Here is a 57,671-nt window from a genome sequence, read left to right as displayed (position 1 = left end):
GCGATGACTGGTTATCGCTTAGGATATGTAGCCGGCCCGCAAGAGATTATGGGTAGCATTGGGAAAATGCACGCCTTCTTGGTAACAACTGTCACTGATAATGTTCAGGCAGCAGCCGTTGAGGCACTTAATAATGGTCAAGAAGATCCAATTGAATTTCGTAAGACCTATGAAAAGCGTCGTGACTTCGTGACTGCTGGGCTACGTGATCTTGGCTTTGAAATGTCAACGCCAGAAGGAGCATTCTATATCTTTGCTAAGATTCCAGAATCATTTGGTAAGGACGATGTTAAGTTTGCCACTGAATTAGCTCATCAAGCGAAGGTTGGGGTTACTCCCGGGAGCGCATTTGGTGCTGGGGGCGAAGGTTATGTTCGTCTTTCGTATGCTTCTTCTGATGAGGATCTTCATGAGGCTCTTAATCGGATTGGTAAGTTTGTAAAAGAATTGAATAATTAATAATTAGCTTAAAATTTAATGGGGAGGACAACAATAAAGTCAATTTTGGCTTTGTTGTTGTCCTCCTCTTTGGTTAAACATTTGCTATACTTATATATAAAGAAAAGTTGAGAGGAAATGGTATAGTGGATGCACAAAATTTATCCCAGCGGTTAACAACTGTTGCTAGATTTGTTCCTCAAGGAGCACGAGTAGCCGATATTGGGTCAGATCATGGCTACTTGCCAGCAGCATTAGCACTGCAAGATCAGATTGAATATGCAGTTGCTGGTGAAGTCGTAAGAGGTCCCTATGAAAATGCAGTCAGCGAGATTAAAAAGTTAGACTTAGCAAGGACTATCCAAGCACGGCTAGCTGACGGACTAGCAGCGATTAAAGATAGTGATCGAATCGACACAATTACAATTGCTGGAATGGGTGGAGCATTAATTACCCAAATTCTTGATGCTCATCCGGAAAAATTAGCTGGGGTAACTCGATTAATTTTACAGCCGAATGTTGGTGAGGACCGTTTAAGAAAATGGTTAATGAATCACCAATTTCAGATTATGGCTGAAAGAATGGTCGCCGAAGATGGTCATATTTATGAGGTGATCGTTGCTGAACCATCAATTGTTCCTTTTCGTTATAGTAAGTATGAGTTAACTTTTGGGCCGTTCTTGCTTGAACAGCATTCTCCTGTATTTGTCAAGAAATGGCAAAGTGAATTACAACGGCAAGAGGATGTTCTCCGACAAATTAAATGTGCTAGCAAGCCACCAGTTGCTAAAATTAAGCAAGAGGAGGAATACATTAATTTGATAAGGGAGGTTCTTAATTAATGACGACAGGAAATGAATTAATCCAGCGCTTTGAACAATTTGCGAGTCCGCAACTTGCAGAAAGTTGGGACAACCCCGGATTGCAATTAGGGAATCCTGATCGGCCGATTAAACGGTTGATGACGACTCTTGATGTTCGGCCAGAAGTTGTCCATGAAGCAATTAAGCAAAATGTCGATTTTATTTTTGCTCATCACCCGGTAATGTTTCATCCAGCAAAGAATTTGGATACTCGAGTTCCGCAAAATGAAATGTATGCGCAGTTACTTAGTCATGAAATTACGGTGTATGCCGCCCATACTAATTTGGATACGGCTAACGGGGGAATGAATGATTGGCTAGCAGCTAAATTACGGTTAACTAATCTGAAACCGCTTATTGAAGCTGGTGTTGATCCTGTATCTGGTCAACCAGTTGGGATGGGAAGAATTGGAACCTTAAATGGCTCAATGACCGCAAAAGAATTTGCTCGGTACTGTATGCGAATTTTCAATGTTAATGGGCTGCGGTGGTTAGCTGCACCAACAGATCTGGATAAGCCGATTCACCGGGTCGCAGTTCTTGGTGGTGCTGGTCAAGACTTTTGGCAAGTTGCTGTTGATAAGGGTGCGGATGCTTATGTTACTGGTGATGTGACCTACCATTTTGCCCATGACATGGTTGCCAACCATCTAATGGTAATTGATCCAGGGCACCACATTGAGGCGATCTGTGAACCACAATTGGCTAAACTTTTTAACCAGTGGAAACAGGAAAATAATTGGGATTTTACAATTGTACAAAATCAGCTGAATACTGATCCATTTAATTTTATGGTTAATAATGAAGGGAAGAATTAACAATGACAGAAGAAAAATATGAAGGTTTATTACCACGCTTCTTAAAGTATGTAAAGACAGAAACTCGTTCTAATCCTGATTCAGATACTGTTCCTTCTGACCCTAAGGAAACAGCATTCTTAAATGAATTAGCAGCAGAATTAAAAGATTTAGGATTAAGTGATGTTCATATTAATCCGCAATGTTCATACGTTTACGCTACGATTCCAAGTAACTTAGACCATGATGTTCCAACAATCGGCTATATCTCACATGTTGACACAGCGGATTTTAATGCCCATAATGTTAACCCACAAATTGTTGAAGACTATGATGGTCAGAGTGATATTCAACTTGATGAAGATGGTAACTATGTTTTATCAACTGCAGAATTTCCTAATTTGAAGAATTACCAGGGTGATACGTTAATTACTACTGACGGTTCAACTTTATTGGGTGCCGATGATAAGTCGGGAGTCGCTGAAATCGTGACAATGGCTGCATATTATATGAATCATCCAGAAGTTAAGCATGGCGAAATCAAGATTGGCCTTGGCCCTGATGAAGAAATCGGGACGGGTGCTGACCACTTCGATGTTGATGACTTTGGCGCAGACTTTGCCTACACCGTTGATGGCGGTCCGCTAGGTGAATTGGAGTACGAAACCTTTAACGCTGCTCAAGCTGAGATCGAAATTTCTGGGAAGGATGTTCATACTGGTGTTGCTAAGGGAACAATGGTTAATGCCATCCAGGTTGCAATTGATCTTCACAATAGTTTGCCAGCGCATGAACGGGCTGAAAGAACTGAGGGTCGAGAAGGCTTCTTCCACCTCTATAAGTTTGACGGCAGCGTTGATCATGCACGGATGGTTTACCTTATCCGTGAGCATGATCGGGAAGTCTTTGAAGAACGGAAGCACTTATTAGAACGGATCGTTGATGGTTTAAATACTGAGTTGGGCAGCAAGCGAATCAGTATGAAACTGTACGACCAATACTATAATCTTAAGGATGCTTTAAAGGGAAAGATGGAGTCGGTTGAAATTGCCAAAAAGGCGATGGAAGACCTAGATATTAAGCCGGTAATCTATCCAGTTCGTGAACGTACTGGTAAGGCTACTCGTATCGCTGAAAAGCGTCGCGACAAGTAGTAGCTTGGAACCCTTGTGTATCAAGGGTTCTTTTTTTGTTTTAAATTAAAATTGATCATAAAAAAATGCTAATTCGAATCAGCGAATTAGCACTTTCTATATGTTTCAAGTTATTTTTGGGAGGATAACTTGAATTCGGCCTCAAGGACCAATAAATGGTGTGTCTTTGATAAGACAAGTATATTTTACTCCAATTGGCAGCTAGATAAAAGTTTAAAACGAAAGGTGGATGCCAAGAAAGCATCCACTCATACCGTCTTGTGAGCTAGAAAGCACTCACTGCACACGGTATATTCCTTATTACAATTTATATTATATCCTATAAATCAAATATATAGTATGGTTTTCATAAATGAAGTTTACTCAATTCCTGATGCTCTCATTTTCTTGCCCGGGTTATTAAATAAGGATAAAATAAAATTATACTATTTATATTATTGGGCTTTTATTATCTGGAGTACAATTATGAAAAAACTTAATTTATTTATCTTTCTAATGTTTAGTTCCTTCGGGTTATTCTTTGTATCAACTCAGCAGCAAAGTAAAGCGGCTGCAGTGGATAGGCAGACGCAAACACAGCTTCATGACTATTTAAAATCGCACCATATTAATGGTGTAATGTTAGTTAATGGCAAGGGAAGTAAAGCGATCACCATTACAAATAATGAAACAACAAATAACAAACAGTTAGTGAAGGCTAACCGTTTGTTTCCAACTGCTTCTCTCCAGAAAATCGTGACAGGAACAGCGATTTATCAACTTGCACAGAAAAAACAGCTGGGATGGGACACGTCCCTAAATACGTATTTCCCGCAGATTGATGGCAGCGAGGATATCACGATTCGTGAATTAATGAACCATACCAGTGGTCTTGTTAATAATGATCGTCCGGCACTTCCTTTAAGAGGACAAAAACAGCAAATTACCTACATGCTTGAACACATGAGAAATGATCATGTTCACACCTGGGATTACCAGGATGTTGATTACGAACTGTTAGCTGCAATTATTAGTAAGCAGACTCATTCTACCTATAATGCCTATATTCAAAGAAAGTTTGCAAAGCCACTTCATTTACGGCAGATTAAGGATTTCTCTCAAGTCAATAAGAAGAACGTTCCCCAGACAATGGATTCGACTGTTGATTGGCACCGGGTAACCGTTACTACATCTTCTGATTTCGGTGCGGGAAACTTGTTTATATCACCGAATAATTATTGGCAATTCATTTACAATTATGTTTTAAAAAATCCTCAGATGGTAAATGAATTTTATCAAGAATCACAGAAACAAGAAGTTGCTTACTTTGGTGGAGTGTACATTGATAGTGATATCATTCGGGCTAACGGGAGTATTCCAGGCTATAATGCCTGTTTCATTGCTAATTACAAGACCAAGAAGATGATCATGTTATTCTCTAATAATATTGATTATTTAACACTAAAATCGGCATCTGATGACTTGTTACATAATTATATGGGAGAATAATAGTCCTCAAGATTTTGATTACCCTAAAATTGTTAGACAACTCTGACAATTTTAGGGTAGTTTAGTTCGGCTTTAACGAATACTGTTTAAATTTGAAAACTCTTATTCTGTTATTGCTTTTAATTGAAATAATGTAAAATAGACAAGAAGAATATGATCAACTGAGGAGGAATATCGTGGTGGAGTACGAAGAGCTAATTAATAAGATCCATGATTGGGCGCACCAACGAAAGATTGATCAGGCGGATCCACGAGTTGAATTTATGAAGATGGCTGAAGAGCTAGGGGAATTATCTGGTTCCTATAATAAACAAAATCACGAGCGGTTAGTTGATAGTATTGGTGATCTTCAAATTGCTTTGTTAATTTTCTGCCAGTTAGTTGGTGTTGATCATAAGAAAGCATTGACAGCTGCTTATCAGGAAATTGCGGATCGCCAGGGCAAAACTACTTCTGCCGGTGTCTTCATTAAGCAGAGCGATCTTGAAAAGAAAAATTAGGAGGAAGTTATTTATGAGGTTAATTTCATGGAATATTGATTCAATTAACGCGGCCTTAACTGGGACATCAACAAGGGCCGAAGAAACGAGAAGTGTTCTCCATAAGATTGCAGATCGGCACCCGGATGTGATTGCAATTCAAGAAACTAAATTATCCAAAAATGGACCAACCAAAAAGCATCTTGCGGTTTTGGCAGAGTTGTTTCCTGACTATCAGGTTGCCTGGCGAAGTTCAGTTGAGCCCGCACGGAAAGGGTATGCTGGAACAATGTACCTCTATCTAAAGAAATATGAACCAACAATTACTTACCCTCAAATTGGGGCACCGGAAACAATGGATGATGAGGGACGAATCATTACCCTTGAATTTCCTGACTTTTTCGTTACCGAAGTTTATACACCCAATTCTGGAAGCGGGTTGAAACGGTTAGCTGATCGCCAGGTTTGGGATGATTGCTATCGTGAATATTTACAGGAGCTCGATCAACAAAAGCCAGTAATTGCAAGTGGGGATTTCAATGTGGCTCATGAACCGATTGATTTGGCTCATCCAGAAAATAACCATCATTCTGCAGGCTTTACGGATGAAGAGCGGGAACACTTTACAAAATTGCTTGCGGCTGGTTTTACTGATAGTTTCCGTCATCTTAATCCAGAAAAAACAGGTGCCTATTCTTGGTGGGCACAACGGGTAATCACTAGTAAGCAAAATAACTCAGGCTGGAGAATTGATTACTGGCTCGTTAGTGACCGGCTTGCCGATAGGATTAAGAATTCAACAATGATTGATTCAGGTGAACGGCGTGATCACACACCGATCGAATTAGATATCGAGCTTTAAAGTCATGATTAATAAAAATTTAATATCTTGGTCACAATTTAGTAAATATTGCTAGTTAGAATATTAATCATTGAGAAAGAAGGTGGCCAAGATCAGGATCTTTCGTCTTCTTAAACGATTGGTCGTTTTGACGCTAATTATCGGTGGTGGCTGGCTTTACTTTAACAATTCACGAATCCAAGCAGCATCAACCGCGATGATTTGGAACTTTCGCCAACGAATTGTTAATTTAATCGGTCATGGGGATGATTCGACTACTCAAAGCCTTAACCTGAGAGATTCGAATTCTCAAAATAATCAGCAAACGGGTCAGCAACAAACCGATTCAACAACGATTCCTACTAATGGGCGATGGGCAACCAATACCGCAACGATTTATGTTAATACTGGCAACCAAACCCTTGATTCAGCAGCCCAATCAGCAATTCAACAGTGGAATCAAACCGGAGTATTTACATTTCGTCAAGTTAATAACCGTCAACAAGCAGAAATTGTTGTGAGTGCGATGGATAATGATAGTACTAATGCAGCTGGTCTGACCAAGACTTCATCGAATTCAATTAATAATCATTTTGTTCACGCGAATGTTTATTTAAACCAGCGATATCTTCTGGATCCTGACTACGGTTATGATCAACAACGAATAGTTAATACGGCGGAACATGAACTTGGCCACGCAATTGGCCTTGATCACACAAATCATGTTTCAGTAATGCAGCCTGCTGGTTCTTTCTATACTATTCAGCCAGCCGATGTTCAAGCGGTTAAGAAATTGTATGCAACAAAATAAAAACAACGCAGTACATAAATAATGGGCTCCAGTGCTCGGCAAGACCGAACTCTGGAACCCATTATTTGTACTTTTTAAAGCATTCTAATCTAATTTAACTTTCCGTGCTTTCAACGCCCATAAGATTGAAACCGTATCAATAACTTCTTGGAGCATTGCCCCTACAAAGGCAGGAAGGATCCCGGTGCAGGCAATCAGCATTAAAATGATACAGATTGCAATCCCGATTAAGACCGCTTGTTTAGCGATCTTAATTGTGTCTTTAGCAATTTCGACAATTTTGGCAATCCGTGAAAGGTCATCGCGAATAATCACCACTGAGGCAGACTCACTAGCAGCGGTAGCACCATGAGCTCCCATAGCAATTCCAACGTCGGCAGTCACAAACGATGGGGCATCGTTAACACCATCCCCAACCATAAAGACCGGATGTTGATCTAATGGAATTGCTTTTAGCGCGGCAATTTTTCCTTGTGGCAGTAAATTAGTTTTAACGTCTGTAATACCAACCTGTTTAGCAACTTCCTTTGCAAAAGCTGCCTGATCACCAGTTAGCATCATCAGGTTAGTAACCCCCATTTTACGGAGGGCATTCATTGTCTGCCGTGCTTCTGGACGAATATGATCAACGAATGTTACTGCTCCAGCATATTGACCATTAATTTCAATATAAACCGCGGTTGAAGGGAGAATAGCTTGCTTTCCCTCAGGATCGACGAATGCTAATTTACCGATCTTCATTTGGTAGCCATCAACTGTAGCCGTGATTCCTTTACCGGTAACTTCTTGGAGATCTTGAACCGGGCTAAGGGAAACTGCTTGCTTTTTGGCATAGTCAACTAGTGACCGGGCAAGGATATGCGAGGATTCGCTTTCAGCACTCGCTACCAGTTGCAAAAGCTGATCATGAGAAAAGCTGCAATCAGAAGCAGGGATGATTTCCCCAACTGCTAGCTGACCATTGGTAATTGTTCCAGTCTTATCAAAAGCCCCGGTTTTGGCGTTGGCTAATTTTTCGAGAACGGTTCCAGTTTTAACCACAATCCCGTTTCGGGAGGCGCGGCTCATCCCCGAAACCATTGCAATTGGGGCAGCTAGAATTAATGGGCAAGGCGAGGCAACTACAAGAACCTCTGCGATCCGCACCGGATTTCCGGACCACCACCAAGCAGCTAGCGCAATCACGATTGCAACGATAGTAAATGGCACTGCGTAGCGATCTGCTAACCGGACAAAGTGGGCAGGAGATTCTTCAGCAGTCTTAACCAACTTAACCAGCTGTTGATACTGACTATCCTTGGCGAGTTTAGTTACCCTGATTGTAATTGAGTTGGCACCGTTAATTGCTCCTGACATCACTTCATCACCGGGAATTTTACTTACTGGGCGTGATTCACCTGTAAGGGATGACTCGTCTAGCTCGCTTTGCCCAGTGACTACTTTTCCGTCTAGCGGGATAATTTCGCCTGGTTTAACGATTACCTCAGCACCAATCTGCACATCCTTTACAGCGAGATCGTTGGTTGTCCCATCAGTTACGACGTGAGCAATTTGGGGAGTATTATCCAGTAGTGACTTCAGTTCAGTGTTCGCTTTCTTGGCTGCATAGTCTTCTAGTGCATCCCCACCCGTTAACATTACCAGGATTACCATTGCAGCCCAGTATTCACCTACAGCTAGGGTGGCAACCACGGCTAAAATTGCAAGGAGGTCGACGCCGTAGTCACCGGTACGGATTGACTTGACCATTCCGATAAACATTGAAAGAGCGACGAATGCCCCAACTACTGTTACTAATATTTGTGCAAAAAGCGGATAACCACATGCGTACTGTAAAATAACAGCAACAGCAGCAATGATGATGATTAACCAGAGCTTCTGCTTATTTGATAATTTTTTCACCATTATCCCTCCCGTGATCTTCTTATTATACGTTAAATTGGGAAGGGAGCTTGTTCTTTTAACTATTCTTTCTAGCATAGTTAATTTAAAAATTCATTTGACATTTGGCATCAATCAGAGTACATTATTAGCAACAATCAATGTCCTTTAATTTAGTCCCGTGAGGCTAGAAAGACGACTTTTTCAAAGTAAGATTAACTAACTTTAAAAAAATTCGTTAACACCAGGCCTCCATTACGCCTGGTGTTTTTCTTTAGGACAAATTTTTAGATAAAGGAAGTTAATTCAATTATGACTGAATTACCATTAGTTAAGCTCCCCCACTTTGTTACTGTTGAGGATTTATCCTCTGAACAAGTATTATCATTGATTCACCGCGCTGAATTTTACAAAGATGGTGGTGAGACACCAAAGCTGACAGAACCAGTTTATGTTACCAACGCCTTCTTTGAGAACTCAACTCGGACTCACACAAGTTTTGAAGTTGCGGAAAAGCGACTTGGGTTAACTGATATTTTCTTTGATCCACAACACAGTTCAGTCAAAAAGGGTGAAACGATGTATGACACCATGTTAGTAATGGATGCCCTTGGTGTTGACCTGGCAGTTATTCGTCACTCAACTAATGCTTACTACGAACCATTGATTCACCCTCAAGCAGGTTCACATTTGAATATGGGCATTGTGAACGCCGGTGATGGTTCTGGTCAGCACCCTTCTCAAAGTATGCTTGATATGATGACCATTCATGAACATTTTGGTCACTTTGATGGCTTAAAGGTTGGAATCATTGGTGACATTACTAATTCACGGGTTGCAGGAAGTAACATGGAAATCTTGAACCGCCTTGGTGCTTCGGTTTACTTCTCTGGTCCTGATTATTGGTATGACCATGCTTATGACAAGTATGGTAAGTTTATGCCACTCGATGACCTGGTTGGTGAAATGGATGTCTTAATGCTTCTCCGGATTCAACACGAACGGCATGCCGGGGATGCTAACGAAGCAAAATTCTCTGCTGAATCCTACCATGAAAAGTACGGAATTAACGAAGCCCGTTACAACCGGATGAAAAAGAATGCGATTATCATGCACCCAGGTCCGATCAACCACGATGTTGAATTAGCAGGTAGTCTGGTTGAAGCACCTAACTGCAAGTTCTATGAGCAAATGCAAAATGGTGTCTTCATGCGGATGGCAATGTTAGAAGCAGTTCTTCGCGGTCGAAAGTTGGGTGGCTTAGACTAATGAGAATGCTAATTAAGGGTGGCCGCTGTTTTGTTGACGGTCGGCTAGTAGATACGGATGTTCTGATTAAGGATGGTAAGATCCAGGCACTTGGCAAGAATTTAGTTGCTGAAGATAGTGTTAATAAGCTAATTGACGCTAGCGGGAAATTAGTTGCTCCCGGCTTAGTTGATGTTCACGTTCACTTCCGGGATCCAGGACTTACCTATAAGGAAACGGTAGAAACTGGAAGTAAGGCTGCTGCCCATGGTGGTTTTACAACTGTTGGTGCAATGCCAAACGTTGATCCGGTTCCAGATACTTCTGAAAAAATGCAGCAAATGATTAAACATAATCAGCAGACCGGAGTTGTTCACGTGGCTCAATATTCAAGCGTCACGGTTAACCGTCAAGGTGATCAGCCGGTTGATTTTCAAGCAATGAAGGATGCGGGAGCCTTTGCTTTCAGTAATGACGGTAGTGGAATTCAAACTGCCGGAACCATGTATCGAGCAATGGAGGGTGCCGCTAAGGTTGGTTTGCCATTAGCAGCTCACGTTGAAGATAATTCACTTCTCTTTGGTGGCGTAATGACTGCCGGAAAGCGAGCTGAAGAATTAGGCTTACCCGGGGCACCGAGTGTTTCCGAATCGGCCCAGGTAGCGCGTGACCTTGTCCTTGCAAAGGCAACCGGGGTTCATTATCATATCTGCCATGTGTCAACGAAGGAAAGTGTTGAACTTGTTCGTTTGGCAAAGAAAGAGGGGGTTAACGTTACCTGTGAAGTGACACCACACCACCTCTTGCTTGCTGACAAAGACATTCCAGCAAATAACTCATACCTTAAGATGAATCCGCCGTTGCGGCATGAAGAGGATCGCCAAGCTGTTATTGAAGGGTTGCTTGACGGAACAATTGATATGATTGCGACTGATCATGCTCCTCATTCACGAAAGGAAAAACCACAAGATGACATGCGCGGTGCAGCTAACGGGATTACCGGGAGTGAGACCGCATTTGAAATGCTTTACACGAAGTTTGTTCGTCCAGGGATCTTTAGTTTAACCCAGCTATTAAATTGGATGAGTACAATTCCGGCAGAACAATTTGGCTTAGACCAGGCTGGACACCTAGAACCTGGCAAGCCAGCTGATATTACAATTTTTGATCTGAATACAGAGCGGGAAATTACTGAAGACTCCTACCTTTCTAAGGGGGTTAACAATCCATTCACCGGTCAACGAGTTTATGGAACCACTGATTTAACCCTAGTTGATGGAAAGGTTGCTTATTCACGAAATGGGGAGGAAGAATAATGACTGATGTTCGTCTTGCCGTAAAATTGCCTGGCCTAAAAATGAAGAATCCAGTAATGCCAGCGTCCGGGACATTTGGCTTTGGCGATGTCCCTCAAGCACGGAAGTATGATCTTAACCGACTAGGCGCAATCGTAATCAAAACTACGACTCCCCAAGCGCGAACGGGAAATCCCCAACCGCAGATTGCGGTATTGGACGATGGGGTGTTGAATTCAGTCGGCTTAACTAATCCTGGGGTAAAGGTGGTCGCAGAAGAAAAAATTCCTCATCTTAAACACCAATATCCTGACCTTCCTTTAGTAGCAAGTATTGGTGGCGCAAGTGTTGAGGATTATGTAATGGTTACAGAACACTTAGCCGCAACTGGATTAGTTGATGCATTAGAGCTGAATATTTCGTGTCCCAACGTTAAACATGGCGGGATGGCCTTCGGAACTGATCCGCAAGTTGCCGAAAAGTTAACTAAGGCAGTTAAAGCTGTTAGTGGCGATGTCCCGGTTTATGTTAAATTAACTCCTAACGTTAACGATATTGTAGAAATTGCTCAGGCGGTTGAAGCAGGGGGTGCTGATGGTTTAAGTATGATAAATACTTTACTGGGGATGAAGATTAATCTGAAAACCCGGAAGCCGGTTCTGGGAAATGTCATGGGTGGTCTCTCAGGAACCGCAATTAAACCACTAGCTATTCGGATGATTTATCAGGTTTCCCATGCAGTGAACATTCCGATCATCGGTGAAGGAGGAATTTCCTCTGCAGAAGACGTTATTGAATTTTTCTTAGCCGGTGCGTCAGCTGTTCAGGTTGGTTCTGCGCACTTTCACGACGCTTTGGCAATGCCACGCATTATTGAGCAATTACCGCAAGCAATGGCCCGGGTTGGCATTGGCTCACTTGCAGAATTAAAAATGTAAATTGTGGCTCTGAACATGTTTATAGACATAAAATCACCTTTAACTGCTAGAAGTGGTTAAAGGTGATTTTATTATTTATTAATGTTTAATTAGCGCCATTAGTAAAATCAACAACCATTCGACCAACAATTTTACCATTCTTCATTTCGTCAACAATATCATTGATTTCGGATAACTTTCGCGTGTGAACAATTGGGTTAATGGCTCCTTCAGCTGTCAATTCAAAGGCTTCAGCTAAGTCTTGTCGGGTACCAACTAATGAACCGACAATTTCAATCCCATCAAGGACTGTTTTAGTGATTGGAACGTCGATGTTTCCTTTTGGCAGTGAAATTGCAACAACCTTCCCACCGGCACGAACAGAAGCAAGTGCCTGATCGTAACAAATCGCTGCAGTAGCAGTAACAACTGCTGCCTGTGCTCCGCCAATCTTATCTTGAATCTCCTTTGCAGGATCAACCTTGGCAGAGTTAATAACCATATCCGCACCAGCCTCTTTAACGGCTTGGAGCTTTTCATCACTAATATCAACGGCAATTACATGGGCCTTAAAAACATTTTTCGCCCATTGAACGCCCAGATTACCTAACCCCCCAGCACCATAGATTACTAACCATTGACCAGGACGAATTTGACTAGTCTTAATTGCTTTGTAAGTGGTTACTCCAGCACAGGTAACGGAAGTAGCCTTGATAGGATCAAGATTTTCCGGAACTTTAACAGCGTAATTAGCTTTCACAATGCAGTATTCAGCCATTGCCCCATCGACAGTATAACCAGCATTTTCAACGTGACGGCAAAGTGACTCGTTACCAGTAATGCAGTATTCACAGTGTCCACAACCAGAGAAGAACCAGGCAACTGATACCCGATCGCCAATTTTAAGGCTGGTTACATTTGGCCCAACCTTAACAACGCGACCAACTCCTTCATGACCGGTAATTCTACCTGGAACCTTACCAAAATCACCAGCAGCAACGTGTAAATCGGTATGACATAAACCGCAATATTCAATTTTTACTAGGGCCTCACCCGGTTTTAAGTCACGAAGAGTAACATCCTTAACATCAAAGTATCCATCACAATCTTTACGAACAACGGCAGCTTTCATTTTGTTAGCCTCCCAACTTAGTAAAACAGTTAGTTAACAACTATGATCCGAATCACTATGGTCAATGTAACATAGGTTTATTTTGCTTGCAAACGCTTACAAGTAAAGAAACTCTCATTTTATAAACGTAAAATTTTACTAAAAGGGTAATTAGTAAATTGGTAAACTAATGATTAATTTCAGCTCTATGCTAACCGGTTAACATAAAGAATGGTATTGATCTAGATGAATATATGCAAAATTATTCTAAGAAAAAATAATTTAAAAAATGATCAGTTGATGCTGATCATTTAGTAAGGTGATTCAAGTGTTCATTTAACTCTTGCAATTCTTTGCGCAATTCCTGGTTTTCTCTTTCAATCTGGTCTAATTTATCTTGGATTTGGTTATTGTCTTCTTGGGAGAAATAATCGGTAATTGTACTGGTAATAACCCCGATTAACCCAATTCCCACGAGCATTAATAGGACACCAGCAATGCGGCCGATCGTGGTGGTAGGTGAAATATCACCATAACCAACTGTTGAGGCCGTAGTAATTGCCCACCAAAGAGCGGTGGAAAAATGAGTACCTTCAGAGATGCTGTACATCGAAGCAGAAATCAGAAGGACCGCGCAAGTTACATAAAGGTAGTACAGAAGACCATCCTTCTCGATAAACCGATTTAACCGCCCAGTTAATCCAATTAGCCGAACGATTCGTAAGAAAGTGAAAACTCGACTAACCCGATTCCACCGGAAAATCCATGCAAGACCATTAACGGGGATAATTGAAAGCAGATCAAAAATATTATGCTTGAAGAACTTTTTCTTATCCTTTGCAAGGTAAAACCGGGTAAAGTAATCAATTGTAAAAATAACCAGGATTCCATCATTAACTGCCTTGAAAGGTTCATTATTGATATTAAGCTCATGAGCAAAGTCAAATGCGATTAATAGAACCGAAATAACCGCTAATAGGGCCATGGTAAGAAGATATAAAATGTATACTTGACGTTTCAATTTAGCTTAACTTCCTTATTTTTACATTGAGCGGTTCAAGAGTTGGGTGGTTACTTTTTTAAGAAGTTTCTGAGTAGGACTTGTTGGTAATTTATCAATTAATTGTAATGATTTATTAGTAAACTTACCAGCCAGTTCATGGGCTTGCTTAACACCGCCATACTGGTTAACTAATCGTTGAACCGCTTGAGTATCTTCGGCTGTCATGTCCTGCTTTTTTGCCAAGTATGGGTTAAGTTCTTCATAGTGCTCTTTTAAGACTAGGAGAAGTGGCAGGGAATAAACACCAGTAGCGAGGTCTTCAAGAATTGGCTTATTTAATTTTTTATTGGTAGTATAGTCCAACATGTCATCCAGAATTTGGAAGGTAATCCCGATATTTTGCCCGATGTGTTTAGCGAGGTGAACGGTTTTAGCATCGGCACCGCCAAAATATGCTCCTTCTTGAGCAGCCAAACTAAAAAGGGTAGCTGTTTTGCCGTTAATATTCCGATAATACTCAAGAAGTGATTGTTGGCGATAGCGTTGGTTCATTTGCCCCAGCTCACCAGCGAGAATCTTGCGCATTGCTTGAGCGTTCGTTGCCAGATAAGGTGAACTCTCCATGGTTTCAACTAATAAATCGAAAAAGACGGTAAATAGTAAATCACCACTATATACCGCTGTATCCTTGCCGAAAGCTTTTTGAATGCTTGGCGCTCCCCGTCGTTCAGGGGAGTCGTCAATCACATCGTCATGAATCAGGGTTGCCATGTGGAGGATTTCTAATGAGGAGGCAATTTTTATTAACTTAGAACTGTTCCAACTATCCTTACCACCTAATCGAGCAAAAGTTAGGCAGAAAGCAGGGCGGAGATACTTGCCACCCTTTGAAGCCATTTGTTTTAGTGCCGCCTGCAAATCAGTATTATTAACGGTTATTCGCTGATTAATCAGGTGATTGACTTCCTGAAGTGCGTTATTAAGCTGTGGGTCACTACGGAAATAATGTTTGTCCATTGAATGATAATTCCTTTGTATTGGTGTACTATCATATTGTAACAATATTTTTAAATGAATGGGAAGTATGAATGTGTCATTAGATGTCTTTTTAGAGTTAGTTGAGATTAAAGCCAAAACTGCTAGTATCCTCCCGATGCTTCTCGGGGTCTGCATGAGTGTTTATTATTACCACTCATTTAACCTCATTAACTCAATCCTCTTTTTTATTGCGATGATCCTCTTTAATATGGCCGTTGATATGATGGATAATTATAATGATTATAATCATGCGGTTGATACTGAGGATTACAAGAAAAATACTAATATTATTGGCCGGGAAAAGATTTCTCCCAAACTTGTCTTAGCCTTGATTCTTATTTTTAGTATTGTCGCTGCTGGATTGGGAATTTACCTTGTTACCCGGGTTGGGTTGCCGCTGCTTTGGATGGGAATTTTCTGTTTTGCTGTGGGAATTTTATATTCGTCAGGTCCATTCCCGATGAACGGGTTACCGGTCGGTGAATTCTTTTCCGGTTTTACGATGGGCTTTATGATTATGCTGATTTCGGTTTATATTAATAAAACTGGTAACTTTGATTGGAGCTGGACTAACTTAATCAAGATTTGGTTAGTGGCTTTGCCGTGTGAACTGTGGATTTCAAACCTGATGCTTGCTAATAATATTTGTGATGCTCAAGAAGATGAAGATAACCACCGTCATACCATTATCCATTTTATTGGTGTTCAGCAGGGGCTAAATAGTTTTACTACTAAAAATGTTATTGCCTTTTTAGCAATTATTACCGCTGTCATGGCCTGCTTGGCTCCTTGGACGATGTTGCTTACTCTATTGATTATTCCGTTTGTTATCAAACAGACAAAGCTTCTGTATCACGAACAGGTCAAAAAGCGCACCTTCCCCTGTGCTGTTAAAATTCTCCTCGTCGGCTCCCTCGCCCAAGTAATAACATATGGGGTGGGAGTGTTATAGAGTTAGAGTGCGAGCCAGCAAAGAACTTGCGGAAAGTCAGCAATTTCTCCTGACGAAGGCGTTTTGCGCCTAGGAAGGAGGTTGCTGGCTCTAGCAAGTTCCTGGCGAGCAGATCTAGGCTCTGTAGCAGTAGAACGTTATCTTGAGGGAGCTTAGGCTGAGCACGTTTTGACTATGTTGTCTAGAACGTTAGGGCGAGCACATTTCTACTCAGCTGTATTAGAAAGCTGGAGGTTGCTGGCTCTAGCAAGTTCCTGGCAAGCAGATCTTAGCTATGTTGCATCGGAGGTGGCGGTCGTGACGAAGGAGTGAACCAGAAAACTTATTTTTGTCTGTGAACCCTCGCAAGGCTGATTAGACTTCTTGCTATCAACTTGTTGATGAAAGAAGTCAATCAGCTACTGTGCACATCTCTATTCCATTGTCCTAACCCAATAAGCTAGTAAACGAAGAAAAGGACCAGGAAGAAACAAGTTGTTTCTTCCTGGTCCTTAACTATTACCAGTAATTTACTGAGTCTAATTCGTAGTTTGTTCATTCTTTAATTCCAAAATGAATCGCTGCAGCACCAAAATTAAGTGATGAATAGTTGACGGCCTTAAATCCGGCATCAGCCATCATTCTAGCTAATTGATCAGCTGAAACAAATTGCTGGCTTGTTTTTTTGAGGTACTGGTAATCTTTAACGTGGCCACCAGCAAGTTTGGCCAAGTAAGGGAATGCTTTAAAGTAAGCTTCCCAACCAACCTTAATCAGTGAATTGGTCGGCTGTGACATCTCCAGGACTCCTAATTGTCCACCAGGCTTTAATACCCGATAAATTTCGCTTAATGCTTTATCTGCATCTGGAACGTTCCGTAAGCCAAAGCCAATCGTAACAATATCAAATGACTCATCTTCTAATGGGAGGGCCATTGCATTTCCATTAATCAGGATGAGATTCGGGATTGCCTTGGCTTTTTTCTCAGCAATTTTTAACATTGCAGCATTAAAGTCAACACCGGTAACGCGTCCTTGGGGTAGCCGGTTAGCCAGTGCAATTGCTAAATCTCCGGTTCCACAACATACATCAAGAGCCTTAATTCCCGGTTTGAATTCTAAACCAGCTAAAAGCTTTTTTCGCCAGAGTTTTTGTGTCGCAAGACTAATAATATTGTTAAGCTTGTCATAATTGGGAGCAACTCTGGTAAACATTTCGTTAACTTCAGATTCGTTTTTGAGGTGATTTGTTTTTGTCATACTAATAACCTTTCTTGTTAGTAGCTGGTTTCTTTGGTTGTACTAGTACAATCAAGATAAAATTAATTAATAGTGTTAGTCCGGTAATCGCGAAGACCATCGGGTATGAGGATAGTCCAGAGATGATCGAGCCCAGAAGTGAACCAAAAACAGCTCCACCAGCTTGGAATGACTGGTTAATGCTGAAGACCCGACCAAAGGCTTCCGTTGGCACATTCAGTGTTAAGACGGTCTGGGCAGCAGGCATTAATGCTGCATTGGCTAAACCAAGAAGAAAGCGCCAAAAAGCTAGTGACCATGGTGAATGGGTAAAAGTCATTGGGATGAACAGGATAAAGGCAGTAATTAGTCCGATTCGTAGGACCTTTTCTGGGCCGATTTCGTCCATCGTGTGACCAACTTTTGAGGCAGCAATGAGGGTCCCTAATCCCGGAGTTGCGGCAACAATCCCAGCAACAAAGGCAATGTTGCCATGGTTATGCATTAATTGACGGACGTACAAACTAATAATTGGGCTAATTGACATTGACGATGCCATAACGATAAGCGTCGTTAGGAAAGTAACGAAAATTAGCTTGCGGTTAGGAATTTCAGCCATAACTTCCCTAATTGGTCGCATCTTTTCTTTCTTAATCGGTTTGAAATGTCGTTCCTTAACTAGGAATGTCGTGCTTAGAAAGACACAGAACATCAAAAAACCAGTAATGAAGAAGGGGACCCGGTAGCCGAATGCTCCTGAAAGAACTCCACCAAGTAGCGGTCCAACAAGGTTTCCGGCAATCCCGGCGGTTGAGATTGCTGACATTGCCCAACCAGACTTGCTGTGAGGAGTTTCACCAGCAATGAGGGCCGCCGCGTTATTAATGTATCCAGAGAAAGCACCCTGTAAAAATCGCATTCCAATAATCATCCACGCTGACTGTGAAAGTCCAGTGATAAAGATTGTACAGGCCATTACCCCAGAGGCCCGCATACACATTAATTTCCGCCCTTTTTGGTCGGCTAAACTCCCCCCCAAAGTGGTGAAACAATTGCCTGACTAACAAAGGTGGCACCGAATGCTAATCCTGAGTAGAAATTTAATTGAAATTTTGAAAAGTTACCAAGTTCATTGATAAATAGTGAAACGAATGGCATTGTCATTGAGAATCCCATCCCGGTTATAAAACAGCCAATCCACAATGAATAGAATGTTTTGCGCCACAGGGGAGATAGCTCAGAATCCATATAAATATTTACTCCTTTTTAATTGTAGTAATTACGAGTATAGCAAGTTCCCGGGAAAGAAGCTAATTTTGTTCAGCTTTCTTGATTCGTAAATAACGGTAGAAACTAAGGATCATGAGAACAACCATGATGACGGTTGCCCACATTCCATAGCGGATCCCGGTTACTAATGAAGCTGGTGTGTTGGCAATAACCACACAGAGAGTAACTGAGACAGCCCCGAAAACTTGTCGAAGAGTGTTGTTTAGCGCTGTACCGTGACTATTCTCCTCCTGGTTCAAGTTAGAAAATGCTTCCGAAAGTGCCGGGCTAAAGACAAAGGCATTCCCAATCATTCGGAGCATGTAGGTTAGGGTAAGGAGAGTGATGGACGAATGGCGGTTAACGAGAACCAGTGGAATCGAAGCAAGCAGCATAATAACTGCTCCGATCGTAATCAGCCATTTTGGGCCATACTGATCATAGAGTCGACCAACAATTGACGCGGTAATGGCATTGGCAATTGCTCCAGGAAGCAGAATTAATCCAGAGAGGAAACTGCCCATTCCAATAATCTTTTCTGTATAAATTGGGATTAACTGTTCAGTCCCTAAAAGAACCATAAAAGTAAATACACCGACAATCGTCATCCAGCGAAAGGATGGGTAAGTAAAAATTTGAACTTTCAGCATTGGATTCTTTAAGTGAAGCTGTCGTTTGACAAAACCTCCAATGACAATGAAACCGCTAATTAACATTACCAGACCGCACCAAAAATTGATTTGGAAAACGGTTAAACTTCCTAAGGCTAATCCAGAACCAATTAATGAGATGATCACGGAAATGTAGTCGATCTTGATTGGTCGTGGGGTGGAGAAGTTAGGCAATTTCAAATAGCCAATAATAAAGGCCAGAATCATTAGTGGCAGGACAAGGATGAATAACCAGCGCCATGAAAGAAACTCAAGGATCAATCCAGAAATCGTTGGACCAAGGGCTGGGGCGGCAGAAATAACAAGGCTTGAAAGACCAAGAATTGATCCGCGCTTTTCAATTGGATAAATTGAAATCATTGTCGTCATTTGAAAGGTCATTAGCATCCCACTGGCACAGGCCTGGATCAACCGTGCAATTAAAAGGCTTGCAAAATTACTGGCAAAACAGCCTACTAATGTCCCGATAAGGAAAGTTCCAATAATTCCAATAAAGACATGTCGATTAGTAAACTTTTCGTACATGTTTGATGAGAGCGGGGTCACAATCCCAATAATCAGGGTGTAGCCAGTTGTTAACCATTGGACTGCATTTAATGAAACGTGAAGATCCTCCTGAATAACGGGGAGGGCTGTTACCATCATTGTCTGACTTGCTAAACTAATAAAACATGAGCCGAGCAATACGATTGTAATAATTTTTCGGATCTGTGGGCTTACTTCGCCATTTTGATTCACACTATTACTCCTTTACTTTTTAAGATTACTAAAATAGTTTACCATGAGGTGTCAAATCAATTGCTGCTTCTTTAACGAATTCTTTGGTACAATTATCGGTGAAGTGTAAATTTTAGGAGAAGGAGCGGACTCAATGAAAACGAGGATTGCAGTTTTTTCAGACGTTCACGGAAACCTAAGTGCAATGCGTGCAATGTACCGTGATAGTCGTCAACAACACGTTGATCAATATTGGTTTGTGGGCGACCTGTTAATGCCAGGGCCGAGTGTTAGTGAAATCTGGCGGTTACTTAAGATCATTAATCCAAGTGTAATCGTTCGGGGAAACTGGGACGATCTGGTAGTTAATGGCGTTCGGGGGAAAATTGATGTTAATTACCCATCTCATATTTACTTTGCTCGGTTAGCCCAGTATGTTGGTCAAAGCGCTCCACGAGGGATGGTTGATGAGATAGCAAATTGGCCTCTTCATATTACCAAGAAGGTTGGTCCCCTGAATTTCGGTATTTCCCATAATCTACCGTGGTTAAATATGGGTCAGGATCTTTTTCCAACCCAATCAACTAAGAATTTTGATCAGGTGTTTACCCCAGCTAATCCGCCAATTGATGTTGCGATCTATGCCCATGTCCACCATGAGATTATGCGGTATGCAAGTGACGAACGAATTGTCATGAATCCTGGGGCTGTTGGTGAGCCATTTAATGGTTGGGATAAACTGCATCGCGATATGCGGGCTCATTACTTGGTAATTGAGGTTGATGATCTCGGAATGGCATCCGTCAATTTCCGTCATGTTGGTTATGACCGAAAGGCAGAACAGGTAATTGCTGATCAGTCTGCCGTTCCCTATGTTGAACTGTACGATCTGATGATGCATACCGGAAGGGCGTATACTCATGATCCCGAAAAATTAACTCGGCTGAATCAAAAGTACGGTTATGCTGCTCAGTATTTAGATTACTGTAAACGTCTTGGTCAAAATTAGTCAGACTTTTTTCTTGTAAGTCTTACAAAAAGTTAGTATAATAATATTTAATGAATTGTTCGCAAATGTTGATTAATGACGCGGGTTCTCATTATCGCTATAAGCTGATGAGAGCACGTTATGCTGTTACAGTCGCTTGAAAATATTAGCCTAAACTAATCGGAAAATTCAATACGGGCCTTAACCATTAGTTTGTTAATATTTCGTTCGTTTTGTTATTAATAGCTTATCCACAAATAATATGAATACAAAGGAGATCTTTAATTTATGGCAAAAAAGTCAAAGATTGCTAAGTTGAAGCACCAAGAAGCATTAGTAAAGAAGTATGCTGAAAAGCGGAAGCAATTAAAGGCACAGGGAGACTACATCGCTTTGTCCAAGTTACCACGTAATTCAAGTGCTGTTCGTCTGCACAATCGTGACCGTTATGATGGTCGTCCTCATGCTTATATGCGTAAATTCGGCATGTCCCGGCTAACTTTCCGTGAACTTGCCCACAAAGGCCAAATCCCTGGTGTTAAGAAGGCTAGTTGGTAGTAGAAATAGAGTGCGAGCCACGACGAATTAGCCACCGAGTACTAAGGAAGTTCTTACAATCAAGCCTGGACTATTTAGACGGAGGTGGCTGTCGTGGCGAGCATATTTCGACTCAGTTGCAGTAGGACATGTTAGCTCTCACTGCGCACATTTCAATTCAGCTGCCGAGAACATAATACTATTATCCAACTAAATCATTGTTAACATGATCACGATCATGTGCTATACTATTGTCTGTAATAGTTAAGTAAATAAGAATTTAATTTAGATAGAGAGTATGATATAACCTCTTGAATCAGCAAATTTGTTGGTTTAAGAGGTTTGTCTATATTAAGGAGTCATTATAAACAACCTAAGATTAGTTCAGAACGATTGTTTTTCGTTCTGAACTAATCTTAGGTTGTTTATTTTTTAGTTTAAAATATTTTATTTAAAATAATTCTAATTTAGACTTGATCTTAAATTTAAATTAGTTATACTAAAGATGTAGTTAAGAATGATTCTAAATTAAGGAGAGATTATTATGATGAATTTTATTGGCCACGAAATTGATGATTTTAAGGTAAACGCATACCAAGATGGTAAGACTAAGGAAGTTACTAAGAATGATGTTTTGGGCAAGTGGAGCATCTTCTTCTTCTACCCAGCTGACTTCTCATTTGTTTGCCCAACAGAACTTGAAGCTCTCCAAGATAAATATGATGACTTTAAGAAGGCTGATGCTGATATTTACTCAGTTTCAGAAGATACTGAATTTGTCCACAAGGCATGGGCTGAAGCATCAGAAAAGATTGGCAAGATCAAGTACAACATGTTAGCTGATCCTGCTGGTAAGCTTGCCCGGATGTTTGATGTTTTGGACGAAGACGCTGGTCAAGCTTACCGTGGTGTCTTCATCGTTGATCCTGATGGTAAGATCCAATCTTACACAATTAACAACATGGGAATTGGTCGTAGCGCTGATGAAATTCTGCGGACACTTCAAGCTGCTCAATTTGTTCGTGAACATGGTGATCGTGTCTGCCCTGCAAATTGGAAGCCAGGCCAAGACTCAATTAAGCCAAGCCTTGACCTTGTTGGTAAGCTTTAATTTATAGGAGGAAACACCGATGAGTGAGCATATCTATGATTTGATCATCGTTGGTGCCGGCCCAGCCGGATTGACGGCTGGCCTTTATGCTGGTCGGGCAACTCTTGATACGCTAATTCTTGAGGGGAATAGTGTTGGCGGTCAAGTAACGACGACATCCGTTGTTTATAACTATCCCGGGGTAGCAGAGGTTGACGGCACTGAATTGATGAATAAAATGCAAAAGCAGGTTGCGGATTTCGGTGTTGAAATCAAACATGCTGAAGTTGCCAAGTACGATAATTTAACCGCTGACGTTAAAACCGTAACTGATGCTAATGGTCAGCAGTATCAGGCCCGGAGCATTATCATTTCTGGTGGGGCTAACCCAAGAAAGGTTGGCTTCCCTGGTGAAGAAAAGTTCCGTGGCCGAGGTGTTGCCTACTGTTCAACTTGTGATGGTGAGCTTTTCACTGGTCTGCAGATTTTCGTCGTTGGTGGTGGCTATGCCGCTGCGGAAGAAGCTGACTACCTAAGTCGTTACGGGAAACACGTTACCGTTTTAGTTCGGGGTGATCACTTTACCTGTCCGCCATTGATCGCATCTCGGGCATTGGATAATCCAAAGGTTAGCGTTAAGTATAATACTGAGGTAGAAAGTGTTTCTGGTGATGATTACTTAACCGAAGCCACTCTGGTTAATAATAAGACCGGTGAAAAGACAGTTTACCACCTTAATGATGGTGACCAAACCTTTGGTGTCTTTATCTATATTGGGACTCAACCAGCAACAAAGAACCTTGAAGGAGTCATTAATCTTAATCAGCAAGGTTATATTATTACTGATAGTCAACGACAGACAAACATTCCGGGCGTCTTTGCGGCTGGTGATATTATTGAAAAGTCGCTTCGACAAATAGTAACGGCTACTGCTGACGGCGCTGAAGCTGCTACAGCTGCCGAAAAGTATATTGCTGATCAAAAACAGCGGCTTGGGATTCCAATTCATGCAGAAATTAAACAGCCAACCAAGACAGTCGGTCAAACCTCTTCTCTTGATAATCAAGAGGAAGTTACTCCGCACACTGGTAATTGGTTATCTGCAGATATTGATCAACAATTGAAGCCAATCTTTGCCAGCTTGACAAGGACCGTTACTTTACAAGTCTTAGCTAACGGGACACCATTAAGCGACCAGTTGCTTGGCTTTGTAACGGAATTTGCCAGCTTGGATGAGGAACATATGAAGATTGAGAAGCAAGCTGCCCCGCAAGATGTTAAGTATCTGCCACAATTACGGTTGCTTGATGCTAATGGTAATGATACTGGACTTCACTATGCAGGAATTCCGACAGGTCATGAATTAAACTCTCTCGTTTTAGGCATCTATAATGTTGCGGGACCTGGACAAACGATTTCACCGGAAATGGTTGAACGGATTAAAGCACTTCCTGAAGCAACCATTAAGATTGGTGTTTCACTAACCTGTCATTTCTGTCCTGATGTTGTCGCTGCATGTCAACGAATGGCTGCATTAAATCCAAAGATTACGGCAACGATGATTGACCTACAACACTTCCCAGAATTACGGAAAGCTAAGAACATCATGAGTGTCCCTGCAACAATGATTAACGATGAACCTGTCATTTTTGGTAGCCAGACGATGGATCAGCTTGTTACAGCTGTTGAGAACACTCGTGCTTAAATTTCTCAGAATAGTCATTTCGTTTTATATTAGATAATGATTGAACATATATCAGAACAAAGCTCCACGCATTTAGGCTTAAAATGCTGGAGCTTTTTTTATAAAAAAGATTAAGTCTGCTATAATTGGTTTTAGAAAGAAGGATGGATAATTTGAGAGTACACATTACCAACACGCACCATATGATTGGGGTGGCCAGACTGGCCCAGAATATGGTAACGGACATTGCGACAAGAGAACTTGGCTTTCGTGAACTTGGTGTTTTTCAGTATCAGGACAAAAATGAGAGCAAGAGTTCACTAATTTCTCGCTTTGATGGGATGTTAGCGGGAGTCGAAATGGGTGATGTGATCATTTTTCAATCGCCATCCTGGAATTCAGTTGAATGGGATACGGCATTTCTTGAACGAACCCTGATTTATGATGGGTTAAAGCGGATTATTTTTATCCATGATGTGATTCCATTAATGTGGAAGAGTAATCGATACTTGTTGGATAAGTGGATTAGGTATTACAACATGGCTGATGTGATCATTGCCCCATCTCAATCCATGGTTGATCTTTTACGTCAGCATGGCTTAACTGTTAAAAAAGTTGTTATCCAAAAGATGTGGGACCATATAGTTGACAGCGAGCTAGGGAAGGAAAAGCCTCACTATGCTCCAATCATTAACTTTGCTGGCGACCCAACTAATCCAAATAAATTTGGCTTTGGTGGAACCTGGTTTAATCCAGACGTTAAGCTCCGGGTCTTTACATCACCAAAAGATTGGGGAGTCGGTCGTAATATTGAGTTTGTTGGCAGTATGCCCGATATCGCTTTATTAAATGATATTCGCCAGACAGGGGGCTTTGGTCTAATTTGGTCTGGGGATCCTTACTGGCTTGAATATATGAAGCATAATTGCTCATTTAAGCTATCAACCTATTTAGCTGCTGGACTACCAGTCATTATCAATAGCGGAACCCCTGCTCGTGACGTTATTGAGGAAAAAAACTTGGGAATTATTGCTGATTCGCTTCCCGAAGCAATCGAACGAGTTCAAACAATGGCGACCGCGGAGTACGATCAAATGGTTAACTCAATTGATGACTTTGCAAAGCTGATTCGTGGAGGCTACTTTGTAAAACGAGCATTGACTGAAGCGGTTTTTAAGGCTTTTTATGATTAGTAATGCTGGGTAAATAATGATGAAAGAAGATCAAATATCAGTTATTGTTTCAGTCTATAACACCGAACAGTATTTAGCTCAATGTATTCAAAGTATATTGAAACAAACGTATCAGAACCTTGAACTAATTTTGGTCGATGATGGGTCAACGGATCGCTCACTTGCAATTTGCACTCATTATCAGGAATTGGATTCACGAGTTCGGGTATTCCATCAGTCAAATCAAGGTGTTAGCAAGGCGCGGAATTATGGAATGGATATTGCTGCGGGAAATTTCATTACTTTTGTGGACAGCGATGATTATGTAATGCCTAATTATTTAGAGGAGTTATTTGAGGCCTTGAAATCAACTGGGAGCCAGATCGCAATAAGTGACTTTCAGTATTATAAGGGGAATGGTCATCTACTTGTTCACATGCCAGAACATAAGGTTAGTCAGCATACCTTCACCCCACGGGAATGGTTTGATTTTGCTTATGCTAACAGGGATGATTTCTTTCAATTAATTTATACTGTTCTTTGGGGAAAACTTTTTCAACGAGAAGTTCTTAAACAAATTTTTTGCCCAGAAGATACCCAAATTGATGATGAATTTACAACTTGGAAAACGTACCTTCAGGCTAGCAAAATTGTTTACTTAGATGACGAGGATTATATTTATCGTCTTAATCAAGAGGGACTCTCGCATCGCAAAAACCAAGAAGACATTCGACCATTGCGGAGCCTGGAGGAGGAGATTACTTTTCTTCACATTTTAGGCTACGATCCGCGGATCCTAGAGAAAATTTATATCAAACGGTTAAAGAGATGCCGAAAAGCATACTTGAATGCCGGAATGTACCATGAGTACCAAGATGTTGATTTTAAATTAAGAATGATCGCAAAAAATAAGCCGTGACATTATTAGCTTTAAATAGTAAAGAGGTTGGAGTCAATCCCTGACCTCTTTTAGTTTGTCATGAATTTTGTTTATATGGTAATAAGTGTTTTATTTATGATCTATTTGCATTAAAATTAAGATGTTAGCAAGATTTAGTGGTCAAATTTTAATTATTTGTTGGGGAAAGTTCGTTAAGAGCAAAACCACTATTTCTGTATTTCTAGAAATATATTTGAAAGCGTGTGAAAAATGCGAAAAACATCTCAGTTGTCTAATTTGCGTCGTCGGGTTGCGGTGACGTTGCTTACATTACTGGTTTACATGCTCGGATCGTCAATTCCAGTTCCGTTTGCACGGTTTACCAAGTCGTTTCATCATTTGTTAAACAATACGCCGTTGAGCGTTGTTAGCTTCATGAGTGGGGCTAACTTCCAGAAGCTATCGTTGTTCATGATCGGACTAAACCCGCTGATGATTGCAATGCTGATTATGCAACTTTTAATGATGATGAAGCTTTTTAGTCTGGATTCTTTATCAATGCGCCAGATGATGGTGGTTCAACAGTTTGTGACCTTAATCTTAACGTTGATTCAGGCCATTACCCTGGTTATTGGTCTTCACCTAACTTCAGATATCCTGCAAGCGATTGCCGTAATAATTATTTTAACGGCTGGTAGCTTGTTCGTTGTCTGGATGGGGTACATGAACATGGAATTTGGTATTGGCGGGACGATCACGATCGTTCTTTTTAACATGGTTACGATGTCGCTGCCAAACCTTAAAAAGGCCGTTCAGGGAATTACTACTTTAGGTCACCCAGCATTCTGGATCGTTGCCTTAATTCTTGTCGGAATTCTCGCAATTATTTTCTGGAATGCCTTTGGTCATGCCTATTACCCGGTTAAGACGATTAATACATCAATGCCAAGTAGCGCCAAACCGATTATTGTGCCAATTGGACTCAACTCGGGAGCGATGATGACGTACATGATTGGGATGGCTTTGCTGATGTTCCCAACAATGATCGGGAGTCTTCTCGGTAGAGATTCAATCTTTGCCAATGTATACTTTGATGCCATTATTAGTGGATTATTAGCATTTGGGTTATTCTACTTTTTTGCATTTATGCAATTTAACCCGAAGGAACAGGCAAAGCAGCTGCGGAACAGCAACAATTACGTTCTCGGAATCCGACCAGGGAAGCCAACTCAAGAATACTTGAAACAAAAGTTATTACGGGTCTCATTCTGGGGAGCGCTTCTGAACGCCATTCAATTGACACTAGGATTGCTTGGCAACCAGCTATTGGGGAAATTTGCTGGCTTTGCTGTTATTCCAATGAACATTGTTATGTTGGTTATGTTTATGACTGGGATTAAGGATCAATTATTGACATTGCTGTTCCCAAGTCGTTACGAGAAGTTAATGAAGAAAGAGGGATAAACTTGGATTACTTGGTACCAGCTTGGCATGAATTAATGGAAGACTGGGCGACAACTGTCCCGAAGATTGCTTTTGATGATGCAACGAGTCACATGCAATTGTTACAAAATACCCAGAATAAAGCAGGACTAGTAATAACTGATTACCAGCCCCAGCTAATGACAAAACTAAACGAAATGGCGTTAGCACCTTCAAAGATTTTTTCTGTGTTTGATTATTTACAGGGGGTTAATCACTTTGCCAGTCGAATTATTGATGTGAATGATCTTAACTGGCCGGATGATATTAGCTTTAACTACACGGCCTTTCGGGTATATGCGATCCGTAAAGATAAGCTTTACGCTAAGGTAACATTTGATAATCAAGGGAAAATCCTTACCGTTGAGTACTACGATCAACATGGAAGGATCAACCGCATCCTTGATTTTGACAGTCGCGGTTTTATTTCTCGTGAAAGGCAACTAGATAATCGACGTCCAGTTCTCCACACCTATTATGATGAGCAGGGACATTGGCGCTTCAAACATCACTTGCAAAGCAATGAAGTAGAAATCAATGCTGATTTGCCACGCTTTACTAAGCAACTTCAATATTCACGGTTGACAGATTTGGTTTCCGAGATCGTGGAGACTCAATTCCTTGCCCATCTTCATAAAGAAGATAACTTAATCGTAACGATGGACGATCATTCCTTGGTTAAAAATGAAACCTTTGCTAAATTGCGGCCGGTTTATTCAGTCAGTGGCTGGCATCCCTTCCAAAAAACGCTCCAAGTATTACGTGGGGAGGCTAATCAAGGGGTCCTTGTCGATTCAGAAGAAACGTCTGCAATGTTAAAAAAATCATACGTGGTTGCCATCCAGACGGGGGTAATTCCTCTATTTCCGTCCCAGTTCAAATTGGGACACAGTCAGCGGATTAGTCAGCAACGGATCGGTGTCTTCGTGGAAGATGTTGATCCCAACATGCTGCGGCCGATTATCGAACTAGTTTACCAACGACTCCTCAAGAATCCTAAGGGAGAGGCTTTATACATGTTTGCCTATACTAGCGAAAAAGAGCAGTTGGCAAACCAGATGATTGAAGAACTTAAGGCTGCCCACCCAGGAGAATTTAAGTTAAAGCCAGAAAAACCAATGCTAAAACGATCCCTTCCTGATGAAGATGATCAAACACCTGAACTAGAAATTCGGGTTCATCGCTGGACAAACAATAATGATGTGATGAGTGCCTTGGATAAGATTCGCCTCGTTATTGACTGGGGAGAACATCCGGATAGTTTCCTTCAAATGGCAACAATCAATGTTGGAATTCCGCAAATTCGTCAAGTTGGAACAGCTGCTATTGTTGATCGGAAAAATGGCTTTGTTTGTGAGAATATGCTTCAGCTGCCAGTAGCTTTAAGTTACTACATGGATAGCTTGAAGAATTGGAATATGGCGCTAACGTATGATGTTCAAATGCTTAACCAGTATTCAGAAGAGAATATGCTGAAGGTTTGGCAACGAGTTACTGCAAAGTGAGGTGAGAGTTAATGAATGTCCTTCAACTAGGGCCAAGCGATTGGTCAGTAAATTACGCGATTCCGAAAGATGTTAAGTGGGAATATAATGCTTATCCGCGACCGATAAAAGAGGAAAAGCCACACCGCTATACGGTTGTTATTATTACTGGAGCAACCCAGTTGAGTGATGAAGATTGGGCAAAGCTGCAGTGGTTATCTGATCCTTACACTGTCCTTTATGTTCCGGAAGCTAAGGAACAAATTAGTCTTGCGGGGCAAACATATCTCCGTCTCCAACTAGCCAAGCCAATTAATGAGGAGCCGCAAGCACTAATTAATACCTTGCCTAGTAAGTATTACTTTGGTCAATCGGGGATGCGGATTTCACCACAAAGCCTGATGCTTAATGATCGGTATGTTCAAGAAATGCAGTTCCATGATGAGGGTCACCTGATTCTGAATGTTGATACAAAGGAGGAGTGGCGTTCGTTAGGTAATTATCGGCCATCTCTTTACGTTGACCCAAATCGAGTAATTAAGTTTTGGCTTGAACACCAAAATACTGATGACTTACATCTTCGGTTGCGGGCATTTTACAGTTCGCTAGGTGGAGATGGTGATCCCGCTAAGTCATTTATTCTTGATATGGATACTTCAGATGAACAAGATTTGCCGCTTGAGCCGCTTGAAGTTGGTCGGTTAACCAATGTTCAGTTAGAGGCTCGTGGTCAAGGGGTACTGATTCTTGGTAACCTGCACCTTCGTTGGTCACGACGAGGTGTTGGTCATTATATTGTTGGTGGAGATCGGCTAGTTGATCCACAAACAAGAGAAGAGGTTGGCGTTTACTTTAATCCTGGCGATCTAAAGCCACCGCTAAATGTTTACTTTTCTGGTGCCCGTGAATTGGAAGGGTTTGAAGCTTACCCGCTATTCAGAAGTGTCCATGCCCCATCCCTCCTGTTTACGGATCCCCGGCTTGAAGTTGGTCAGTTCTACACCGGCGCTAAAATTTCAGAGTTAATCAAAGAAAAGATCATGACCCACTTGAAAGAGCTGGGATTCACCAAGGATCAGTTAGTAATGAATGGGATTTCAATGGGAACTTATCCGGCACTAAAGTATGGTGCGGAATTGTCAGCTCATGCAATCATTGTTTCTAAGCCAATTACTAACCTGGGTTACGTCGCGTTACGTGGTCGTCTTCACCGTCCAGATGAATTTGATACGATTTTTGATATTGATTCACAATTAACGAAGAAATTAAGCATTGCCGATCTAAATATGATTGACCAAACATTCTGGGAAGACTTTACTGAATGTGACCTGACGAATACGAAGTTATTTATCGCTTACATGAAAGATGATGACTACGATAATTTGGCATATCATGATCTATCAAACAATCGTGCGGTAAAGAAAGCGCGGCAGTTTATTTATAAGGGTTTCCCTGGACGACACAATGACGATCCAGAAGTTGTTAGCTGGTTTGTCAGTCGACTAAAGGAACTAATGCAAAACGATTTTGGCAGGAAGGGCTAATAAGATGCAGAATTATATTAACCAAGTATATTGGGGACCATCGTGGAATACCTACTATAACGGGTCCAAAGTAACGATTTCCGCCAAAAAGGAAGTGGACTTTAATAATCCGTTAATGGTCCCCGGGAAGGATATTATTAAGTGGGGCTCCGTCTATAATTTTCAGGCGAATAAGATTGTTCCCCAATTACCATTGTTACGAATTAACCAGCGCTACCGAATTTCAATTAAGGCGTCGTCCGAGCCAGCACAGGGTTTCTTTACCCGAATCGTCTTCTTTAATGGACAGGGGGATGAAATTAGTCGGCTTGAATTTCATAACCTTGAAAAGGCATTTACGTTTCCAGAGGGGGCCGTTCATTACGAAGTTAGTCTCGTAAATACGGGGTGTACTAGCCTACAATTTAAACGGCTTGAAATTTGTCCGGCTAAGCTTCCCCGTAGTGTTCACAATGATTTATGGTTCCACAAGCCAGTTAATTCAGATTCTGATCAGCCGGTTAATATTGTCGTAATGCATGATCCAAAGCGGGTGAAGAAAACCTGGGAAACGGTTAGCAAGATGCTCAATGGCTTGCCTTTACAGATCATCAGTATTGGGTGGCAGTATGATGGTGACCTGGCTGACGCAATTGTTCATTGGATTGAACAGAAAAACCAGCTTTATGCACACTTAATTAGTACATCTGCTGACCTAGATAAGGTCTTACGGAAGGTTCACCAGGCTAGTCCCAAGACACAGCTGCTACTGACGGAAGAAAGTCAGGATGACAAATTGCATATTGACTATGAAATTTACGCCAGTCGTGATATTCCCGAGTGGAGTACGGCTAACTTAGTTGATCCGGACTGGATTATTACAATTACTCACGCAATCAATGGATTATGGGGAGGGGTGAAAGTTAAATGATTCTTGATGCTTTTGAACGTCACCAAATTAAGCGCCAACTGCGGAAAGTCAATAAATGGGCTCCCAAGATGCGCAAGATGAGTGATGAGGAATTAAAGTCACAAACTAAGATTCTCCAAAAGCAATTGGCTGACGGTAAAACTGTTGACCAAATTCTTCCTCGTGCTTTTGCAGCTATGCGTGAGGCCGATTTACGGGTGCTAAAGATGTTCCCGTATGATGCTCAGGTAATGGGGGCAATTGTCCTTAATCAGGGGTACATCGCTGAAATGAAAACCGGTGAAGGGAAAAACGTTAACCGCGACCCTTGCGCTATACCTGAATGCGCTGAGTGGCAAGGGGGCGCAATCCTAGTTACACCGAACGCTTACTTGGCGCAACGTGATGAAGAACAGTTGGCGCCCGTTTATGAATGGATGGGACTAACAGTAAGTACCGGGTTCCCGAAGGATGATCCTGAGCGAAAGGTTCGCCCAGAAGAAAAGCGGCAATGGTATAACTCAGATATTCTCTATACGACCGCTAGTAACCTGGCCTTTGACTACTTATTCAATAACTTAGCAGCCAATAAGGATGGTCAATACTTACGGCCGTACCATTACGTTATTATTGATGAAGTGGATGATGTCCTGCTGGATCAAGCTACTTCACCATTCGTTGTTGCAAGTGCCCCGATGCTTCAGTCTAACCTTTACCGGCTGTGTGATGACTTTGTGCGGACATTGGTTCCTAAACGAGACTTTACCGGTTGTCAAGGGCGGTTTTAAATTGTCATTTTATGGCGGTTTAAAAATGTATGATTTGGGCGGTTTAAGAATTGAACGATGCTAAACGATATGACTTTCCCTTGATCTTAATCACATGTGAATGATAGACAAGACGGTCTAAGATAGCTTCTGCCGTCGCCGTGCTATTGAGAACGGTTCCCCAACTTGATAATGGTACATTGGTCGTTATGATCGTTGATTTACGTTCATAGCGGCCATTTATTAGTTGAAATAATAGTTTGGCTTCATTCGCCGATACTGGTAGATAGCCTAACTCATCAATGATCAATAGATCATACCTTTCATATCGACGCATTACGCGCTCTAAATGTTGCTTTTCTTGAGCTGCCTCTAATCTAAGAATTAATTCATGACAATTTATAAATAATGTGCGTACGCCTTGTCGGCATGCTTCAATGCCGAGTCCAATGGATAGGTGGGTTTTGCCTACACCAGGACTGCCAATAAAGATAATGTTCTCTTGGTTATCCAAAAATGACATAGTCGCAAACTCGGCGATTTGTTGTTGGTTAATTGGTGATTTTATGAAAACGATTTCCTAAAATGTATTGACAGCGATTACAATTAGCTATATTATGCTTGGTGTATCGATAAACTAAAACGCTTACAGTAATAGGAGGGGAAGCATTTTGAATTACTACATTGGTGTTGATGTGGGCACGACCAGTACTAAGGCGGTTCTGTATGACGACCAAGCCCACGTTCTCACAACCAGTAAACAGGGATATACGCTTTATCGTGATCCTAGCGGGATGGCGGAACAAGATCCTGATCAATTAGTGGCCGCAGTGGAAAAAGTAATCCACGACGCGGCGGCTCAAGCTGATTTAAAGCAGGGTCAGCTATTAGCAGTCTCTTTTTCTAGCGCAAATCAAAGTGTGATCTTGCTGGACCAGGATTTTCATCCCCAAAGTCGCGTGATGACTTGGGCCGATACGCGGGCCCGCAAAGTAGCGGCTAAGTTAAAGAGTTCAGCTCAAGGTAAGCAAATTTACCTGAAAACCGGGACGCCCATTCACCCGATGTCGCCACTCACTAAGCTGATGTGGCTGCACGAAACAGACGCTGACAAACTTGAGCAAGCGGCCTATATCGGGGATATTAAGTCCTATCTCTTTTACCGCTTGTTCGGGGTCTTTAAGGTCGATATTTCGATCGCTTCATGTACCGGCATGATGAACATTAATTCTGCCGATTGGGATCCGGAAGCATTGCAACTAGCCCATGTACAAGCATCACAATTGCCAAAAATTGTTGCGGGTACCCATCAAGAAGTTGGTCTGCGTCATCAAGCCCAGGTCAAGATGGGAATTCCGGCGGATACCCCGTTTGTCTACGGAGCGTTTGACGGGGCCTTATCTAATTTAGGTGTGGGTGCCTTGTCGCAAGACACAGTTGCCATTACCATCGGCACATCGGCAGCTGTCAGAGTGGTTACCGACCATCCCGTAATCGACCCGCAGCAACGCTTATTCTGCTACGCCGTTGATAATGGTTTATGGGTGATTGGCGGTCCCTTGAATAACGGGGGTGACGTTTTCCAGTGGGCGGTCGAACACCTAGTGGATGCCAGTGCCGTGAAAAATGAAGGCATTGACGCTTATGCCCTGGCCAACGAGGTGATCGCTAACGTGCCGGCCGGTTCGTATGGATTAATCTTCAACCCGTACTTGGGTGGCGAAAGAGCACCTTTGTGGAATGCCAACGCTCGGGGAAGCTTCTTTGGCTTATCGCAGCTGCATACTAGAGCTGACATGCTCCGAGCGGTTATGGAAGGTATCTGTATGAACATTAACAGTGTCTTTAAAGCCGTGCGTGAATTGGTTGGCGAACCGAAGAGTGTCACGGCAACCGGTGGTTTTGCTCAGTCGGCCGTTTGGAAGCAAATGTTAGCCGACGTCTTAAATTGCCCGGTGGAAATCCCGCAGTCTTTTGAATCTGGCTGCCTAGCTGCGGTAGTAATGGCCATGAAGAGCATCGGCCAGGTCAAGGACTTAGCAATCGTGGATAAATTTATCGGGGATAAAGAAACTTACCAACCGGATGCAGCGATTGCGGCCGTCTACCAACAATACCAGCCAGTGTTTGAACAGGTCGTTACCTTGTTATCACCGCTGTACGGTCGGATTACTGATTTACAACAGGCTAATTCATAAGTTTAATCAACTGAAAGGAGAATTCATCACATGCCCTTACTCATTGTCTTAATCGGGGTTATCTTCCTGATTTTCTTAATCGTTAAACTCAAGCTCAATACTTATGTCTCACTGATTATTACCTCATTTCTGATTGCGTTGCTCTTGAAGGTGCCAATTGCTAAAATTCCGAACACCATTGAAGCCGGGATTGGGAGTCAATTAGGACACCTGGCCATTATCTTCGGTTTCGGTTCGATGCTCGGGGCCCTGGTTTCTGACGCCGGTGGTGGTTACCGGATCGCGACAACTTTGATTGATAAGTTTGGCCGGCGCTGGATTCAGTTAGCAATTATTCTCGCATCCTTTATCATTGGCCTGGCCCTGTTCTTTGAAGTTGGTCTGGTTGTCGTATTGCCAATTGTCTTCATCATTGCCCGGGAATTGGACATGCCATTGATCTACCTGGGAATCCCGATGGCCGCTACTTTGAATGTGACCCACGCCTTCTTGCCACCGCACCCGGCACCGACAGCGATTGCTAACATGCTGCACGCTAACTTAGGGCATGTTTTACTGCTAGGGATTATCGCGGCCATCCCGACCATTATTATTGCCGGCCCGGTATTCAACTGGGTGCTGCACAAGGTTTACCCGCAAGTTTACCGTAAAAACATCGATATTTCCGTTTTAGGTGAATACAAGGAATTTAAGCTGGAAGAAACGCCTGGTTTTGGCATTTCTGTTTTAACCGCGATGATGCCGGTTATCCTGATTGCAATCGGGACGATTTGTTCATTCATTATTCCTAAAACCAATCCGGTCGGTGAATTTATTCAATTTGTTTGTGCTCCAGATGAGGCGATGCTGATTTCGTTGATCTTTGCGATCTTTACCATGGGTCTGCACCGCAACAAGAAGATGGCCGAAATCGAAAATTCCTTAACCGCATCTATTAAGCAGATTGCGCCAATGCTGCTGATTATCGGTGGTGGTGGTGCCTTTAAGCAAGTCTTAGTTGCCGGGGGGATCTCCAAGTACGTTTCTGACTTATTCTTGCACACCCACATGTCACCAATTCTGGCGGCTTGGCTGATTACCGCGGTCCTGCGGGTCTGCCTGGGATCTTCAACCGTTTCCGCTTTGACGGCGGCCGGTTTGATCGCCCCAATGGCACAACAATACGGGTCACAATCCGCGATGGCGGCGCTGATGGTTCTGGCAATCGGTGCTGGTTCAGTCTTTTGTGATCACGTTAACGATGCCGGTTTCTGGATGATCAAGTCTTACTTTGGCCTATCATTGAAAGAAACACTCTTGTCCTGGTCAACCTTGACGTCGGTCTTGGCTCTGGCTGGATTGGGCTCGGTATACTTAATTTCGCTGTTTGTATAATTAAATTAAACAAGCAGGCATTTTGTAGCGAAATGCCTGCTTGTTGTTGATTAATGTCTTTAGACCTAGTTGAGCACGGGAGCGTAGCGAGTGTGCGAAACAAAAAACCACCTGCTTTGCGGGTGGGGGATAAAAATTATATAAATAAAGATCTCTTTTGCCTTAAGATGTAGGTGTTCAAGCCAAAATCAAATAAGGGAAAAGAGGTTTTATAAATATGGCTAATAAACTAAATAGCTTAGCCCATACGAAGTGGTTATGTAAGTATCACATCGTATTCATTCCAAAGTATAGACGGAAAATAATTTACAATCAATATCGAAAAGACTTACGCGATTACATCAAATTATTATGTCAGTATAAAGGCGTAAGGATTATTGAAGGTCATTTAATGCCTGACCATGTACATTTGTTAGTAAGTATTCCACCGAAGTTAAGCGTTTCGCAATTCATGGGATATTTGAAGGGCAAAAGCGCTTTGATGATGTTTGATCATCATGCCAATTTAAAATATAAATTTGGTAATCGCCATTTTGGGGCAGAAGGATATTATGTCAGTACGGTAGGGTTGAACGAATCCACCATTAAGAAATATATCCGAGACCAAGAAAAGCATGATATGGTGGTGGATAAGTTAACCACTGTTGAATACTCCGACCCTTTTAAGAGTAAGGCGAAGTAATACGAACACTGCTTAAAGCAGTAGCGAAGTAGTCAGAGCATTTTGGCTTGGACGAAGGAAAAGCCAGCGCCTTGAGACGCTGGCTTATCTTATCGGCTTTTAGCCGAAGAGCAAACCACCCGTTTCACGGGTGGTTATGATTGATGAAACAATCATCATGAGATAAGATATCAATAGTTTGACTGAAGGGTGGATTTAGATTGAAACATACGACCATATCAGAGGTTGCCCGGGCCGCCGGTGTGTCCAATACGACCGTTTCCCGTTATTTGAACGGTAAATATTCGAAGATGGGGGAGCAGACGAAGCAAAATATCGCCGCGACCATCAAGCAATTAAATTATGTGCCGGCAGCTTCGGCCCGTCGGTTGCGATCGGCTAAGTCCAACGTGGTGGGAGTATTGGTCGGCGATATCGGTAACCCCTTTTCCACCTTGCTGGCCAAAGGGATCGATGACATTTTGCAACCAGCTGGCTATGATATCGTCTTGATGAATACTAATAATAGTTGCGAAACGGAAGCCCGTTCCTTAGAGCGCCTCTATGAACTGCAGGCGGATGGCATTATTGTGCAGCCTGACGCCATTCACTTTGACCAATTTCAAGAATGTATTGACCGGCAGATTCCGCTCGTGCTGGCTGACCGGGAAGTGGTCGACCAGCCGGACACGGTCGGCAAGGTGACTAGTGCCAACATGGATGCTTGCTACCGCTTGGGTAGAGTATTACATGCGCGCCATTACCACAATATTTTGTCGATCAGCGCGCATTTTGCGCAGGCTTCCGGCCAGATTCCCCGGATTGCAGGTTTGAAGGCGACGGCGAAGAACTACGGCATGAATTACTATAATCTAGAAACCAAGGGTCATAATCAGCAATGGCTCAAGCGCGAATTGCAAAATGCACTAGATAACTTAATTGGCAAGACGGTGGTGGTTTCATTGATGGGACCAGTACTGTTTGACTTGCTCGACATCTTTCATGAGTTAGGGATTAATTTTCCCGACGATGTCGGTTTAGTCAGTTTTGATGACTGGAGCTGGTCACGTTATGTGCAAGACGGTATTTACCTGATGCGCCAAGACGTGCAGCTAATGGGGAACGTGGCCGCCCGCAAGTTGCTTATTCAAATTGCGCAGGGGACGATGATGAGCAGTACGACCATCCTGCCGGTTAAGATGGTTGATCGGCCGTCGATCTAGTTAATTTTCACACTTTGGTGAATTTCATGGCTCATTATCAATACCGATTGACAATGAGCCGTTAATTGAAGGTTGAAACTGGTAGTTAAAGTCATTAAGCCGTTTGACGACAGGGAAGCGAGCCCGCTTTATCCTTCGCTTTAAGCTTTCCTGTTGTTGATAGGTAATCTCATTATCAGTTAATTCTAATAGAGCTTCACTAAAACTAATTTGGCTGTCGTTGACTTGTTGTCGATAATCAGCAATTGATGCAGCCATATTATGTAAATTTAACTTCGTTAAATTGTCAATTAATCTTTGTTATTGATTCATTTTGCTCCCCCCCCCAATCTGATCATAAATACTAAGGTTGTTATGCATGTAATGGTTAATTTCTTCGTCTGTTTTATCTGCCATCAAATCGCTTCTAAGAATGGCGCGTTTATCATGTGGATCATAATTAAATTGCTTATCGGTTAAATCGTGTTTCTGAATTTCAAAGCCCTGATAAAAAATACGAATAGCTTTACCATCAGTAGTCGGTTTAATTTCAACCTCTTTTCCGATATAATTAGGGGAAACAGAGTATTGATGGTTTTGAAATCTAATCATTGAATCTTGCGATACTTTTCTGGTTTGGACGCTGTTAAAGTATCTTGTGAGGTCATAGTTGAGAGACCGGAAATGCTCTTTTTCTTTTGCCCATAATTCAACTGGCTTTTGGTTATTGCTTTGTGATTTCTCATGATTAAGCCGTTTAGCCAACCGATTAATGATATTGTTCAAAATCATTGATAGTACTGAATTCTCCGTCATAGGGCTTCAAGCGTCCCATTGTTCTTGCTAAGGCCTCAACGCAACCCTTAGTTTGCGGTCTAAATGGCCGACAAGCAATTGAATGGAATCCCGCATCATGACTAAATGATAAAAAGCGTTCGTTGAATTGATGATGATGGAAGTCACTTAACTTATGGTCAACGACAGTTGACATATTATCAAACCAGATTTCTTTAGGAATTCCACCCGTAGCTTTAAAGGCTTCAAATAAACATTTGAATAAAGTGTCCTGCTTCTGATCTAAGGTTAGCTTTAAAAACTTAAACTTAGAATAAGGCAACACATACAAGAAAATACTGAAGGTATGTGGAACACCATTCCGATCAGTCATAGTAACTTGTTCTTTCCAGTCGACTTGAGCACTTAAGCCAATCGTATGCTCAACTCTAATCGTTGCTTTCTTAGTTTGTGCTTTACGGAAACGACGACAATAATCTTTAACGATGGTGTATTTGCCAGTAAAGCCTTTTTCAACGATGAAGTCATAAATCGATCTAGCGGAACAGCCAGCAGTGTATTTATCCTCAATCATGTCTTGATATTCATCTAGCTTACTGCGACGGCTTCGTCGCTTCCTAACAATTGTTGGTTCACCGCTTTGAGCTCTCAAATATGCGGCTTTTACAGTTCGTGGATCAACGCCATACTGTCGTGCAACAGCGGAGTAATTTGGTTTTATTTGCTCTACCACAAAATATCTCATCCTTTCGTAAACTTCTTTTCGCATACTCATCACTTCCTCAAGAGATTGATAAAGTGAGTATACAAAAGATGTAGGAAAACCGACAATTTTAAACCGCCGATTTCCTACATTTTATAACCGCCCTCTACATTTCGTCGGGATAAGGCAATCTGGTTAACGTATAACGGGGTTCAACGAGCCGAACAATATTTCCGGATCCGCAACCTGTATAATGATGAAAGTCGTGAGGTTTACCGTCATATTGCTTTGGCGATGCGGGCTCACTACTTCATGAAAAATGGTCACGACTATCTGGTTGAAAAGGGGAAAGTTGTCCTGCTTGATGAAACTGATGGTCGGCTGAAAAACGGGGTTAAGGTTAATACCGGTCTTCATCAGGCCGTTGAACAAAAGGAGCACGTGAAGATTACCGATAACCAAAAAACAGCTGCTTCAATCACGTTCCCAAGTTTATTCGGATTATTTGATAAGATCTCTGGAATGAGTGGGACGGTTAAGGGTGATGAAGACGAATTTATCAACGTCTATAACATGAAAGTTGTCCAAATTCCGACCCATAAGCCGGTTATTCGGAAAGACTATCCGCCAAAGATTTACCTGACAACTTCCGAAAAGTTAATGCATGCGTTGAATGACGCAATCACGCTCCATAAAGCAGGACGACCGATTCTGCTAGTTGCCGGTTCAGTGGAAAATTCCGAAATTATTTCGGAACTGCTACTTGACCGGGGGATCCCGCACAACGTTCTAAACGCCTTTAACATTGCCCGTGAAGCTGCCATTGTTAAGGATGCCGGTCAGCCAGGAGCCGTTACGGTCGCAACCAACATGGCCGGACGGGGGACCGATATTAAGCTCGGTCCTGGCGTCAAAGAGAAAGGCGGCCTGGCAGTTATTGGGACTGAAATGTTGCCAGAACGGGTTAAACTGCAGCTTGCTGGTCGTGCTGGACGACAGGGAGATCCCGGTTCCAGTCAATTCTATATTTCGTTGGAAGATAGTTATATCGCAAAGGCAAGTACGAAGCGGTTTAAGAAGATGTACCGGAAGTTAGTTGAAAAGCGTCGTAAGGGAGCGATGCCTAAGGAGCTTACGAGCCCCCGGATCCGCCTCAGTTTGGAAATGCTAAAGAGTCGGGTAGCCGATGGTGAGGTCCGGTCACGGAAAAAGACTAATAAGTACGAAGTTGCTCTGCGGATTCAACGAACTCAATTCTATAAGGAACGGGCAAAGTTAATGAATAATGCCCGCCTTGAACGAACAGTTGGTAACTGGCTAAGCGAGGGGATTGACGACTTTCTTAATACCCAGACAGATTGGTCGCCTAGTCAGTTGCAACATTTGATTAACGAGCATTTTACTTATAAGGAAGTTAAGATTCCAGATAATTTAATGTATAACCGTAAGGCACTCAAAAAGTACCTGGAAAACTTATGTACAGATATTCTCAAGGATAAATACAAGACGCTGATTAATACGGAACAGTTAAACCAGTTTTACCGTTCCGCCTTGTTAACCGCCTTGGATAGTTGTTGGACTGATCAGGTTAATTACCTCAATGATTTGCGGATTATTGTTGAACCATGGTCGCTTTCTGGTCGTGATCCCGGTTATATTTATCAAGTAAAGGCCTTTGAATCATACAAGAACATGCTGCGTGAAGCGCGGAAAAAAGCGGTTGATAACTTGCTGCTTAGTCGGATTAAGTTAAACAAGAAGAACCAACTAGTGGTTAGTTTCAACTAGGTAAACGGGAGGACGATTAGATGACTGTATATAATGTCAACCTCGGAATTGGTTGGGCAAGCAGCGGTGTCGAGTACGCCCAGGCTTACCGTGCCCAATCATTACGAAAATTAAAAATACCAGCCAAGTTTATTTTTTCGGATCTAATCTTTGCAAACAACATTGAGGACTTAACGAAAAACCTTGGTTATTCTGACGATGAGATCATCTGGTTTTACAATTTCTTTACTGATGTCAAAATTGCACCATCAGATTATCCCCTGAGTAAGTTTGAGGATGATATTAATCTTAAAGACCGGAGCTTTAACTGTAAGGAGATCAATGGGGGGGTAAGAATTACTTCTATACTTCTGATGAAGAAGGGTTATCGATCAATGTTCGCTTCCATGATCCCGAAAAGAAGACGATTGATCAGGTTTCCTACGTTGCTAATGGGGCAATGGTAAAACGTGATTTCTATTCATACACGAAATACGCAACCGAATATTATAGCGGTGAAAAGAACGGCAACCATGTAGTTTACCGTGACTTCTATAATGAGGATGGTAGTGTTGCTTATACTCAACATCTGCGGGGAAAGCATGAAGTCTTTGAATTCCCTGATCAGATTTATTATTCAAAGAACGCTCTTTACCTTGAAATGTTAAAACGACTTCACCTGACGAAGGATGACACAATTATTCTTGACCGTGAGGATGACGGGAATATTCTGATTAATGGTCAATTGATTTTTGAACACCATAACCCAGCCAAGTTAGTAATTGTCGTTCATGCAGACCACTACGATGAGCACTATACCAACAAGAAGAATGTTTTATGGAATAACTTCTACGAGTACCAGTTTACCCATACAAAGGATGTCGCTAGTTTCATCGTGGCCACTGATAAGCAGCGTGAACTGTTATCCAAGCAGTTTAAGCAATACCAGAACGTGACACCGAACGTTACTACTATTCCGGTGGGAAACTTGCAAAAGCTGACGAAGCCAACTACTAAGCGGAAGCCGCATTCACTAATCACGGCCTCGCGGTTAGCTACCGAAAAGCATATTGACTGGTTAGTGAAGGCAGTTGCTAAGGCGCACAAGGAAGTGCCAGACGTTACCTTGGATATCTACGGTCAGGGTGGCGAAATGGCCCGGCTGACTGAGCTAATTAATCAGTACCATGCTAATGACTATATTCGGTTGATGGGGCAACATGACCTTACCGATGTTTACAAAAACTATGCAGCCTATATTGCTGGTTCCACTAGTGAGGGCTTTGGCCTAAGTCTTTTGGAAGCAGTTGGATCGGGCTTGCCAATGATTGGGTTTGACGTGCCATATGGTAACCAGACCTTCATTGATGATGGCAAGAACGGCTACTTGTTACCATATACTCAGGATTGGAGCGACGATAAGAAGGTCGACCTCTTAGCTGGTGCAGTTGTCAAACTCTTTACCGCTGCTGATCAGGAGAAGTTCATCCAACGCTCCTATGACCTTGCGGAACCATACCTCACCGATAACGTTGCTAAGCGGTGGGGAAGCTATTGGAGGAATTAAAACATGATTAACCTATTTGAAAAATATGATGGCAGTTCTCGTGACTTCCTCTTTTCACAAAAAACGGCAAAGATCAAGATTCCGTCAGTAGCAATGGTTGATGATGGTTTCTTGCCTGACGATGTTGATTCGCCGTTTAAGTATTTCTGTAATTTAACTGATAACCATGATCCGTTGTACTTTGATCAGCTTAAGATTCCGTGCTATTGGCGAATCCTAAGTACAGCCTCCGAGGGCCGGATTTATGATTTAGATAAGAGAAAGGCTCAGATCTTTTATAGTTCTACAAATAACACGCGGCTGGTGAAGGAAGTTCGCTGGTCTGATGATATTGGGCCGGTTTCATGGGTCGATCATTACAATAATCACGGGCACTTATTTGCTAAAACTTATTATGAGAATGGTCAGGCAAAGTACCGGAAGTATTTTGATAATCACGGCAAGATTGTGATTGAGTGGAACCTTACTGCTGGTGACATCTTCTTAAACACCAAGAAGATTCACCGCCACTTTACTTCATTACCGCAGTTCGTCACGTTCTATCTTCAGTTACGAAAGTATAACCTTGATCACATCTTTTATAATTCGCTTAGCTACCCGCTATGGGTAATGGATCAACTACCAGCTGATGGTTCAGACACGCTCTTCTGGAATGAAGATACCGGTGCAGAGATTCCCGGTAATATGCAGTACCTGCTAGACAAGAAGACCAGGACGAAGCATATCGTTTTCCAACGTCACCGTGATTGGATGCGCCGTCGAGAATTATTCCCTAATGGTACTGGTAACGTTAAGGATCTCCATTATTTGGGGATGATTTACCCGCACCCACGAGGGAATAAGCTACAACCAAGTATTCTAATTATGACTAATTCTGACCAAATTGATCATTTAGATGAATTAGTGCGGGCAATGCCAAATATCCAATTCCATATTGCTGCGGTTACCGAAATGTCCGGGAAGCTCCTCGCGTTTGGGGAACGACCAAATGTAACGGTTTATCCAAACGTTAGCCGTCAACGGGCTTTACAATTATTGAAAGACTGTGACGTCTACCTTGATATTAACCGGGGAAGTGAAATTCTTGATAGTGTCCGGGCAGCCTTTGAGCAAAACATGCTAATCCTTGGCTTTAAGGATACTTTGCATGAACCGCAGTTCGTTGCACCGCAAAATGTCTTTGAACAAAACCAGGCCAAAGAAATGACCCAAACGATTTTAACAGCGTTGCTTAAGCCAGCATTGATGGAGAAACTAATCGATACCCAGCGTGAACATGCTAATGATGCGACTGTTGAACAGTACAAAGAAGTGATTGGAGCGTTGACAAATGGCAAAGCAAGATAAAGATAATGAATCAATGGTAGAGAAACATGCCCTTGACCGGTTGAACCATGTTGAAAAGGAACACCGGAAAGCGTATGCTAAGAAACCTGAAAAGTTTAGTCCGGCCAAGATTATTATGGGAATTATCCTGATTATTGTTCTGCTAACCTCATTGGTAAGTATTTTTTAACTAAAACGGGACTTTGTTCAATCGATAACTTACAAAAAGTTAGCATATCCTATTGACTTTTAGCCATTATCGGGTAAAATTTAATTAATTCATCACGAAGGGAGTACAGATTATGCTGAATAATGTCATGCCAAACGAATTCTGTTCTGCTTGTTGCGTTGTTTGTAACAAGTCTTTTGGCGTGATTAAAATTCAGTAATTTGTATTCTAGTAAAATCAAGGGTAATCAAGCTATTTTTGGATTGATTATTAATAAACTAGGCTTACAATTCTGAATTTGAATTGTAAGCCTTTTTTCACTTCGCGGTAAAAGAAAAGAGAGGATGATCTTTATATGGATTGGACGATTATCCAGCAGAGCCTCCCTAACTTTGTCCAAGGGTTTAAATTAACTCTTTGGCTTTCACTAGTTGGGATTGTTGGCTCAATCATTGTTGGAATTATCACCAGTTTAGTACAGTACTTTCGGGTTCCGGGTCTTCGGCAGGTTCTTAACGTTTACGTTGAGGTTGCGAGGAATACTCCATTACTAATTCAGCTATTTTTCTTATACTATGCTTTTCCAGTAATGGGGTTTAAGATGACGGCCGAAACTTGTGGGATTATTGGGTTGATTTTCCTTGGCGGAGCATACATGGCTGAAGGATTCACTGGTGGATTTAATGGGGTTAGTCAAACCCAGATTGATGCTGGTGAAGCACTGGGGATGAATCAGTATCAGCTTGCACGGTACGTTATCCTTCCGCAGGGATTGTCATTGAGTGTTCCAGCGTTAGCGGCTAATATTATTTTCCTAATCAAGGAAACGTCGATCTTTTCCGTAATTGCAATTCCGGAGCTGACTAATACAGCTCTTGACTTGATTGGAATGTACTACCGGTCGAACGAGTACTTGTTTGTGTTGGTAATCGCCTACGCAATTATCTTAATTCCGGTAATCTTACTGCTTGACTGGCTTGAAAGGAGGGTTCGGTATGGCTCATTCGGGAATTAGTGTTTTATTTGAAGGAACGAACTTTGCCCGGTTAATGGGTGGGCTGTGGACATCAGTATGGATTGCGGTTGTTTCGTTAGCAATTGGCTTGTTACTTGGAACAATCTTCGGCCTTTTAAGAACCCTGCCTAGTAGGATTATCCGGTTTATCCTGCTCCTTTACCTCGAGTTCTTTCGGATTGTGCCGACAGTAGTTCTCCTGTTCCTGGTTTACTACATTTTACCGCGACAATTTAATGTTAATTTGCCGGCAACTTGGATGGCAGTTCTAGCATTCTCCTTGTGGGTTGCAGCTGAATTTAGCGATATTGTTCGGGGAGCGCTTGAATCGGTGCCTAAACACCAGCGCGAGTCAGGGTTAGCATTGGGGCTAAATCAATGGCAATTATTCCGTTATGTCCTGTTGCCCCAAGCAATCCAGTTGGAACTCCCAGCAACAATCAACTTAGCAACGCGGGTAATCAAGACAACTTCGCTATTGCTGATGATTAGTGTTATGGATGTCATCAATGTTGGTCAACAGATCATCGAAGCAAATAACCAAACGCACCCAACCGGTATTTTCTGGGTATATGGTCTGATTTTCATCCTCTACTTCATTGTTGACTACCCGTTATCTCTCTGGGCAAAGCATCTCACTGCAAAAGAAGAGCATTAATTTTAGTAGGTGGTAATATGGCAGAAGAAATTCTTAAAGTTGAACATTTAAATAAGTTTTATGGTGATTGGCAAGCTCTTCATGACATTAATTTTGAATTAAAGAAGGGCGAGGTTGTGACGTTACTAGGTCCCTCTGGTTCCGGGAAAAGTACGTTGATCCGTACCCTGAATGGTCTGGAACCATTCCGTGACGGGACTATCTATTTCAAGGGAAATAAAGTTAATCCTTCACCAAAGGAATGGCAGGAGTTGCGCCAAAAGATCGGGATGGCTTTTCAGAGTTACGACTTATTCCCTAACTTGACTGTCCTGGATAACATCCTCTTAGCACCGACAAAGGTCCAGAAGCGGAATCGGGAAGAGGTTAAGAAGGAAGCAATGGCCTTGTTGGAACGGGTTGACTTGGCGGACCAAGCAAATTCATACCCTCGTCAGTTGTCAGGTGGTCAAAAGCAACGAATTGCAATTGTCCGGGCGTTAGCAATGCATCCTGAATTAATGCTTTTCGATGAAGTCACCGCTTCTCTCGATCCAGAAATGGTGCGTGGAGTTCTCGAAATTATTAAGGAGTTATCTGATCGGGATCACATGACGATGATTATTGTTACTCATGAAATGAATTTTGCAGCGCAGATTGCGGATCAAGTTCTCTTCCTGGAAAACGGTCGAATTTTAGAGGAGACACCAGGGAAACAGTTCTTTGAACATCCGCAAACTGCTCGGGCAGAAGAATTCTTATCAAGCATGGAGTTTTAGAAAGGGAGAATTGATATGTTGAAGATTAATTGGAAAAAGATTATTGCTGGGGCTGTTGCTGTAGCAGGAGCAGTTGCCTTGCTTGCTGGTTCAAGTTACCTTAAGCCAGCAACCGTAAATGCTGCGAGCGATTCTAGTTCCGTTTCCGCGATTAAGAAGCGGGGAACTTTACGGGTTGCCGTTTTTGGTGACCTGCTACCATATGGCTGGGTGAACAAGGATGGTAAGCGTGTTGGTTACGATGTTGAATTGGCACGGCGGATGGCAAAGGATCTTGGTGTTAAGCCCAAGTTTGTTCAAGTTAACGCTAACAACCGGGTTGATACGTTGAATTCGAACAAGGCTGATATTGTTTTGGCTAACTTCACCGTTACCCCTGAGCGGAAGAAGGTTGTTGATTTTGCTAAGCCTTACATGAAAGTATCCGTTGGGGTTGTTTCGCCAAAGAAGAAGGCAATCACTAAGGTTAGTCAATTAAAGGGCAAGAAGGTCATCGTTACTAAGGAAACCACCGCTGAAAACTACTTCACTAGTAAGCAACCAGGTGTTCAACTATTGAAGTTTGATTCGAAGACCCAACAATTTAACGCCCTGAAGAATAACCGGGCCGCAGCACTTGCTGATGATAACTCATACCTTTACGCTTGGGTAAAGAATAACCCTAAGTACACCGTTGGTATCAAGAGTATCGGTCCTAAGCAATACATCTCTCCAGCCGTCAAGAAGGGTAACAAGTCCCTCCTCAATTGGAGTAATAAGGAAATCACCAAGTTAAATAAGGAAGACTTCTTTACTAAAGATTACAATAGCCAACTCAAGCCTTACTTCGGTAGCGAAGTCAAGCCATCGGATATTGTGTTGAATAATAAGTAGAGTGCCTTCGCCCCAAAGAGTTCCCGGAAAGCTAGCAATTTCTCTCGACGAAGGCGGCTTGCGTCTAGGAGAGAGGTTGCTAGCTCTAGGGAACTCGGGCGAAGCACGTTTGAGATAGAGTGCGAGCCCGTTTTGGCAATGCTGCATTAGGAGTAACAATTTCTCCCGACTGGATGCTGAAAGCATCTGGGAGGGAGGTTATTAGCTCTAGCAAGTTCCTGGCGAGCACATTTCTACTATGCTGCCTAGAACTTTAGGCGGAAGCTGCGGTCACGGCGAGCACGTTTTTACCATGCCACAGTAAAACACCCAACACAAAAGACCAGCAACACCAATTACAATGTTGCTGGTCTTTTAGTTTTTAAATGATCCTATATTACAAATTCTCATCCGTCTTAAAATTTAACTCGCAGTAATCAGTCATCTTCGTAATTAATTCCATTGCGAGGTTGCGGTAAGCGGTTAGGGTATCGTTAGCAAATTTGTCGCTTTGATCGTTTAAATAGTCGGTTAATGCATCACCTTGCAATGAAGCTGCCTTAGTATCAGTTTCACGGATTAACTTTTGTGCAGCAGCATTCCGTTCTTTTTGAACATCCCGGAGGAGAGGAAGAAAGTCATGAAGGTGACTATCGACCAGGACACTGGCATGCTTGAAGATCCAGTAGGCAGAGTTTAATTGAGCTGGTAATTTTCCTCGACCATAGGCGGCTGGTAACTTAGTAATTCCGTTAAAGAATGGAACGTAGGTACTTTCGTTAGCTACCCCCATGGCGAGCCAGTGAATATCTGGGCCCTTGCGTCCAGTTTGAAGAATGTGTGATTCCTGAGTTTTAGCCAAGCTAATTGGTCGGTATTTGTGGGCATTCGGACTGCTAGTCAATGGATCAAACTCAGTTCCCTCATAGTGATTGCTCAAGTAGTTTTGTGCATCAATCACTGAAAGAAGGCGGTCCGGCTTCATCAAGAATGGTAATTCAGTTGATTCCGGTGTTTCAGCACTAGCCTGACGCGGACTGAACATTTGATGACCAATCCAAACCCGTGGTTCACTATAAATGGCATCTGACCGGTCAGCCGTTCCAAAGATCTTCCGGAAGTTAAATGTTGCTGGATCCGGATTAAGGTGGTTCTTTTCAACGAATTCTTGGATCCCAGGGTGGAACATAAAGTTATTTGGGTTGTTAAAATCAATTTCTTGGATTGCTAATTGGTTAGCGACAACTGCATAGCAATCATCAGGAATTCGCTGGGCAACCCAGTAATGACCAGCACCGCTTTCAAAATACCAGGCTTCATTGTTGTCAGCAAACAGGACCCCGTTAGTTTCGCCCGTCCCGTATTTGGCGATTAAATTACCAAGACGGAGAACTCCTTCACGAGCAGTCTTAACGAATGGCAAAACAACGGTTACCATTGCTTCTTCATTCAGGCCGTTCTTGACTAGTGGATCCGCACCTAATACTAAACTATTGGAATAGGCACTTTCGGTTGCGCTCATTGCAACGTTGTACTCGTTAATTCCGTCTTCTTCAAATAACCCGTACTTATCAGTCCATTCAGGTGTAGCGGAGTAGCGGGCACTGTCATCAGGAAGTTCAAGTTCCAATTTAGTTTCTTTTGAAATGAATTTACGTGGCACAGCACCGTGAGGGTGAACGACCATGTGCTTTGGCCAGGCGGCTTTAGCGTCTTCATTTCGACCAATCATAATTGAGCCATCAATACTGGCTTTTTTTCCAATCAAAATACTCGTACAAGCGGATAATTTGTTTGGCATCTTTAAAACCCCTTTTAATTAATTAAGTGTGAGTACCAAATTGTTCTTAAAATAATGGTTGCTCACTAACATTCTTTCTTAATTATACACCGCTTAGATTGGCAGTGAAAATTTCAACCAGTGAATTCTTTTGCCGTGTACTAGAAAAAGATCATATAATAGATTGATTATTTTTTTCGTAAGAGAGGGAAAATTATGCAACAGTTATCAATGCTGATTATTATGTTGGCGGCACTTATTATCCCGATTGCAATGGCTCGATTTAAGGTTTCAAGTATTCCGACCGCCGTTGCAGAAATCGTTGCGGGAATTCTCCTGGGAAAGAGTGCCTTTAATATTGTTCAGGAAACGTCTTCACTGATGTTGCTTTCTAGTTTAGGGGTAATTATTTTAATGTTCCTCTCCGGAATGGAAATTAATTTTGACCTCTTTAAGAAGGCCCCTGGTCAGAAAAAACGTGATGCTAAGTCCCCAGTTTCAATCGCTGTCCTTAGTTTCATCTGTGTGATTATTACCGCCTTTCTGCTGGGCGTGTTCCTTTACTTCACGGGACTATTTTCCGATATTCTGCTGGCAACGCTACTCTTTTCAACGATTGCTTTAGGGGTTGTTATCGCAACGCTTAAGGAAAAGGAGATCCTCGGTCGGCCGATGGGGCAGACACTCTTGTTAACTGCTGTCCTCGGTGAAGTAATTCCGATGTTGGCATTGACATTTTATGCCTCAATTTACGGTCATAACGCGGGGCGCCTTTGGTTAATCGTGCTTCTTTTCTTGGCAGCCATTTTTCTTTTACGTCGGTTCCGTCAACCCTATGTCTGGTTCAATAATGTTTCTAAGGCGACTACCCAGCTTGATATTCGGCTAGCCTTTTTCCTGATTTTTACTCTGGTGACGGTTGCTGAATCAGTTGGGGCAGAAAATATTCTGGGAGCCTTCCTTGCTGGAATGGTTATGAAATTACTGGAACCAAGCGAGGCTACTCAGGAAAAGTTAACTTCAATTGGTTACGGCTTCTTTATCCCGATCTTCTTTATTATGACGGGGGTTCGATTAGATCTAAAATCGTTATTTGCTAATAGTACTGCACTAGCGTTAATTCCAGTTTTGGTGGCCTGCTTTATTATCGCCAAGCTACCAACAATGTTAATCTATCGTCGGCGGTTTAACAGCCGAAATTCGTTTGCTGGTAGTTTCCTAACCGTTACAACCATTACTTTGGTACTGCCATCACTACAAGTGGCTAAGAACCTTCATGCAATTACAAGCACGCAATCAGATGCCTTCGTGTTGGCGGCCGTGATTGTTTGTGTCGTGGCCCCGATTGTCTTTAATTCAACCTATAAGTTAAATAAAGAAGACCTGGTTAAGGAACGGGTTGTCATTATTGGTGCGAATACCCTAACTGTTCCGGTTGCCCAGCAGTTGTCCCATAATTGGTATGTTGTTCGGATGCTGACCGATAACCAGGATAACTACAAGACTTTCAACAGCGAGGTTGATGATCTAAAATACCTTGAAAAAATTGATGAGCAGGCGCTTGATAACGGTGATTACTTTGATACTGACGTGATGGTTCTTGGCTTCAGAAATGATAACAAGAATTATCAAATGGCAGTCCTAGCAAAAAAGCATGGTGTTAAGCGGGTAATTGCGAGTGTTCAAAACCCAAAGATTTCTACCGAACATATTGATGAGCTTAACCGTCTCGGAGTAGAAATCTTCAATAGCTTTGTGGTCCAGAATAGTGTTCTGCGTTCGCTGATTGAATCACCATCGGTCTTTGAAATGCTGATGAGTGCTCATTCAGGATTATTTGAAGCGACGATTCATAATCAGCGTTATGTTGGTATTGAACTTCGCAGCCTACCATTTATTGATCAAATTACGGTTAGTCGAATTTACCGCAAGCATAAGCCGATTTCGCCAAGCGGGGATACTGTTCTTGAATATGGTGATCACATTCTTTACACCGGGCCGTATGAGATTGTTAACGAAGTACGGAAACGGCTTGGTCGTCGTGGTTAATAAGAATAATTGCCGGAAGATAGTCGATTATGGTAAGATTAAATAAATTTAACAAGGGAGGGCATACAAATGCCATTAGTACATATTGATTTGCTTGAAGGTCGGACTGACGAACAGTTAAAGGCCTTGGTAAAGGATGTTACAGCTGCTATTTCAAAGGATGCTAATGTCCCAGCTGAACGAATTCACATCGTTTTAAATGAAATGCGAAAAGACCGTTACAGCGTTGCTGGCAAGATGGTTAGCGACAAGTAAACAGAGCATTAGAGGGGGCTGGGCAGTTAGCTTGGCTCCCTTTTTTCGACCGTTCCTGAGTTTAATTTGAAAAGGATGAGAATTTTGAATGAACAACAATATGTAATGGCGATTGATGAAGGGACCACTAGTACGCGGGCGATCATCTTTGATCACCAAGGGAATAAAGTAGCAATGAGCCAACGAGAGTTTCCCCAATACTTTCCGCAGCCTGGTTGGGTTGAACATGATGCAATGGAGATTTGGGATGCCGTCCAGTCAGTGATCTCGGATGTCATGATCAAGTCTCAGATCCCACCATATAAGATTGCTTCCATCGGGATTACTAACCAGCGGGAAACCACCGTTATTTGGGATCGTCACACCGGTAAGCCGATCTACCACGCAATTGTTTGGCAGTCAAAACAAACCAGTGAGATTGCTGAACAGCTAATTAAAGACGGCTATAAGGACATGATTCATCAAAAGACCGGGTTGGTAATCGACTCGTACTTTGCAGCAACCAAGATTAAGTGGATCTTGGATCGGGTTCCTGGAGCACGGCAAAAGGCAGCCAATGGTGATTTGCTCTTTGGAACGATCGATACTTGGTTATTATGGAACCTTTCTAGTCGACGGGTTCATGCTACGGATGTTACTAACGCGAGCCGGACAATGCTCTTCAACATCCACGATCTGAAGTGGGATCAGGATATCCTAAAATTATTAGATATTCCAGAAGTAATGCTGCCAGAAGTCAAGCCGAGTTCTGCAATCTATGGCTATACTGGTGATTACCACTTCTTTGGTGTGCAGATCCCAATTGCCGGAATTGCGGGGGACCAACAAGCAGCTTTATTTGGGCAAGCAGCTTATGAGAAGGGTTCGGTTAAGAATACCTATGGGACCGGGGCCTTTATCGTGATGAACACGGGACTGGAACCGACCCTTTCGGATAATGGCCTGTTAACAACGATTGCTTATGGGATCAACGGCAAAACATACTATGCCCTTGAAGGAAGTATTTTTGTTGCCGGGTCTGCAGTGCAATGGTTACGTGATGGCCTGCAGTTATTTAAGCATGCGAGCGAGTCAGAACAAATGGCTGTTGACGCAAAGACTACTGGTGGTGTTTACGTTGTTCCTTCGTTTACCGGACTTGGAGCGCCATACTGGGATCAGGAAGTCCGTGGTGCCATGTTTGGTTTGACCCGGGGAACTAATCGGGGGCACATCGTTCGGGCAACTCTGGAGTCAATCGCCTACCAGACTCGTGATGTCGTTGATACGATGGTTAAGGATACTAACCTACCATTGAAAGCCTTAACCGTAAATGGTGGAGCATCACGCAATAATTTCATGATGCAGTTCCAGGCTGATATTTTACAAACACCAATTAAACGGGCAGCAATGGAGGAAACGACAGCCTTAGGGGCAGCCTTTCTTGCCGGTCTTGCGGTTGACTTTTGGCACGACCAAGATGAAGTAAAGAAGCTCTCAAAGATTGGGGATGAATTTACCCCACAAATGGAACCAGAAAAGGCCGCAACTCTCTATGATGGCTGGCAGCAAGCAATTAAGGCTGCGCAATTTTTTAGTCACGGGGAATAAAATTTAATATTATTGGAGACCGAAAGGAGTTTTTTGAGTGGATCAAAATACTAATCCGCAAAAGTTAATTGATGATCTTCAGCATTGGATTACCGCTAACCGTGAAGACCAGGTATGGACGCAACATGAGTCCCTATACCTCGAAATCCTTGCACAGTGGAAAGCGGTTAATCGTTACCATCCTGAAAATGGAACAGCAGATGATCAGCGATTATACCAGCTATATTGGACAGCTATGGATCAATGGCACCAATCATTTGCCCAGCAAAGTGAAGAAATCTTTGAGGCCTTCCCAATTCAAGCAACAGATAAGGTCGGCTTTTATGACGGTGTTCTTCAAGAATTACAAACTGTTATTTTAGATCGACTACCACAGGTCCAGCAGGCTAAAATTGTGCGAATGACCAGCTTTCTCAATATTTTGCGGGTTAGTGTGAATGATATGACTAAATTAAGTTTGGATAATTTGAACGTTGTTGACATGTCACTGTTATTAGATTATTGGAAGTTTCTTGGGGACGCATTGAAAAAGTTTTAGGATAAATTTGTACATTGCGAAATCAGTTTACTAGGGTTATAGTAATAGTTGAGTAATGAATTAATCTATCAACTGAATTATGAAAAAGAGGTTAGCTTCTATTGCAGTAATTTAATGGAAAACAATTACTGTGTTCTTGTGGATTTTATCCATAAGATAACCGCGATTCTGCTAACGGAATAATGATTTAGCAAAGGCAGTGGTAATATTATGGAAAATAAATCTGAAACGTCAGCAAACAATAAACAGGTCTTAACAACTAGTCAAGCACCGACACAATCGCTCAAAAGAGAAAGTGAATCAGCACCAAAAGACTTATCGACTAATAAGGACGAGAAATCCTTATTTGTTGCGACTGCATTTACGACGGCAACAGGGGAGGGCGAACCGCTCTCTTTACGTGCAAAGATGAGTTTGGCTGATTATCGATCAATGCTTCGGAAACAACTTGAGAATGCGCAGTCTGCGGTATCTAATAATGAATTATCGACAGAACCGGACGTTCAACAGACGACAACGGAATCTGCTGGAAAGAAAATTCAAACAATTTCTATCACCCAACCGCAAACACCAGCATTGGTTAATCCTGCAGCAGTGAAGGCAAAGGTTGACCAAGTTGTTGCTAAAGAAGTTGATGGTCAAGACGGCGAGAAGTTTCTCCAAATTCCAATCAAAGAGATCCGTTTTGTTATTAATGGTAAGCAATCGAATGCTTCAAAGCTAAAATAGTTTCTAGCTAATGGGGAGAGCAACCTGTTTAAAATTATGGGAAACGCAATTAATGTGGTTCCGGCAAAGCAATTTAGCGGTAAAGTTGCTCCGGTTAAGCTGAGCGTAACAACAGTTAATGGTGATCGCCATACGGTCGATTACGTTACCACAATCCTAAAACCGGCAATTAACTATTCTGCTGACCACCAAAAGGATCAAGTTGTTTTTCGTGCTGGAAATACTGATGTTTCCTTAAAGAAGGCTAATGTACAGCAAGTCTTCTTTGCTAAGGATGGTAGTAACACAACAATTATTAATGTTACTGCTAATGGGCAAACTGTTGGTGAGGCACAAATCGATCCAGCAACTGGTAAGATTAACCTGGCTCAGTTATCAGGTTATACCGGTCAATTGGATGAGATTACTGTTCTGATTTATCTAAAGGACAATCAGGTAGTTAAATGTAGCTATCAACCAGTATTTTAAGACTGAACATTTAATTAACAGCAGTTTAATGATTTGTTAATTAATGACGTTAAAAATAGAAGAAAATTATACCTCTATTCAAAAAGATAAAAGGCTAAGTGACGGTGTTTACTTGGCCTTTTATCTTTTTGAACACTTGATAATAAATTTATTGTTATTTTTTTAACAAGTCACTTGAAAAGGAGAATAGAAGGGGCTAATATTAGGTTAAAATAATGTTAAGAAAATTTTAAGGTTATCAGTTGAAAGCCTTGCAGGAGGGACGTTAAATGACCGATTATGATCAAAAAATAAACACCAAACCTAATAACGTGGCCGGTCGGTCCGTTTCCGGCAAGGTTGACGGTAACGCTGCACTGGTTAACAACGTTAATGCTGGGATGGGCCAAAATAAGAGTAAAACGAAGGGTTCGCTTATCATCAATTCAGTTAGTGGTGATATGCAACACCCCGTTCAAGTAGTTTCTTTCTCCCCTAATGCGGCGGGAAAGTATGATCCAATTAGTTTGAAGGCCCCCCAAGGAGTCCTGCTCGATCAATATGGTAATCAAATTACCAGCTTTGATCCCACTACAATTGTAAAAGAGGGGCGAAATGCCCAGATCTACCTTGCTAATATGTTTATTGGTGGTCGGCAACAAAGCTTTGGCTTGTTAGGGACACAGGTTCAGGAAAAGACAATTGATATTCAAAATGATCAGGGCGTCAAAACCTCATTTGCATTGAGCACCTCGCCATACCTTAATGATCCGCAACGGACGCAATTTGTTTCGTTTAACCAGAAGAGTGCTCAACAAGCGGTTGCTACTTTACCGGCACTAAGAGCTGATGACAACGGTCAGCCGATTGCTGGTGCTAATGTGGGAACCTACCAATTAACGTTTGTTGCAACTGATAAGCTATTCCAGTTAAAGGTAGCCTTTTATAATAATGACCTTCAATACGAGGGCAAGATTGCGCCGGTTTACATCATTGCTAATGATGAGTTCTCTCGCGTTGGTTTCTTGCAATATCAGCCAAACACTCTTCTTCCACAATACCATTTGCAGAGAAGAATCATGTTTAGTGATACAACGACGAGTGTGTTCCTATACACGAACCTAACAATTGAGCAGTACCAGACGATGATTAATAACCTGTACAGCAATTCTAGTTATGTTCCGCAAATTACGGCACGGCGGTTAATCCTTCCTAATGGTCAGCCAATTTTGGAATTACCAGTAACCAAGTTAAGCTTCGTGGTTAACGGTCAGGAAACACCAGCCAAAGTACTGAAGCAAAAGTTAATTGGTGGCGGGGTAAATACCTTTACCTTAACCCAAGGAAACAAAATTCATTTTGAAGCGGCTGCTGGATTCAGTGGTCAAACATCGCCAATCAAGCTATTAGCGAAAACCGCAAATGGCGATTCACACGAAGTTGACTTTACGATTGACGTTGCAAAATATGATATTAAAAATACCACATATGTTAATGGTCAGAATGGTCAATCAAAGGTTGAGGTTGTTGCCGGAAAGGTTCTTCCAAATATGAAGATCTCGGCAGCTCAGCCAGCAGTTTTTGTTAAAAACAACAAGACAACGACCGTTATCGAAATGACGGCAAATGGTGAACGAATTGGTGAAGCAGAGATTGAGACTGATACCGGATTAATTACTTATTACCCAGAACGATCATTTGTTGGGACGGTTGATCCCCAAACAGTTTGCGTCTTCATGCGTAACGGTCGTAAGATTTGTACTACTTATCAACCAACGATTCAATAAAGGAGCCGGAAATTAACCCATTTAAGAGCCTGGTTGGCTAACCTAGAACGACGAATGATGATGAAATCATCAGAGTTGTTCGTAGTTAGACTTGAAGGCTCGGGTTAATTCCCGCGATTAGACTTGGTAAGTTTGAAGACTACTGATAAATAATTAGAGGCAGGAAAAAAGCATTTTGCTTTTTTCCTGCCCTTTTTTCGACTTCTCTTAAATCTAAGTTATCAATTGAAAACCAAAAAGCAAAAGTACGGTACAAAAATTGCTAAAAAGTCTATAAGACAATCAACATATGATGGATATTTCATTAGATAAAATAATTGTTTGAAGTTTTTTCTTTTACCAATTAGCTTTAAATAAAAAATAAATTTGTATTTTTCAAAATAACGTTACTTATTTGAAGTTACTAAATGCCGTTAAATAGAGTGATTGACTGCTTTTCAATATTCATTAACCAAACGCATAATTGAATGCTAATAAATGCCTTAACAGTGGTGTTATAGAGAAGTAAACATGTGATAAATAAATTCAATCAAAAGTGTTAACATTTTCTAAGAATCGTAATAAACTATTACTTGATAGGGGTACTGTGCCCTGTCAAGTTTACACATTAAATAATAAAAATTAGTTGGCCTTGCCAAAGCGGTATTCCGCTGCGGTAAGGTCATTTCTCTTCGCTGAGATAAATTTTTCAGTGAAATAGGTAATTCCTTCTCTAACTTGTTCTTCTAGTTCTAATAATGTTT

The 57,671-nt window shown here is 42.0% G+C and carries 47 protein-coding genes and 7 pseudogenes (1 of these 54 running past the window's edge); 42 read left to right on the top strand and 12 right to left on the bottom strand.

All coding sequences use genetic code 11. The features are described from left to right. From HUK49_RS04315 to HUK49_RS04280, 8 genes and pseudogenes are all read left to right on the top strand, one after another. Nucleotides 1–459 carry the 3' portion of an aminotransferase class I/II-fold pyridoxal phosphate-dependent enzyme gene (locus HUK49_RS04315; RefSeq protein ID WP_191912793.1) on the top strand. The gene continues 729 nt to the left of window position 1, outside the view, so the window shows 459 of its 1,188 coding nt (coding positions 730–1,188); the start codon falls outside the window, past its left edge; its stop codon occupies nt 457–459. A 125-nt stretch (nt 460–584) separates the two neighbouring features. Further along, complete coding sequence (locus HUK49_RS04310) at nt 585–1,280, top strand: tRNA (adenine(22)-N(1))-methyltransferase (RefSeq protein WP_191912792.1); 696 nt, start codon at nt 585–587, stop codon at nt 1,278–1,280. Continuing rightward, entirely contained in the window at nt 1,280–2,119 is an 840-nt protein-coding gene (locus tag HUK49_RS04305; protein ID WP_191912791.1) for a Nif3-like dinuclear metal center hexameric protein, read from the top strand. Before HUK49_RS04310 ends, HUK49_RS04305 begins: the two co-directional genes overlap by 1 nt. Before the next feature lie 2 nt (nt 2,120–2,121). Then, nucleotides 2,122–3,210 (top strand): annotated as a pseudogene (gene pepT / locus HUK49_RS04300) (peptidase T); the annotation flags it as partial. A 507-nt stretch (nt 3,211–3,717) separates the two neighbouring features. Continuing rightward, entirely contained in the window at nt 3,718–4,740 is a 1,023-nt protein-coding gene (locus tag HUK49_RS04295; RefSeq protein WP_191912790.1) for a serine hydrolase domain-containing protein, read from the top strand. A gap of 179 nt (nt 4,741–4,919) precedes the next feature. Further along, entirely contained in the window at nt 4,920–5,240 is a 321-nt protein-coding gene (locus HUK49_RS04290) for a MazG-like family protein (RefSeq protein ID WP_191912789.1), read from the top strand. A gap of 13 nt (nt 5,241–5,253) precedes the next feature. Further along, a complete protein-coding gene (locus tag HUK49_RS04285; RefSeq protein WP_191912788.1) occupies nt 5,254–6,081 on the top strand; it encodes an exodeoxyribonuclease III in 828 nt (275 codons plus the stop codon). Nucleotides 6,082–6,163: 82 nt separating this feature from the next. Continuing rightward, nucleotides 6,164–6,871 carry a matrixin family metalloprotease gene (locus HUK49_RS04280; protein ID WP_191912787.1) on the top strand — a complete coding sequence of 236 codons (708 nt, stop codon included), beginning with the start codon at nt 6,164–6,166 and terminating at the stop codon, nt 6,869–6,871. A gap of 84 nt (nt 6,872–6,955) precedes the next feature. Here HUK49_RS04280 and HUK49_RS04275 read toward each other — a convergent pair whose 3' ends face one another. Beyond that, entirely contained in the window at nt 6,956–8,773 is a 1,818-nt protein-coding gene (locus HUK49_RS04275; RefSeq protein WP_191912786.1) for a heavy metal translocating P-type ATPase, read from the bottom strand. Nucleotides 8,774–9,064: 291 nt separating this feature from the next. Between HUK49_RS04275 and HUK49_RS04270 the strand changes: the two genes are divergently transcribed. The 3 genes from HUK49_RS04270 to HUK49_RS04260 are packed head-to-tail and all read left to right on the top strand — an operon-like array spanning nt 9,065 to nt 12,233. Next, nucleotides 9,065–10,021: an aspartate carbamoyltransferase catalytic subunit gene (locus HUK49_RS04270; protein WP_191912785.1), complete on the top strand. Its 957-nt coding sequence runs from the start codon at nt 9,065–9,067 to the stop codon at nt 10,019–10,021. Further along, nucleotides 10,021–11,316, top strand: a complete 1,296-nt coding sequence (locus HUK49_RS04265) for a dihydroorotase (RefSeq protein WP_191912784.1) — start codon at nt 10,021–10,023, stop codon at nt 11,314–11,316. The genes HUK49_RS04270 and HUK49_RS04265 overlap by 1 nt, the downstream gene beginning before the upstream one ends. Beyond that, nucleotides 11,316–12,233 carry a dihydroorotate dehydrogenase gene (locus HUK49_RS04260; protein ID WP_191912783.1) on the top strand — a complete coding sequence of 306 codons (918 nt, stop codon included), beginning with the start codon at nt 11,316–11,318 and terminating at the stop codon, nt 12,231–12,233. The genes HUK49_RS04265 and HUK49_RS04260 overlap by 1 nt, the downstream gene beginning before the upstream one ends. A gap of 85 nt (nt 12,234–12,318) precedes the next feature. On the opposite strand, the gene adhP is transcribed toward HUK49_RS04260, so the two are convergent. The 3 genes from adhP to HUK49_RS04245 form a co-directional block, all read right to left on the bottom strand. Then, nucleotides 12,319–13,344, bottom strand: a complete 1,026-nt coding sequence (gene adhP, locus HUK49_RS04255) for an alcohol dehydrogenase AdhP (RefSeq protein WP_191912782.1) — start codon at nt 13,342–13,344, stop codon at nt 12,319–12,321. A 286-nt stretch (nt 13,345–13,630) separates the two neighbouring features. Continuing rightward, nucleotides 13,631–14,344, bottom strand: coding sequence for an ion transporter (locus tag HUK49_RS04250; protein ID WP_413230863.1), 714 nt, complete (start codon nt 14,342–14,344; stop codon nt 13,631–13,633). 21 nt (nt 14,345–14,365) lie between these two features. Then, nucleotides 14,366–15,343, bottom strand: coding sequence for a polyprenyl synthetase family protein (locus tag HUK49_RS04245; RefSeq protein ID WP_191912781.1), 978 nt, complete (start codon nt 15,341–15,343; stop codon nt 14,366–14,368). A gap of 73 nt (nt 15,344–15,416) precedes the next feature. Here HUK49_RS04245 and HUK49_RS04240 point away from each other — a divergent pair, with 73 nt between their 5' ends. Then, on the top strand, nt 15,417–16,316 hold the full coding sequence (locus tag HUK49_RS04240) for a prenyltransferase (protein ID WP_191912800.1): 900 nt from the start codon (nt 15,417–15,419) through the stop codon (nt 16,314–16,316). A 534-nt stretch (nt 16,317–16,850) separates the two neighbouring features. On the opposite strand, the gene ubiE is transcribed toward HUK49_RS04240, so the two are convergent. The 3 genes and pseudogenes from ubiE to HUK49_RS04225 form a co-directional block, all read right to left on the bottom strand. Continuing rightward, the gene (ubiE, locus tag HUK49_RS04235; RefSeq protein ID WP_191912780.1) at nt 16,851–17,555 is read right to left on the bottom strand and encodes a bifunctional demethylmenaquinone methyltransferase/2-methoxy-6-polyprenyl-1,4-benzoquinol methylase UbiE; all 705 of its coding nucleotides are present in this window, start codon (nt 17,553–17,555) and stop codon (nt 16,851–16,853) included. Between the two features lies 1 nt (nt 17,556). Beyond that, a pseudogene (locus HUK49_RS04230) lies at nt 17,557–18,782 on the bottom strand (MFS transporter). 62 nt (nt 18,783–18,844) lie between these two features. After that, nucleotides 18,845–20,212, bottom strand: coding sequence for an MFS transporter (locus HUK49_RS04225; RefSeq protein ID WP_191912779.1), 1,368 nt, complete (start codon nt 20,210–20,212; stop codon nt 18,845–18,847). Nucleotides 20,213–20,345: 133 nt separating this feature from the next. Between HUK49_RS04225 and HUK49_RS04220 the strand changes: the two genes are divergently transcribed. From HUK49_RS04220 to HUK49_RS04170, 11 genes are all read left to right on the top strand, one after another. Beyond that, nucleotides 20,346–21,200: a metallophosphoesterase family protein gene (locus tag HUK49_RS04220; protein ID WP_191912778.1), complete on the top strand. Its 855-nt coding sequence runs from the start codon at nt 20,346–20,348 to the stop codon at nt 21,198–21,200. 267 nt (nt 21,201–21,467) lie between these two features. Then, nucleotides 21,468–21,737 carry a 30S ribosomal protein S14 gene (gene rpsN, locus HUK49_RS04215; protein WP_102169229.1) on the top strand — a complete coding sequence of 90 codons (270 nt, stop codon included), beginning with the start codon at nt 21,468–21,470 and terminating at the stop codon, nt 21,735–21,737. Between the two features lie 526 nt (nt 21,738–22,263). Further along, complete coding sequence (gene ahpC, locus HUK49_RS04210) at nt 22,264–22,827, top strand: alkyl hydroperoxide reductase subunit C (protein ID WP_040531529.1); 564 nt, start codon at nt 22,264–22,266, stop codon at nt 22,825–22,827. Between the two features lie 19 nt (nt 22,828–22,846). After that, nucleotides 22,847–24,511 carry an FAD-dependent oxidoreductase gene (locus tag HUK49_RS04205; RefSeq protein ID WP_191912777.1) on the top strand — a complete coding sequence of 555 codons (1,665 nt, stop codon included), beginning with the start codon at nt 22,847–22,849 and terminating at the stop codon, nt 24,509–24,511. 143 nt (nt 24,512–24,654) lie between these two features. Next, a complete protein-coding gene (locus tag HUK49_RS04200) occupies nt 24,655–25,683 on the top strand; it encodes a sugar transferase (RefSeq protein WP_328797256.1) in 1,029 nt (342 codons plus the stop codon). A gap of 16 nt (nt 25,684–25,699) precedes the next feature. Continuing rightward, nucleotides 25,700–26,581 carry a glycosyltransferase family 2 protein gene (locus tag HUK49_RS04195; protein ID WP_191912775.1) on the top strand — a complete coding sequence of 294 codons (882 nt, stop codon included), beginning with the start codon at nt 25,700–25,702 and terminating at the stop codon, nt 26,579–26,581. Between the two features lie 231 nt (nt 26,582–26,812). Continuing rightward, entirely contained in the window at nt 26,813–28,006 is a 1,194-nt protein-coding gene (gene secY2 / locus HUK49_RS04190) for an accessory Sec system protein translocase subunit SecY2 (RefSeq protein ID WP_191912774.1), read from the top strand. Nucleotides 28,007–28,008: 2 nt separating this feature from the next. Then, a complete protein-coding gene (gene asp1, locus HUK49_RS04185) occupies nt 28,009–29,529 on the top strand; it encodes an accessory Sec system protein Asp1 (protein WP_191912773.1) in 1,521 nt (506 codons plus the stop codon). Between the two features lie 11 nt (nt 29,530–29,540). Next, nucleotides 29,541–31,052, top strand: coding sequence for an accessory Sec system protein Asp2 (asp2, locus tag HUK49_RS04180; RefSeq protein ID WP_191912772.1), 1,512 nt, complete (start codon nt 29,541–29,543; stop codon nt 31,050–31,052). Nucleotides 31,053–31,056: 4 nt separating this feature from the next. After that, the gene (gene asp3 / locus HUK49_RS04175; RefSeq protein WP_191912771.1) at nt 31,057–31,962 is read left to right on the top strand and encodes an accessory Sec system protein Asp3; all 906 of its coding nucleotides are present in this window, start codon (nt 31,057–31,059) and stop codon (nt 31,960–31,962) included. Beyond that, entirely contained in the window at nt 31,959–32,729 is a 771-nt protein-coding gene (locus HUK49_RS04170) for a DEAD/DEAH box helicase (protein WP_191912770.1), read from the top strand. Before asp3 ends, HUK49_RS04170 begins: the two co-directional genes overlap by 4 nt. A 43-nt stretch (nt 32,730–32,772) precedes the next feature. Here HUK49_RS04170 and istB read toward each other — a convergent pair. Continuing rightward, nucleotides 32,773–33,264 (bottom strand): annotated as a pseudogene (gene istB, locus HUK49_RS04165) (IS21-like element helper ATPase IstB); the annotation flags it as partial. A gap of 115 nt (nt 33,265–33,379) precedes the next feature. Between istB and HUK49_RS04160 the strand changes: the two are divergent. The 4 genes from HUK49_RS04160 (at nt 33,380) to HUK49_RS04145 (ending at nt 38,164) form a co-directional block, all read left to right on the top strand. Next, entirely contained in the window at nt 33,380–34,906 is a 1,527-nt protein-coding gene (locus tag HUK49_RS04160) for a gluconokinase (RefSeq protein ID WP_191912769.1), read from the top strand. A 30-nt stretch (nt 34,907–34,936) separates the two neighbouring features. Continuing rightward, the gene (locus HUK49_RS04155) at nt 34,937–36,280 is read left to right on the top strand and encodes a gluconate:H+ symporter (protein ID WP_191912768.1); all 1,344 of its coding nucleotides are present in this window, start codon (nt 34,937–34,939) and stop codon (nt 36,278–36,280) included. 217 nt (nt 36,281–36,497) lie between these two features. Further along, a complete protein-coding gene (gene tnpA / locus HUK49_RS04150) occupies nt 36,498–36,962 on the top strand; it encodes an IS200/IS605 family transposase (protein WP_191912767.1) in 465 nt (154 codons plus the stop codon). Nucleotides 36,963–37,162: 200 nt separating this feature from the next. After that, nucleotides 37,163–38,164 carry a LacI family DNA-binding transcriptional regulator gene (locus HUK49_RS04145; protein WP_191912766.1) on the top strand — a complete coding sequence of 334 codons (1,002 nt, stop codon included), beginning with the start codon at nt 37,163–37,165 and terminating at the stop codon, nt 38,162–38,164. Between the two features lie 60 nt (nt 38,165–38,224). Here HUK49_RS04145 and HUK49_RS04140 read toward each other — a convergent pair. After that, nucleotides 38,225–38,455: pseudogene (locus HUK49_RS04140) on the bottom strand (ATP-binding protein); the annotation flags it as partial. Between the two features lie 9 nt (nt 38,456–38,464). Further along, a pseudogene (istA, locus tag HUK49_RS04135) lies at nt 38,465–39,707 on the bottom strand (IS21 family transposase). 123 nt (nt 39,708–39,830) lie between these two features. On the opposite strand from istA, the gene HUK49_RS11545 reads away from it, so the two are divergent. From HUK49_RS11545 to HUK49_RS04095, 8 genes and pseudogenes are all read left to right on the top strand, one after another. Further along, nucleotides 39,831–41,429, top strand: coding sequence for a preprotein translocase subunit SecA (locus HUK49_RS11545; RefSeq protein ID WP_328797257.1), 1,599 nt, complete (start codon nt 39,831–39,833; stop codon nt 41,427–41,429). Between the two features lie 20 nt (nt 41,430–41,449). After that, nucleotides 41,450–42,986: pseudogene (gene gtfA / locus HUK49_RS04125) on the top strand (accessory Sec system glycosyltransferase GtfA). Then, nucleotides 42,979–44,322: an accessory Sec system glycosylation chaperone GtfB gene (gtfB, locus tag HUK49_RS04120; RefSeq protein ID WP_191912765.1), complete on the top strand. Its 1,344-nt coding sequence runs from the start codon at nt 42,979–42,981 to the stop codon at nt 44,320–44,322. The pseudogene gtfA and the gene gtfB overlap by 8 nt, the downstream one beginning before the upstream one ends. Then, nucleotides 44,306–44,491, top strand: a complete 186-nt coding sequence (locus tag HUK49_RS04115) for a hypothetical protein (RefSeq protein WP_102169239.1) — start codon at nt 44,306–44,308, stop codon at nt 44,489–44,491. Before gtfB ends, HUK49_RS04115 begins: the two co-directional genes overlap by 17 nt. 334 nt (nt 44,492–44,825) lie before the next feature. Further along, on the top strand, nt 44,826–45,485 hold the full coding sequence (locus HUK49_RS04110) for an amino acid ABC transporter permease (RefSeq protein WP_191912764.1): 660 nt from the start codon (nt 44,826–44,828) through the stop codon (nt 45,483–45,485). Next, nucleotides 45,466–46,143 (top strand): amino acid ABC transporter permease, encoded by a 678-nt coding sequence (locus HUK49_RS04105; RefSeq protein ID WP_003717460.1) that lies wholly within the window; start codon nt 45,466–45,468, stop codon nt 46,141–46,143. Before HUK49_RS04110 ends, HUK49_RS04105 begins: the two co-directional genes overlap by 20 nt. A 17-nt stretch (nt 46,144–46,160) precedes the next feature. Further along, nucleotides 46,161–46,901: an amino acid ABC transporter ATP-binding protein gene (locus tag HUK49_RS04100; protein WP_191912763.1), complete on the top strand. Its 741-nt coding sequence runs from the start codon at nt 46,161–46,163 to the stop codon at nt 46,899–46,901. A gap of 15 nt (nt 46,902–46,916) precedes the next feature. Continuing rightward, nucleotides 46,917–47,774: a transporter substrate-binding domain-containing protein gene (locus HUK49_RS04095; RefSeq protein ID WP_191912762.1), complete on the top strand. Its 858-nt coding sequence runs from the start codon at nt 46,917–46,919 to the stop codon at nt 47,772–47,774. Between the two features lie 376 nt (nt 47,775–48,150). Here the strand turns inward: HUK49_RS04095 and HUK49_RS04090 are convergent, their stop codons facing one another. Further along, entirely contained in the window at nt 48,151–49,554 is a 1,404-nt protein-coding gene (locus tag HUK49_RS04090; protein WP_191912761.1) for a C69 family dipeptidase, read from the bottom strand. A gap of 195 nt (nt 49,555–49,749) precedes the next feature. Here HUK49_RS04090 and HUK49_RS04085 point away from each other — a divergent pair, with 195 nt between their 5' ends. The 7 genes from HUK49_RS04085 (at nt 49,750) to HUK49_RS04055 (ending at nt 56,928) form a co-directional block, all read left to right on the top strand. After that, complete coding sequence (locus tag HUK49_RS04085; RefSeq protein ID WP_191912760.1) at nt 49,750–51,582, top strand: monovalent cation:proton antiporter family protein; 1,833 nt, start codon at nt 49,750–49,752, stop codon at nt 51,580–51,582. Nucleotides 51,583–51,651: 69 nt separating this feature from the next. After that, nucleotides 51,652–51,837: a 2-hydroxymuconate tautomerase gene (locus HUK49_RS04080; protein WP_124031687.1), complete on the top strand. Its 186-nt coding sequence runs from the start codon at nt 51,652–51,654 to the stop codon at nt 51,835–51,837. Nucleotides 51,838–51,921: 84 nt separating this feature from the next. Next, entirely contained in the window at nt 51,922–53,427 is a 1,506-nt protein-coding gene (gene glpK, locus HUK49_RS04075; RefSeq protein WP_191912759.1) for a glycerol kinase GlpK, read from the top strand. Between the two features lie 37 nt (nt 53,428–53,464). Further along, nucleotides 53,465–53,965, top strand: a complete 501-nt coding sequence (locus HUK49_RS04070; protein WP_191912758.1) for a hypothetical protein — start codon at nt 53,465–53,467, stop codon at nt 53,963–53,965. A 210-nt stretch (nt 53,966–54,175) separates the two neighbouring features. Beyond that, entirely contained in the window at nt 54,176–54,694 is a 519-nt protein-coding gene (locus HUK49_RS04065) for a hypothetical protein (RefSeq protein ID WP_191912757.1), read from the top strand. A gap of 36 nt (nt 54,695–54,730) precedes the next feature. Next, the gene (locus HUK49_RS04060; RefSeq protein WP_191912756.1) at nt 54,731–55,162 is read left to right on the top strand and encodes a hypothetical protein; all 432 of its coding nucleotides are present in this window, start codon (nt 54,731–54,733) and stop codon (nt 55,160–55,162) included. 269 nt (nt 55,163–55,431) lie between these two features. Then, complete coding sequence (locus HUK49_RS04055; protein ID WP_191912755.1) at nt 55,432–56,928, top strand: hypothetical protein; 1,497 nt, start codon at nt 55,432–55,434, stop codon at nt 56,926–56,928. Between the two features lie 621 nt (nt 56,929–57,549). Here HUK49_RS04055 and HUK49_RS11185 read toward each other — a convergent pair. Next, a pseudogene (locus HUK49_RS11185) lies at nt 57,550–57,671 on the bottom strand (IS3 family transposase); the annotation flags it as partial.

It is taken from the genome of Limosilactobacillus portuensis (assembly GCF_014838735.1).
Taxonomy (GTDB): domain Bacteria; phylum Bacillota; class Bacilli; order Lactobacillales; family Lactobacillaceae; genus Limosilactobacillus; species Limosilactobacillus portuensis.
The sequence above is the reverse complement of the archived record's forward strand: the minus strand, read 5'-3'. Positions and strand labels throughout refer to the sequence as shown.

What these genes read in the sequence shown, in the direction of transcription:
- HUK49_RS04090 (WP_191912761.1), bottom strand. Translation starts at nt 49,554, where the DNA reads ATGCCAAACAAATTATCCGCTTGTACGAGTATTTTGATTGGAAAAAAA.
- HUK49_RS04200 (WP_328797256.1), top strand. Translation starts at nt 24,655, where the DNA reads ATGGATAATTTGAGAGTACACATTACCAACACGCACCATATGATTGGG.
- ahpC (WP_040531529.1), top strand. Translation starts at nt 22,264, where the DNA reads ATGAATTTTATTGGCCACGAAATTGATGATTTTAAGGTAAACGCATAC.
- HUK49_RS04170 (WP_191912770.1), top strand. Translation starts at nt 31,959, where the DNA reads ATGATTCTTGATGCTTTTGAACGTCACCAAATTAAGCGCCAACTGCGG.
- tnpA (WP_191912767.1), top strand. Translation starts at nt 36,498, where the DNA reads ATGGCTAATAAACTAAATAGCTTAGCCCATACGAAGTGGTTATGTAAG.
- ubiE (WP_191912780.1), bottom strand. Translation starts at nt 17,555, where the DNA reads ATGACAAAAACAAATCACCTCAAAAACGAATCTGAAGTTAACGAAATG.
- HUK49_RS04100 (WP_191912763.1), top strand. Translation starts at nt 46,161, where the DNA reads ATGGCAGAAGAAATTCTTAAAGTTGAACATTTAAATAAGTTTTATGGT.
- adhP (WP_191912782.1), bottom strand. Translation starts at nt 13,344, where the DNA reads ATGAAAGCTGCCGTTGTTCGTAAAGATTGTGATGGATACTTTGATGTT.
- HUK49_RS04055 (WP_191912755.1), top strand. Translation starts at nt 55,432, where the DNA reads ATGACCGATTATGATCAAAAAATAAACACCAAACCTAATAACGTGGCC.
- HUK49_RS04305 (WP_191912791.1), top strand. Translation starts at nt 1,280, where the DNA reads ATGACGACAGGAAATGAATTAATCCAGCGCTTTGAACAATTTGCGAGT.
- HUK49_RS04245 (WP_191912781.1), bottom strand. Translation starts at nt 15,343, where the DNA reads ATGGACAAACATTATTTCCGTAGTGACCCACAGCTTAATAACGCACTT.
- HUK49_RS04115 (WP_102169239.1), top strand. Translation starts at nt 44,306, where the DNA reads ATGGCAAAGCAAGATAAAGATAATGAATCAATGGTAGAGAAACATGCC.
- HUK49_RS04220 (WP_191912778.1), top strand. Translation starts at nt 20,346, where the DNA reads ATGAAAACGAGGATTGCAGTTTTTTCAGACGTTCACGGAAACCTAAGT.
- HUK49_RS04265 (WP_191912784.1), top strand. Translation starts at nt 10,021, where the DNA reads ATGAGAATGCTAATTAAGGGTGGCCGCTGTTTTGTTGACGGTCGGCTA.
- HUK49_RS04285 (WP_191912788.1), top strand. Translation starts at nt 5,254, where the DNA reads ATGAGGTTAATTTCATGGAATATTGATTCAATTAACGCGGCCTTAACT.
- HUK49_RS04270 (WP_191912785.1), top strand. Translation starts at nt 9,065, where the DNA reads ATGACTGAATTACCATTAGTTAAGCTCCCCCACTTTGTTACTGTTGAG.
- HUK49_RS04095 (WP_191912762.1), top strand. Translation starts at nt 46,917, where the DNA reads ATGTTGAAGATTAATTGGAAAAAGATTATTGCTGGGGCTGTTGCTGTA.
- asp2 (WP_191912772.1), top strand. Translation starts at nt 29,541, where the DNA reads ATGAATGTCCTTCAACTAGGGCCAAGCGATTGGTCAGTAAATTACGCG.
- asp3 (WP_191912771.1), top strand. Translation starts at nt 31,057, where the DNA reads ATGCAGAATTATATTAACCAAGTATATTGGGGACCATCGTGGAATACC.
- HUK49_RS04080 (WP_124031687.1), top strand. Translation starts at nt 51,652, where the DNA reads ATGCCATTAGTACATATTGATTTGCTTGAAGGTCGGACTGACGAACAG.
- HUK49_RS04260 (WP_191912783.1), top strand. Translation starts at nt 11,316, where the DNA reads ATGACTGATGTTCGTCTTGCCGTAAAATTGCCTGGCCTAAAAATGAAG.
- gtfB (WP_191912765.1), top strand. Translation starts at nt 42,979, where the DNA reads ATGATTAACCTATTTGAAAAATATGATGGCAGTTCTCGTGACTTCCTC.
- HUK49_RS04155 (WP_191912768.1), top strand. Translation starts at nt 34,937, where the DNA reads ATGCCCTTACTCATTGTCTTAATCGGGGTTATCTTCCTGATTTTCTTA.
- secY2 (WP_191912774.1), top strand. Translation starts at nt 26,813, where the DNA reads ATGCGAAAAACATCTCAGTTGTCTAATTTGCGTCGTCGGGTTGCGGTG.
- HUK49_RS04060 (WP_191912756.1), top strand. Translation starts at nt 54,731, where the DNA reads ATGGGAAACGCAATTAATGTGGTTCCGGCAAAGCAATTTAGCGGTAAA.
- HUK49_RS04105 (WP_003717460.1), top strand. Translation starts at nt 45,466, where the DNA reads ATGGCTCATTCGGGAATTAGTGTTTTATTTGAAGGAACGAACTTTGCC.
- HUK49_RS04295 (WP_191912790.1), top strand. Translation starts at nt 3,718, where the DNA reads ATGAAAAAACTTAATTTATTTATCTTTCTAATGTTTAGTTCCTTCGGG.
- HUK49_RS04205 (WP_191912777.1), top strand. Translation starts at nt 22,847, where the DNA reads ATGAGTGAGCATATCTATGATTTGATCATCGTTGGTGCCGGCCCAGCC.
- HUK49_RS04195 (WP_191912775.1), top strand. Translation starts at nt 25,700, where the DNA reads ATGATGAAAGAAGATCAAATATCAGTTATTGTTTCAGTCTATAACACC.
- rpsN (WP_102169229.1), top strand. Translation starts at nt 21,468, where the DNA reads ATGGCAAAAAAGTCAAAGATTGCTAAGTTGAAGCACCAAGAAGCATTA.
- HUK49_RS04110 (WP_191912764.1), top strand. Translation starts at nt 44,826, where the DNA reads ATGGATTGGACGATTATCCAGCAGAGCCTCCCTAACTTTGTCCAAGGG.
- HUK49_RS04065 (WP_191912757.1), top strand. Translation starts at nt 54,176, where the DNA reads ATGGAAAATAAATCTGAAACGTCAGCAAACAATAAACAGGTCTTAACA.
- HUK49_RS04085 (WP_191912760.1), top strand. Translation starts at nt 49,750, where the DNA reads ATGCAACAGTTATCAATGCTGATTATTATGTTGGCGGCACTTATTATC.